At 76.3% G+C, this 57,671-nt stretch carries 42 protein-coding genes and 1 riboswitch (1 of these 43 only partly in view); of the genes, 11 read left to right on the top strand and 31 right to left on the bottom strand.

Going from position 1 to position 57,671, the window contains the following annotated elements; all coding sequences use genetic code 11:
* Both ABZ924_RS08295 and ABZ924_RS08290 read right to left on the bottom strand, forming a co-directional pair.
* Positions 1-154: the start of a hypothetical protein gene (locus ABZ924_RS08295; protein ID WP_361905834.1), read on the bottom strand. 275 nt of this gene lie to the left of the window's left edge; the window shows 154 of its 429 coding nt (coding positions 1-154); it begins with the start codon at positions 152-154; its stop codon lies off the left edge, out of view.
* A 35-nt stretch (positions 155-189) separates the two neighbouring features.
* A complete protein-coding gene (locus ABZ924_RS08290) occupies positions 190-690 on the bottom strand; it encodes an NUDIX hydrolase (RefSeq protein WP_361905832.1) in 501 nt (166 codons plus the stop codon).
* A 197-nt stretch (positions 691-887) separates the two neighbouring features.
* Between ABZ924_RS08290 and ABZ924_RS08285 the strand changes: the two genes are divergently transcribed.
* Positions 888-2,036, top strand: coding sequence for a glycerate kinase (locus ABZ924_RS08285; protein ID WP_361905830.1), 1,149 nt, complete (start codon positions 888-890; stop codon positions 2,034-2,036).
* Positions 2,037-2,149: 113 nt separating this feature from the next.
* Here the strand turns inward: ABZ924_RS08285 and ABZ924_RS08280 are convergent, their stop codons facing one another.
* Positions 2,150-2,737 (bottom strand): cysteine hydrolase family protein, encoded by a 588-nt coding sequence (locus ABZ924_RS08280; RefSeq protein ID WP_361905954.1) that lies wholly within the window; start codon positions 2,735-2,737, stop codon positions 2,150-2,152.
* A 187-nt stretch (positions 2,738-2,924) separates the two neighbouring features.
* On the opposite strand from ABZ924_RS08280, the gene ABZ924_RS08275 reads away from it, so the two are divergent.
* Together ABZ924_RS08275 and ABZ924_RS08270 are read left to right on the top strand one after the other, a co-directional pair.
* Positions 2,925-3,911 (top strand): helix-turn-helix domain-containing protein, encoded by a 987-nt coding sequence (locus ABZ924_RS08275; RefSeq protein WP_361905828.1) that lies wholly within the window; start codon positions 2,925-2,927, stop codon positions 3,909-3,911.
* A gap of 9 nt (positions 3,912-3,920) precedes the next feature.
* The gene (locus ABZ924_RS08270; protein WP_361905826.1) at positions 3,921-6,722 is read left to right on the top strand and encodes a SpoIIE family protein phosphatase; all 2,802 of its coding nucleotides are present in this window, start codon (positions 3,921-3,923) and stop codon (positions 6,720-6,722) included.
* A gap of 39 nt (positions 6,723-6,761) precedes the next feature.
* On the opposite strand, the gene ABZ924_RS08265 is transcribed toward ABZ924_RS08270, so the two are convergent.
* The 23 genes from ABZ924_RS08265 to ABZ924_RS08155 all read right to left on the bottom strand — a co-directional run bounded on the left by ABZ924_RS08265 (position 6,762) and on the right by ABZ924_RS08155 (position 41,865).
* A complete protein-coding gene (locus ABZ924_RS08265) occupies positions 6,762-8,825 on the bottom strand; it encodes a SpoIIE family protein phosphatase (RefSeq protein ID WP_361905824.1) in 2,064 nt (687 codons plus the stop codon).
* Positions 8,826-8,864: 39 nt separating this feature from the next.
* A complete protein-coding gene (locus tag ABZ924_RS08260) occupies positions 8,865-12,287 on the bottom strand; it encodes a DUF3376 domain-containing protein (RefSeq protein ID WP_361905822.1) in 3,423 nt (1,140 codons plus the stop codon).
* A gap of 20 nt (positions 12,288-12,307) precedes the next feature.
* Positions 12,308-13,114 (bottom strand): BTAD domain-containing putative transcriptional regulator, encoded by an 807-nt coding sequence (locus ABZ924_RS08255; protein ID WP_361905820.1) that lies wholly within the window; start codon positions 13,112-13,114, stop codon positions 12,308-12,310.
* A 70-nt stretch (positions 13,115-13,184) separates the two neighbouring features.
* The gene (locus tag ABZ924_RS08250) at positions 13,185-14,711 is read right to left on the bottom strand and encodes a hypothetical protein (RefSeq protein ID WP_361905818.1); all 1,527 of its coding nucleotides are present in this window, start codon (positions 14,709-14,711) and stop codon (positions 13,185-13,187) included.
* Positions 14,708-16,222 carry a hypothetical protein gene (locus ABZ924_RS08245; protein WP_361905816.1) on the bottom strand — a complete coding sequence of 505 codons (1,515 nt, stop codon included), beginning with the start codon at positions 16,220-16,222 and terminating at the stop codon, positions 14,708-14,710. Before ABZ924_RS08245 ends, ABZ924_RS08250 begins: the two co-directional genes overlap by 4 nt.
* On the bottom strand, positions 16,219-18,339 hold the full coding sequence (locus ABZ924_RS08240; protein ID WP_361905814.1) for an ATP-binding protein: 2,121 nt from the start codon (positions 18,337-18,339) through the stop codon (positions 16,219-16,221). The genes ABZ924_RS08245 and ABZ924_RS08240 overlap by 4 nt, the downstream gene beginning before the upstream one ends.
* Positions 18,332-19,975, bottom strand: coding sequence for a hypothetical protein (locus ABZ924_RS08235; protein ID WP_361905812.1), 1,644 nt, complete (start codon positions 19,973-19,975; stop codon positions 18,332-18,334). Before ABZ924_RS08235 ends, ABZ924_RS08240 begins: the two co-directional genes overlap by 8 nt.
* Positions 19,972-22,407 (bottom strand): phage tail protein, encoded by a 2,436-nt coding sequence (locus ABZ924_RS08230; protein WP_361905810.1) that lies wholly within the window; start codon positions 22,405-22,407, stop codon positions 19,972-19,974. The genes ABZ924_RS08235 and ABZ924_RS08230 overlap by 4 nt, the downstream gene beginning before the upstream one ends.
* Positions 22,407-24,587, bottom strand: coding sequence for a putative baseplate assembly protein (locus ABZ924_RS08225; RefSeq protein ID WP_361905808.1), 2,181 nt, complete (start codon positions 24,585-24,587; stop codon positions 22,407-22,409). Before ABZ924_RS08225 ends, ABZ924_RS08230 begins: the two co-directional genes overlap by 1 nt.
* 18 nt (positions 24,588-24,605) lie before the next feature.
* Positions 24,606-25,109 (bottom strand): GPW/gp25 family protein, encoded by a 504-nt coding sequence (locus ABZ924_RS08220; RefSeq protein WP_361905806.1) that lies wholly within the window; start codon positions 25,107-25,109, stop codon positions 24,606-24,608.
* Positions 25,110-25,154: 45 nt separating this feature from the next.
* A complete protein-coding gene (locus ABZ924_RS08215; RefSeq protein ID WP_361905804.1) occupies positions 25,155-26,243 on the bottom strand; it encodes a hypothetical protein in 1,089 nt (362 codons plus the stop codon).
* A 215-nt stretch (positions 26,244-26,458) separates the two neighbouring features.
* The gene (locus tag ABZ924_RS08210; protein WP_361905802.1) at positions 26,459-30,301 is read right to left on the bottom strand and encodes a hypothetical protein; all 3,843 of its coding nucleotides are present in this window, start codon (positions 30,299-30,301) and stop codon (positions 26,459-26,461) included.
* On the bottom strand, positions 30,298-31,908 hold the full coding sequence (locus ABZ924_RS08205) for a hypothetical protein (protein ID WP_361905800.1): 1,611 nt from the start codon (positions 31,906-31,908) through the stop codon (positions 30,298-30,300). The genes ABZ924_RS08210 and ABZ924_RS08205 overlap by 4 nt, the downstream gene beginning before the upstream one ends.
* Positions 31,905-32,570: a phage baseplate assembly protein V gene (locus ABZ924_RS08200; protein WP_361905798.1), complete on the bottom strand. Its 666-nt coding sequence runs from the start codon at positions 32,568-32,570 to the stop codon at positions 31,905-31,907. The genes ABZ924_RS08205 and ABZ924_RS08200 overlap by 4 nt, the downstream gene beginning before the upstream one ends.
* Positions 32,570-33,655: a contractile injection system protein, VgrG/Pvc8 family gene (locus ABZ924_RS08195; protein ID WP_361905796.1), complete on the bottom strand. Its 1,086-nt coding sequence runs from the start codon at positions 33,653-33,655 to the stop codon at positions 32,570-32,572. The genes ABZ924_RS08200 and ABZ924_RS08195 overlap by 1 nt, the downstream gene beginning before the upstream one ends.
* Entirely contained in the window at positions 33,648-33,836 is a 189-nt protein-coding gene (locus tag ABZ924_RS08190) for a hypothetical protein (RefSeq protein ID WP_361905794.1), read from the bottom strand. The genes ABZ924_RS08195 and ABZ924_RS08190 overlap by 8 nt, the downstream gene beginning before the upstream one ends.
* Complete coding sequence (locus tag ABZ924_RS08185; RefSeq protein ID WP_361905792.1) at positions 33,833-35,323, bottom strand: hypothetical protein; 1,491 nt, start codon at positions 35,321-35,323, stop codon at positions 33,833-33,835. Before ABZ924_RS08185 ends, ABZ924_RS08190 begins: the two co-directional genes overlap by 4 nt.
* Positions 35,320-35,928, bottom strand: coding sequence for a phage tail protein (locus ABZ924_RS08180; RefSeq protein WP_361905790.1), 609 nt, complete (start codon positions 35,926-35,928; stop codon positions 35,320-35,322). Before ABZ924_RS08180 ends, ABZ924_RS08185 begins: the two co-directional genes overlap by 4 nt.
* Positions 35,929-35,931: 3 nt before the next feature.
* Positions 35,932-37,953 carry a phage tail sheath C-terminal domain-containing protein gene (locus ABZ924_RS08175; RefSeq protein ID WP_361905788.1) on the bottom strand — a complete coding sequence of 674 codons (2,022 nt, stop codon included), beginning with the start codon at positions 37,951-37,953 and terminating at the stop codon, positions 35,932-35,934.
* Between the two features lie 32 nt (positions 37,954-37,985).
* Positions 37,986-38,441, bottom strand: coding sequence for a phage tail protein (locus ABZ924_RS08170; RefSeq protein ID WP_361905786.1), 456 nt, complete (start codon positions 38,439-38,441; stop codon positions 37,986-37,988).
* Positions 38,442-38,469: 28 nt separating this feature from the next.
* Entirely contained in the window at positions 38,470-40,353 is a 1,884-nt protein-coding gene (locus tag ABZ924_RS08165) for a phage tail sheath subtilisin-like domain-containing protein (protein WP_361905784.1), read from the bottom strand.
* Positions 40,354-40,387: 34 nt separating this feature from the next.
* A complete protein-coding gene (locus ABZ924_RS08160) occupies positions 40,388-41,251 on the bottom strand; it encodes a hypothetical protein (protein WP_361905782.1) in 864 nt (287 codons plus the stop codon).
* Positions 41,252-41,271: 20 nt separating this feature from the next.
* Positions 41,272-41,865, bottom strand: a complete 594-nt coding sequence (locus tag ABZ924_RS08155; protein ID WP_361905780.1) for a DUF4255 domain-containing protein — start codon at positions 41,863-41,865, stop codon at positions 41,272-41,274.
* Between the two features lie 135 nt (positions 41,866-42,000).
* Here ABZ924_RS08155 and ABZ924_RS08150 point away from each other — a divergent pair, with 135 nt between their 5' ends.
* Positions 42,001-42,903, top strand: coding sequence for a hypothetical protein (locus ABZ924_RS08150; RefSeq protein WP_361905778.1), 903 nt, complete (start codon positions 42,001-42,003; stop codon positions 42,901-42,903).
* A gap of 260 nt (positions 42,904-43,163) precedes the next feature.
* On the opposite strand, the gene recQ is transcribed toward ABZ924_RS08150, so the two are convergent.
* Positions 43,164-45,128, bottom strand: a complete 1,965-nt coding sequence (gene recQ, locus ABZ924_RS08145) for a DNA helicase RecQ (protein ID WP_361905776.1) — start codon at positions 45,126-45,128, stop codon at positions 43,164-43,166.
* Positions 45,129-45,418: 290 nt separating this feature from the next.
* Here recQ and ABZ924_RS08140 point away from each other — a divergent pair, with 290 nt between their 5' ends.
* The 5 genes from ABZ924_RS08140 (at position 45,419) to ABZ924_RS08120 (ending at position 51,146) form a co-directional block, all read left to right on the top strand.
* Positions 45,419-45,952, top strand: a complete 534-nt coding sequence (locus tag ABZ924_RS08140) for a GNAT family N-acetyltransferase (RefSeq protein WP_361905774.1) — start codon at positions 45,419-45,421, stop codon at positions 45,950-45,952.
* A gap of 220 nt (positions 45,953-46,172) precedes the next feature.
* Positions 46,173-47,732, top strand: coding sequence for a Y4yA family PLP-dependent enzyme (locus ABZ924_RS08135; protein WP_361905772.1), 1,560 nt, complete (start codon positions 46,173-46,175; stop codon positions 47,730-47,732).
* 3 nt (positions 47,733-47,735) lie between these two features.
* The gene (locus tag ABZ924_RS08130; RefSeq protein ID WP_361905770.1) at positions 47,736-49,055 is read left to right on the top strand and encodes a pyridoxal-phosphate dependent enzyme; all 1,320 of its coding nucleotides are present in this window, start codon (positions 47,736-47,738) and stop codon (positions 49,053-49,055) included.
* Positions 49,048-50,304, top strand: coding sequence for an aminotransferase class V-fold PLP-dependent enzyme (locus ABZ924_RS08125; protein ID WP_361905768.1), 1,257 nt, complete (start codon positions 49,048-49,050; stop codon positions 50,302-50,304). Before ABZ924_RS08130 ends, ABZ924_RS08125 begins: the two co-directional genes overlap by 8 nt.
* An 8-nt stretch (positions 50,305-50,312) precedes the next feature.
* Positions 50,313-51,146 carry a class I SAM-dependent methyltransferase gene (locus tag ABZ924_RS08120; protein WP_361905766.1) on the top strand — a complete coding sequence of 278 codons (834 nt, stop codon included), beginning with the start codon at positions 50,313-50,315 and terminating at the stop codon, positions 51,144-51,146.
* 76 nt (positions 51,147-51,222) lie between these two features.
* Here the strand turns inward: ABZ924_RS08120 and ABZ924_RS08115 are convergent, their stop codons facing one another.
* Positions 51,223-52,314 carry a molybdopterin-dependent oxidoreductase gene (locus ABZ924_RS08115; protein WP_361905764.1) on the bottom strand — a complete coding sequence of 364 codons (1,092 nt, stop codon included), beginning with the start codon at positions 52,312-52,314 and terminating at the stop codon, positions 51,223-51,225.
* Between the two features lie 169 nt (positions 52,315-52,483).
* A riboswitch (TPP riboswitch) is annotated at positions 52,484-52,657 on the top strand.
* Positions 52,658-52,847: 190 nt separating this feature from the next.
* Between ABZ924_RS08115 and ABZ924_RS08110 the strand changes: the two genes are divergently transcribed.
* Together ABZ924_RS08110 and ABZ924_RS08105 are read left to right on the top strand one after the other, a co-directional pair.
* Positions 52,848-53,885: a CorA family divalent cation transporter gene (locus tag ABZ924_RS08110; RefSeq protein ID WP_361905762.1), complete on the top strand. Its 1,038-nt coding sequence runs from the start codon at positions 52,848-52,850 to the stop codon at positions 53,883-53,885.
* Between the two features lie 78 nt (positions 53,886-53,963).
* The gene (locus ABZ924_RS08105) at positions 53,964-54,401 is read left to right on the top strand and encodes a hypothetical protein (protein ID WP_361905760.1); all 438 of its coding nucleotides are present in this window, start codon (positions 53,964-53,966) and stop codon (positions 54,399-54,401) included.
* Between the two features lie 133 nt (positions 54,402-54,534).
* Here ABZ924_RS08105 and ABZ924_RS08100 read toward each other — a convergent pair whose 3' ends face one another.
* The 3 genes from ABZ924_RS08100 to ABZ924_RS08090 form a co-directional block, all read right to left on the bottom strand.
* Positions 54,535-55,050 (bottom strand): O-acetyl-ADP-ribose deacetylase, encoded by a 516-nt coding sequence (locus tag ABZ924_RS08100; protein ID WP_361905758.1) that lies wholly within the window; start codon positions 55,048-55,050, stop codon positions 54,535-54,537.
* Entirely contained in the window at positions 55,050-56,468 is a 1,419-nt protein-coding gene (locus tag ABZ924_RS08095) for an NAD(P)/FAD-dependent oxidoreductase (protein ID WP_361905756.1), read from the bottom strand. The genes ABZ924_RS08100 and ABZ924_RS08095 overlap by 1 nt, the downstream gene beginning before the upstream one ends.
* Positions 56,469-56,545: 77 nt before the next feature.
* Positions 56,546-57,370 carry an inositol monophosphatase gene (locus tag ABZ924_RS08090; RefSeq protein ID WP_361905754.1) on the bottom strand — a complete coding sequence of 275 codons (825 nt, stop codon included), beginning with the start codon at positions 57,368-57,370 and terminating at the stop codon, positions 56,546-56,548.
* Positions 57,371-57,671 lie beyond the last annotated feature (301 nt).

Raw genomic sequence — 57,671 nt, 5'->3', positions numbered from 1 at the left:
CCCAGCCGCCCTCACGTATGGCGGTGTCGAACAGCCAGACCGGCGTTCCGTCGGCGGTGACTTCGCCGCCGTCCTGCCGGTCGGTGGTGAAGTGGACCATGGGCAGGGCGTCGGGCCCGTCGGCCGTGCTGGGCCAGGCGTACATCGTGATCATCAGCTGATTGTGTCCTGCTCGAGGTAAGCCCGGTGTCACGACGCGGCCGGGCGGCGGCCGTTCTCCAGTTCCACGGTGCCCTCGCCGGACTCCAGCACCCGGCAGGCCTCCCGGGTGCGCAGGCCGAGCGATCCGAGGAGGTACTCGCCGAGTTCGGCGGGCTCGACCAGCTTCCAGGAGAGGAGCTCCTCCTCCTGGAGCCGGATCGCGGCGAGTTGCGCCTCGTCGAGCACGCCCCCGTCGAAGAGGTAGGCGACCAGCGGCGGACGGCCCGGGCCGAGGGTCCAGTCGACGGCGAGCAGCCGGCCGAGCGGCAGGTCGAGGCCGATCTCCTCGGCGCTCTCCCGGCGGGCGGCGGCCCGCGGCGACTCGCCCGCGTCGGACTCGATGGTCCCGCCCGGCAGGGCCCACCCCTCGCGGTAGTTGGGCTCGACGAGCAGCACCCGGCCCCGCGCGTCCCGGTAGAGCGCAGCCGCCCCGGCAAGCACCCGGGGCAGACTCGCGATGTAGGTGGCGTAGTCATCCGTGGCAGTCACCCGCCCACCCTACCCACACCCCCCGCGGACGCGATCACGTCCACCGGGGCATCGCAGCAGAGCGCTGTGCAGGCATATGTCCTGCTTTAGTGGTATCGCGGGTGGCGTGTGGCCCAGGCCACCCATGGGCATAGGAGGATCCTCCGGATAGGCTCATGGTGGCGCGACTGCACTGTTCGATAGCAAGGGATAGCAAGGTGACGGACGGAGCAGTAACTGAGGCCGCGCGCGTGCTCATCGCCGCGGACAAATTCAAGGGCTCGCTCACGGCCGTTCAGGTCGCCGAGCGGGTGACGGCTGGCCTTCGCAAGGCCGTACCGGGCGTGGAGGTCGAGACCCTCCCCGTCGCGGACGGCGGCGACGGTACGGTCGCGGCCGCCGTGGCGGCCGGGTTCGAACGCCGGGAGGTACGGGTCACCGGACCGCTCGGCGAGCAGGTCACGGCCGCTTTCGCCCTGCGCGACGGCACCGCCGTGGTGGAGATGGCGGAGGCGTCCGGGCTGCAGCTGCTGCCGAAGGGCGTCTTCGCCGCCCTGACGGCGACGACGTACGGCTCGGGCGAGGTGCTGAAGGCCGCCCTGGACGCGGGGGCGCGCACCATCGTCTTCGGCGTGGGCGGCAGCGCCACCACCGACGGCGGCGCGGGCATGCTGGCCGCGCTGGGCGCGGTGTTCCTGGACGCGAACGGCGAACCGGTCGGTCCGGGCGGCGGCGCGCTGGCCGAGCTGGCCTCCGCGGACCTGTCCGGGGTCGACTCGCGCTTCGCGGAGGTCGAATTCGTCCTGGCGAGCGACGTGGACAACCCGCTGACCGGCCCGAAGGGCTGCGCGGCGGTGTACGGCCCGCAGAAGGGTGCTTCGCCCGAGGACGTGGCGACGCTGGACGCGGCGCTCGCGCACTACGCGCTGGTGCTGGAGAAGGCCATCGGCCCGAAAGCCACCGAGCTGGCGGCCTCGCCCGGCGCGGGCGGCGCGGGCGGCATCGGCTACGGCGCGCTGCTGCTCGGCGCGAGCTTCCGGCCCGGCATCGAGCTGATGCTGGAGGTGCTCGGCTTCGCCCCGGCGCTGGAGCGGGCGACGCTGGTGATCACCGGTGAGGGCTCGCTGGACGAGCAGACCCTGCACGGCAAGGCTCCGGCGGGCGTCGCGGCGGCGGCGCGGGCCGCGGGCAAGGAGGTCGTGGCGGTCTGCGGCCGGCTCCTGCTGGAGCAGTCGGCCCTCCACGCCGCCGGCATCCGCCGCGCCTACCCGCTGACGGAGATCGAGCCGGACCCGGCGGTGTGCATCGCCAACGCAGGTCCGCTGCTGGAGCAGGTCGCGGCCAACATCGCCGCCGACGTGCTCTGAGCGCAGTCCTACGTACGGCGGCGTACGGCGGCGTACCGCGGCGTCGTACGTGAGCGAGGCCCGGTGCTGCGCTCCCTGCCGGGGAGCGGGCGCCGGGCCTCGCCCGTTCGCCCTCACGCCGGGACCGGGGCCGCCACCGCGCTCAGGAGCTGGCCGGTGGTGACCACGCGGGCGAAGCGGCCGCCCTGGAGGTTCACGGCGGTGGCCTCGGCGAGCTGGTCGGCGCTCAGGCGCAGCCCGGCCGGCCCGGACAGGTCGAAGGTGTGGGTCGCATCGAGCGGTACGAGGACGTCGTAGCCCAGGTTCCCGCCCATCCGGGCGGTGGTCTCGACGCACATGTTGGTCTGGATCCCGGCCACCACCAGCTGGCGGATCCCCTGCGCGGCGAGCCAGTCGGCCAGGTCCGGCGTGCCGTAGAAGGCGGAGTTCACCGTCTTCCTGACCAGCAGGGCCGCCCGGTCCGCCCGCTCGGCGACGAGGTCCTTGAAGGCGTGGCCCGGGTGGTCCGGGGCCAGGACCGAGCCGGGGCGCGAGGCGTGCTGGACGAGCACGACCGGGCGGCCGGTCGCCTGCCAGGCGTCCATCAGGGCGGTGATGTTCCGCTCGGCGCCCGGGTTGTTGCGCGGGCCCCAGAAGGCGGTGTCGTCGAAGCCCTTCTGTACGTCGATGACCAGCAGGGCGGCGTCGGCGGCGATCTCGATCCCCTCGTGGGGCACCGGGTTCGCGGCGCGAGTCGTGGCGGTGTTCGTGCCGGTGTTCGGCGTGGAATTCGTGGAGTTCGTCATGGCTCCATGCTGGTCGCCGCGCCGCCCCCGAGACAGCGCCTCCCGTGCCGGGTATCGATGGGATCCTGCCACCCTGGCAGCATCGCCGTGGCAGCATGGCCGCATGCACCGCGTCGCCGCCGTCGTCCAGCCCGGCATCCGCAGCTTCGACCTCGCCGTGATCACCGAGGTCTGGGGCCCGGACCGCAGCGGCGTCGGCGTCCCCCGCTTCGAGCTGCGCCGCTGCGCCGTGGACACCGCGCCCATCGCGCTGCCGGGCGGGCTCACCCTCGCCCCCGACCGGCGGCTCGACTGGCTCGCCGGGGCGGACCTCGTCGTCGTGCCGGCGCTGGCCGAGCCGACCGACCCCACCCCCGAGCCGGTCCTCGCCGCGCTGCGGGAGGCGCACGCCCGCGGTGTGCCGGTCGCCGCGCTGTGCGCCGGGGCGTTCATCCTCGCGGAGGCGGGGCTGCTGGCGGGCCGCCGGGCCGTGACCCACTGGTGGCTGGCCCCGCAGCTCGCCGAGCGCCACCCGGAGGTCCTGGTCGAGGACGCCCCGCTGTACGTGGAGGACGGCGGCCTGTGGACCTCCGCCGGGGTGGCCTCGGGGATCGACCTCTGCCTGCACTTGGTCCGGCAGGCCCACGGCTCGGAGGCCGCGGCGGCCATCGCCCGGTCGATGGTGACCGGTCCCTTCCGCACCGGCGACCACGCCCAGTACCTCGACCGGCCCACTCCGGCGGCGGATCGCACCGCCGAGGCGCTGGCCGCCGTACGGGAGCGGGCACTGCGGCAGCTGCACGAGCCGCTGCCGGTGGCCCGGCTGGCCCGCTGGGCCGGGATGTCGCCGCGCTCCTTCGCCCGCCACTTCGCTGCGGCGACCGGCACCACCCCGCACCGCTGGCTGCTCGGCCACCGCATCGACGAGGCGCGGCGGCTGCTGGAGCGCACCGACCATCCGGTGCCGGAGGTGGCCCGGCGGGCGGGCTTCGCCAGCGAGGTCACCTTCCGCCAGCACTTCACCGCGCAGGTGGGGATGAGCCCGCGCGCCTACCGCGCTGTGACCACGGCCGCACCGGCAGCCACGCGCGAATCCCCGCAGCAGTGTTAGAAATGGCTCATGACCGGACGTTTTGGTCGACCCAGGGGATCGCCGCCCCGGCAGCCGACCGGGCCGGGCCCGGGACCGCAGGCGCGCTTCTCCCTGGGTGCGCACAGCGTCGCCGGTCAGGTCTTCGCGCTCACGGCGGTGATCGTGCTGCTGCTGATCACCGCCGCCGCGCTGGCCCTCTTCTTCCAGGCCCGCCACGACAGCGAACGCGACGCGCGCGACCGCTCGCTGGCCGCGGCGGAGGCGTTCGCACACGCTCCCGGGCTGCCGGCGGCCCTGAAGTCGGCCGACCCGACGGCCGAGCTGCAGCCCCTGGCCGATTCCGCGCGCGCGGCCTCCGGGGTGGACTTCATCGCGGTCATGACCCGCGACGGGGTCCGGTACACCGATTCGCGGCCGGACCTGATCGGCCGGCGGGCCACCGGCGACCTCTCGCGCGCCGTCGCCGGGCAGTCCTTCACCGAGGTGTTCCGGGGCCAGCCCAGCGACGCCGTGCGCGCCGTGGTGCCGGTACGGGACGCGGACGGGACCGTCGTCGGCCTGGTCGGCACCGGGATAGAGATCACCAACGTCTCCGGGGTCGTCGAGGGCCAGCTCCCCCTGCTGCTCGGCGCCGCCGCGGGCGCACTGCTGCTCGGTACGGGCGGGGCGGCCCTGGTCAGCGGGCGGCTGCGGCGCCAGACGCGGGGGCTGGGCCCGGCCGAGATGGCCCGGATGAACGAGCACCACGAGGCGGTCCTGCACGCGGTGCGCGAGGGCGTGCTGATCATCAGCGCCGACCACCGGCTGCTGCTCGCCAACGACGAGGCGCGCCGGCTGCTGGACCTGCCGCCCGACGCCGAGCAGCGCCACGTCACCGACCTCGGGCTGGATGCGAACACCACCTCGCTGCTGATGTCGGGGCGGGTCGCGACGGACGAGGTGCACCTGGCGGGCGACCGGCTCCTGGCGGTGAACGTGCGCCCCACCAAGCCCTACCGGGGGCGCCCGTCGGGCAGTGTCATGACCTTGCGCGACTCCACCGAGCTGGCCGCGCTCTCGGGCCGCGCCGAGGTGGCCCGCGAGCGGCTCCAGCTGCTGTACGACGCGGGGGTGCGGATCGGGACGACCCTGGACGTGGTGCGCACCGCGGAGGAGCTGTCGGAGGTGGCGGTCCCCCGGTTCGCGGACTTCGTCACGGTGGAGCTGCTGGAGGAGGTGCTGCACGGGGAGGAGCCGGAGCTCGCCGCCGGCCTGTACACCGAGATGCGGCGGGCGGCGATGACCGGGATCCGCACCGACCAGCCCCTGCAGCCGGTCGGGGACGTCATCCGCTTCGAGGTGCCGACGGCGCCGATGGCGACGGCGCTGGACGAGGGGCGGGCGGTGCTCGCGGCCGACCTGAACGCCGCGCAGGGGTGGCGGGCGCAGGACGAGGAGGGCACCCGCCAGGCGCTCGGGTACGGGCTGCACTCGCTGATCTCGGTGCCGCTGCAGGCCCGCGGCGTGGTGCTCGGGATGGCCAACTTCTGGCGGGCGGCCGAGACGCCGGAGGCGTTCGACGAGGAGGACCTGTCGTTCGCGGAGGAGCTGGGCGCGCGGGCGGCGGTGTCCATCGACAACGCCCGGCGCTACACGCGGGAGCACGCGACGGCGGTCACGCTCCAGCGCAGCCTGCTGCCGCGGGTGCTGCCCGACCAGAGCGCGGTGGACGTGGCGTTCCGGTACCTGCCGGCGAAGGCGGGGGTGGGCGGCGACTGGTTCGACGTGATCCCGCTGGCGGGGGCGCGGGTCGCGCTGATCGTGGGGGACGTGGTGGGGCACGGGGTGCACGCGGCGGCGACGATGGGCCGGCTGCGGACCGCCGTGCACAACTTCTCGACGCTGGACATGGCGCCCGACGAGCTGCTGGGACACCTGGACGAGCTGATCGGCCGGATCGACCAGAACGAGTCCGGGGCCGTCCCGGACGGGGAGGACGGGGCGGCGGGCGAGCCGGCCGGCCTCACCGGCGCCACCTGCCTGTACGCGGTCTACGACCCGGTGTCTGGGCACTGCACGATCGCCAGCGCCGGGCACCCCGGGCCCGCGCTCGTCGGGCCGGACGGGCGGGTGGAGTTCCCGGAGGTGCCGGTCGGGCTGCCGCTCGGGGTGGGCGGCATGCCGTTCGAGTCGGTGGAGCTGCGGCTGCCGGAGGCGAGCCGGCTGGTGCTGTTCACCGACGGGCTGCTGGAGGACCGGGACCGGGACTTCGACACCGGGCTGGGCATGCTGGCCGAGACCCTGGCGCGGCCGGGCCGCAGCCCCGAGCAGGCCTGTTCGGACGTGCTGGCCGCGCTGCTGTTCCCCTCGCCGAGCGACGACATCGCGCTGCTGATCGCCGACACGCGGCGGCTGGAGGCGGACCGGATCGCCGAGTGGGAGGTGCCCTCCGATCCGGCGGCCGTCTCCCGGGTCCGGGGCGCGAGCTCGGCGCAGCTGGCCGCGTGGGGGCTGGAGGACATCGCGTTCACGGCGGAGCTGATCCTGAGCGAGCTCGTCACGAACGCCATCCGGTACGGGGGCGCGCCGATCCGGGTACGGATGCTGCGGGACCGGAACCTGATCTGCGAGGTGTCCGACGCCAGCAGCACCTCCCCGCACCTGCGGTACGCGGCCACCACCGACGAGGGCGGCCGCGGCCTGTTCCTGGTGGCCCAGTACGCGGACCGCTGGGGCACGCGCTACACCGAGCGGGGCAAGGTCATCTGGGCGGAGCTCCCACTGACCGCCGGCCCGGAGCCGACCCTGCCGGAACCCGACCTGGACGCCTTGGAGGACCTGGCCTGGTGACCGGGCCGGTCAGGGCCGGTCAGGGCCGGTCAGGGCCGGTCAGGGCCGGAGGCGTGCCGTACGGGCGAGCAGCAGGGCCACGTCGTCCTGCGGGGCCTCGGGCAGCAGCCGGGACAGGATGCCGTCGCACAGGGCGTCCAGCGGCTGGGCGGGGTCGCGCAGGACCCGGCCGAGCTGGGCCATGCCCTGGTCGAGGTCGCGGTCGCGGGCCTCGATCAGGCCGTCGGTGTAGAGCACGAGCAGGCTGCCGGGGGCGAGTTGCAGCCGCTCGGTGCGGAACTCGCGGCCGCCGGTGCCCAGCGGGGTCCCGGGCGGCCCGTCGAGGAAGGTGACGGCGCCGCCGGCCGTGGCCACGGCCGGCGGGGGGTGGCCGGCGCGGGCGATGACGCAGCCGCCCGACGCGGGGTCGTGGACGGCGTACACGCAGGTGGCCATCTCGTCCTCCCCGAGGTCGGCCACGACCGCGTCCAGGGAGCGCAGCAGCCGGCCGGGGGGCACGCCGTGCCGGGCGAGGGTGCGTACGGCGGTGCGCAGCTGGCCCATGACGGCCGCGGCGTGGATGCCGTGGCCCATGACGTCCCCGATGACGAGGCCGGTGCGGCCGCCGGGGAGCTGGATGACGTCGTACCAGTCGCCGCCGACGTCGTGGGCGCTGGCGGGCAGGTAGCGGCCGGTCAGTTCCAGGCCGGCGACCCGGGGCAGGTCGCTGTTGCTGAGGCTGCGCTGCAGGGTGAGGGCGGCCCGCCGCTGGTTGGTGTACATGCGGGCGTTGTCGATGTTGAGGGCGGCGCGGGCGACGACCTCGTCGACCAGGATGCAGTCCTGTTCGTCGAAGGGTTCGCGTTCGGCCAGCCGGGTGACGGTGACCGCGCCGAGGACGGTCCCGCGGGCCACGAGCGGGATCAGCCGGGCGGAGCCGAGGGAGGACAGGTAGGCGCGCAGGGGTTCGGCGCGCGGGTCGGAGACCAGGGCGGGGACGTCGGTGCGGTAGAGGTTCATGGGCCGGCCGGCGGCGATGACCTGCTCGTACACGCTTCCGGCGGGGATCCGGAAGGTCTGGCCGGGCAGCAGTCTGGCCGTGGGGGCGTCCGGGTCGGGGAAGACGGCGGCGAGGCGGCGCAGCAGGCCGCGGTGGGTGGCGGCGGAGTCGTCCGGGGCGAGGACCGCTTCGAGCAGCTGGACGTCGGCGGAGTCGGCGAGCTGCGGTACGAGGACGTCGGTGATCTCCTCGGCGGTCTGCCGCAGGTCGAGGGTGGTGCCGATCCGGGTGCCGGCCTCGGCGAGCACGGCGAAGCGGCGGCGGGCCCGCTCGGCCTCGATCTGGGCCTGCTGGCCCTCGGTGATGTCGATGAGGGAGGCGATGAGGCCCAGCGCCCGGCCGGAGCCGTCGAGGAGGGGGGCGTAGGAGCAGGACCAGGTGTGCTCGCGGCCGGGGTCGGCGGGGGTGCGGCCGGTGCGGCGGACGTCGAGGACGGCGGTGCCGCGGTCCAGGACCTGCTGCATGGTCGCCTCCAGTGCGGCGGCGTTGACGCCGGGGACGACCTCGGTGAGGCGTTTGCCGAGGTGGTCGGCGGCGCTGACGCCGTTCATCCGGGCGAGGGCGTCGTTGACGCGCAGGAAGCGCAGGTCGGGGCCGAGGGTGGCGAGCCCGATGGGCGACTGGGTGAACAGGCTCTGCAGGGCGGCGAGGGAGTCCCGCATGCGCAGGACCTCGGAGGTCTCCACCGCGATGAGCATGGCCCCGGTGCGGCCCCGGGCGTCGGCGGCGGGGACGATCCACATCTCCATGGTGATGCGGTGGCCGTCGCGGTGGCGGACGGGGAGGGTGCCGACGACCGTCTCGCCGGCCTGGACGCGGCGGGTCAGCTGGCGGGCGAGGCCGTGGTTGGTCTCGGGGACGAGGACTGCGGTGCCGGGCCGGCCGAGGATGTCCTCGGGGCGGTGGCCCAGCAGGTCCTGGGCGGCCAGGGACCATTCGACGATGCGGCCGTCGGCGTCCTCCCGCCACAGGGCGATCGGCAGGAGCTCGCGGAGCACGCCCGCGTACCCGACAGCCGCGGCCGGCTGGTCCGGGACCTCGCTCGTCGACTGGAAAGCGTCCACCGCACCGACCTCACCCCGGAGGGTCCGATTCCTACCGATTCACCCTATCCGAGCGATCGGCGAGGGGCTCCGTGCCGGGCTCGGGGTCACCCCCGGCGCGGCCCGCGGGTACAGCCAGGGCAGGACGAAGGTCACCCAGAAGAGGACGACGTAGAGCATCAGTGCGCCCCACCAGCCGTTGTCGAGCGCGGGCCGGCCGAACTGGACGAGCGCGGCCAGGCCGCCGGCGGCCAGGGCCGCCGCCGGGAACAGCAGCCACCGGTCGGTGCCGGCGTCCAGCACGGCCGCGGCGGCGAGGGCGAAGGCCGCGCCGATGACCACCGACCGCCAGCAGGGGCCGAGGTCCGGGGCGGTGTGGCCGCGCAGCAGCCACAGGGCCAGCGGCGGTACCGCGAGGGACGCGAGCGCCGCGTACCGCAGCGGGGGCGGCCGCAGCCGCCCCGTACCCGCTGCGAGGGCGGCCATGGCGTACAGGCAGACCGGAACGTGCCCCGGCAGGGAGGACCACTGGCCGGTGCAGAAGGCGATGCCCGTCCACATCAGCGCGGAGGCGGCCAGGGCCGGCCAGGGAGCCAGGACGGCGAACAGGAACGGCAGGTACACCAGCGGTTTCAGCACCCCGAGGACGCCCTGTACGAGCCGGGCGCCGCCCCCGCCGGAGGGCTGGAGCGCCGGCCAGGCCAGCAGGCCGGCGCGCAGGGCCGCCCGGCGCGGGTCCCGCTGCCGCACCAGCCCGGACACCTCCTCCGCGCCGATGGCGCGCAGCGCCCGTACCGCGTCGTCGAAGGCCTCCGGTGCGAGCGGGGGCGGGGCGGGCGGAACCGGCGGCGGCCGGTTGCCGCCGCGCGGGCCCCGGGCGTGGAGCTCGGCGATGAGCGGCAGCTCCCCGTCGAGGATCTCGCGCTGGCGCAGCTCGGTGAGGACGGCCCGGACCCGGTCCCAGGGCGCGACGGAATCGCCCTGCGCCACGACGTGGGCGGCCCAGGCCTCGACGAAGGGGTCACCGAGTCCGGTGGCCTCGGCCACGGCCCCGGCGAGCGCCGTGGGGTCCTGGATGCCGCCGAACGCGCGCTGGAGGCGCTCGTCGGTGGCGACGACGGAGACGAGGGAGGCGGCCCCGTCGAGGCGGCCCCAGGTCCAGTCGCTCATCCGCCAGCGGGCGCTGAGGAACGCGGCGAAGTTGTTGAGCTGGTTGCCGCTGAGCTTGGCGCGGACCAGCTCTTTCGGGGAGTTGCGGCCCACCCCCGGCAGGACGGTGTCGGTGGCCCAGCTGGTGTTCGCCGCCGACACGGTGTGGAAGGCGATGTCCGCGGCCTCGGCGAGCGGATTCGGGCGCAGCGGGCCGAGCAGCACCTCGGCCCGGGCCAGGGCGTCGGCCATGGGCAGCGTGCCCTCGGACGCGGCCTCGTGGAGGGCCTCGTAGCCGGCGATCCCGGCGGGGAGCCGCGTGCCGACGTCCTCGCCGAGTTCGGCCAGCCGCAGCCACAGCTGTGCGTACGCGGCCTCGGGCGCCACCGGGGCGGGAGGGGGCGGCGGTGCCCCGCCGGTGGCCGCCTGGGCGAGGTTGACGGCCCAGGTCTCCCACTGCCGCGGGTCCGCGCCCGGCGGCGGCAGCGCCGGCATCAGCGCCGCCAGCTGCCGGGTGGCCGCGACGTAAGGGCCGGTGGCGTCCTCGGGCAGGATGCCCAGGGCCAGGGCGTCGCGGTAGGCGGCCAGCAGCAGGCGGTCCCGCGCGGCGATGAGGACGGCGACGGCGAACCGGAAGGCGTACAGCCGCCGGCGCAGTTCCTCGGCGACCGGCCCGGCGCCGTCGCTCCCGGCATACCGCTCCGCCCCGTCCGCGACATCCGCGCCGTCAGCGCCGTCAGCGCCGTCCGCCCCGGCCTCCCAGGCCCGTACCCAGTCCAGGAGCAGCCGGACCGTGCGGGCCAGCGGCAGCGGGGAGCAGCCCGGCTCGGGCAGCACGCCGTCCCCGTCGGGGAGCACCAGGCCGGCCGGGGCCGCGCGCAGCCGCCGGAACAGCGTGACGGAACCCTCGCCGGTCTCGTCCAGCGGCTCCAGCGGGCCCGGGCCGGCCGGCAGCGGCAGCGCGTCCGGGCCGGTCACGTCCGCCGGGTCCTCCAGCAGCCGGACCAGCCGGGTGGCCTCGGCGCCGCCGACCGTCCTCGCGTACATCGCCAGCCGGCTCGGGACCATGCCCTCGAGGGCGTCGAGGGTCAGCGGCAGCGCCCCCGTGGCGCTCTGCCGCTGCTGGGCCGCGGCGTCCGCGGCCTGGAGCGCGAGGGCGTCGTCGCGCAGGGACTCCGACCCGGTCTTGACGGCGAGGGACGTCACGGCCGTCCGCACGAGCCGGGTCACGCGCCGCTTCGCCTGCGGCGGTGCGGGGGGCGGCGGGAACGGCGGCACGGGCTGCAGGAACAGCAGCCACCGGTCGGCCCTGCGGGTCACCGGGGCCCCGGCGATGGCCCGTACGGCCCAGGCGACGGGGATGTTGTCCAGCAGGCCGCCGTCCATGAGCTCGACGCAGCCGTCCGGGTCCTCGTCCGGGTAGCCGGTCTCGCTGCTGACGCCCCGCATGTCGACCCGCGGCGGGTCGGTGAGGCTCTGGGCGCCGTTGGCGACGTACACCTGCCCGGGCTCGAAGGCCCCGGGGAAGGAGGAGGTGGTGCGCGCGGCATAGGCCAGACGGGTGAGGGCCGCGTCGCGGGCCGCACCCGTGACGTCGTCGGGGAAGTCGGTGAGCGCCCCGCGGTGGCGGAAGCGGAAGTAGGCGTCGGACCGCCCGACGAGCTGCGGCCGGCCGAGCCGGGGGCGCACCCAGTCGCGGCGGGGCCGCAGCCGGGTCGCGGTCAGGATCAGCCGCAGCGAGGCGGGCGGGTGCCAGGCGGGCGGCGCCTGGTTGACCAGGTCCCCGAGGCAGGAGCGCAGCTCCTTGTAGAAGACCTCGTCGCCGCGCATCAGCGAGGCCGGTACGTGGAAGGGGGTCGAGCGGCGCAGCAGTCCTTCGAGGTCGCCCAGGCGCAGCCACAGGTTGCGCACGCCGTCGCCGAAGGGCATCCCGTACACGAGGTGGCAGGCCATGAGCACGCCGTTGAGCCCTCCGGCGCTGGTGCCGACCAGGACGTCGACCTCGACCCGCTCGTAGCCGCAGGCCGCCAGCAGGCCCCGGTAGACGTCGCGCGCCGGGGCGGGCTCGGGCCCGTCGGCCGGTGCCTCCTCTGCCGGCGCCCCGCCCGCCGGTGCCTCCCGCGGCGGCGCCTCCCCTGCAGGCGCCTCCCGCGTCGGCGCGGCGCCCGTGGGCGCCGCGTCCGCGGTGGGTGCGGGCGCCCCCGGCGCCGCCGACCGCAGCGCCGCCGTCTCGCAACAGGCCCCGCCCATCCACACCGCGAGGCTGACGCCGCCCCGCATCGCGAGGGCCAGGCGCAGCTCCGTGCCGGTCCCGCCCTGTGGGTCGTCGGTCATGCCCCCAGCTTGGCCCGGGATCAGGCGTGTCGCACCCGGGCGGCGAGCACCTCGCGGGACCGGGTTGCGGTGCGGCAGAAGTCGCGTATGAGGGAGGAGAGTTCACGGCCGGGCTCCACGCCGAGCTCCCGTTTGACGAGGTCGCGGTAGGTGTCGTAGGTGCGCATGGCCTCGATGAGGTTCCCTTCCGCCAAGTGGGCCTGGATCAGGGCCCGCTGGGCGCTCTCGCGCAGCGGTTCGGCGCTGACCGCGACGAGCGCGGACTCCACCGCCTCGGCGTGCCGCCCGACGCGCGCCAGTTCGCGGCTGAGCGCCTCCAGCGCGTGCAGCAGGCGCTGGCGGACCCGCTCGCGCTCCAGCAGCACCCAGTCGTCGTACCAGCCGGGCAGCAGGTCCAAGGCGTCGGCGCGCCACTTCAGCACCGAGAGGTCCTGGGTGGTGGCGGTGCCGTTGATGAGCCGGCCGGCCCAGCCGTACAGCACGTACAGGTCGACCACCGTGTGCTCGCGGACGGCGAGCGAACACTTGTCGGAGTCGAGCAGGTCGATGCCGGCGGCCTTCAGCCGCCACAGTGCGGACCGCAGGTTCCCGGCCGCCCTCAGGTCGTCGCCGGAGGGCCACAGCGTGCCCGCGGCGTGCCGCCGTTCGACGCGGCCGCCGTTCAGCGCGACGAACGCGAGCAGCCGCTTGCCCCCCTCCGGGACGTCCAGCCATCTCCCCCGGTGGACGACGCGCGGGCCGCCGAGGAGATGGAGGGTCGGAGCCTCACCCTCACCCGCACCCGGCCCGGGGACCCGGACCGGCGACTCGAGGAACTGCTGGTTCATAGGCGGTCCTCCTCAGAGAAGTCCGACCGCTCACTCTATGCGCAAAGCGTCACCGATCAGTCACCGAGTGCTACAGTTCACCCTCTCCCGCGTCCGTCGTCGTCTCCGTGTCCGCGGGCTCGTCCGCGTCCGTGTGCACCTGCCGCTCCGGGTCCGCTGCCGCGGGCGTCCGGACGGCGCTGCCCGGGCTGTAGCAGGAGCGGCGCCTGCTGCGTACGAACGCGACCCAGTCGGCGGCCTGTTCGCCCGCGTCGTCGACGGGCAGCAGGATGTCCACGGCGGCGCGCCGGTCCAGCCTGATGCGGTCGCGGTCGCGGGCCTCCTCCACGGCGCCGGCGATGTCCGCGAGGCCGCACCGGCAGTAGGTCAGGTCCGCGTACGGGCCGAGCAGGGTGCGGACCCGGTCCAGCGGGTCGCGCGGCGCGTCCTGCGGGCTGCGCAGGTCCTCCTGCGGGGCCGGCGGCAGCGGCAGGTAGCCGGCCGGAGGCAGCTCCACGAGGCCCAGTTCCGCCAGGGAGTACGGGCCCTGCGGCGCGGCCGCGGTGATCAGGGCGCCCCCGCCGAGGTCCGCGACGATCCGGGCCACTTCGCGGCCCAGCTGGTCCTTGGTGTGGGACTTCAGGAACTGCGGCCCGCCGAGGAGGGCGAGCTGCTCCAGCAGCGGCCCCAGATCGCTGCGGGGGGCCTCCTGTGCGGCGAGCACCTGCGCCAGCTGGGTCTGGAACTGGAGGATCTGGGCGGTGAAGACGTCCCAGGGGCGCATGCCCAGCCGCGACTGCCAGTACCGGTACGGCGGGGGCGCGCCGCGGTCGCGGCGGGCGGTCCAGGTGTCGACCTCGAAGGTGTCGGCCGTGCCGGGGACGCGCAGCAGCACGGCGAGGCGGACGCCCTGGGCGCGGCTCGGGCCCACGGGCGGCGGGTCCCAGTTCACCGGGAGGGCGGGGGCGCCCGCGGCGGTGCCGGTTCCGGTGCCGCCGCCTGCGGTGCCGTACGGCCAGGCGGAGTGCTCGGTGCGCTCGGCCCGGAAGATCCGCGAGGCGAGGTAGTTGCGGCGCGCGGCCGGGAGTTGGCCGTCCAGGCCCCGCTCGCTGTCCTCCGTCAGCCGGATCCGCACGCCCTCCGCGGTGTACGGGTGCCGGGTCGCGGCGGTCCCGGAGCAGGGGTCGTCGCAGTAGCTGCCCTGCACCGGGGCCTCGCCGTAGTCCCGGGTGGCGGGCACGGCTTCGACCCACCAGAACCCGTCGGGGCCGGGGGTGAGGCCGGCGAGCGGCAGGGTGACCAGGCGTTCGGAGCGCAGCGGGCGGCCCGCGGCGGAGACGGCCAGGCCCGCGCCGACCCGCAGCGTGCCGGCCTGGACGCTGACCTCGTAGCCCTCGGCCACGCCGGGGCCGGCCGCGGCTCCCACGGCCAGGGCGAGTTCGCGGGCGTAGTCCTGGATGCGGGTGAGGTGTTCGGCGCGCAGGAAGAGGCCGTCGAAGGCGTTCAGCCGGTCGATCCCGCCGTCGGCGGTCGCCGAGGGCGGTGCGGCGGGCGCGGGTGCCGGGGCGGAGGACGCGGGGCCCGCGGGGGCCGGGGCGGTTCCTTCGGTGGTCGTCATGGCTCGGTCCTCCCGGGGGCTGCCGGCCGCGGCAGATGGACGGTGACGACGGCGTCGTGGCCCTCGTCCGGGGTGCCCGGCGGCCCGCCGACCGGGCCGGCGAAGGGGGCGCGCGGGGAACTTCCGTACAGGGGTTTGGGGCCGGTGCCGCGGATGCGGATGCGTACGGTCTCGTGGGCGGGCCGCTGGTCGAGGTCGACCCTGACCCGGCGGCCGTCCGCCGAGATGCCGATCTGGGCGACCTCGTCGGTGGCCCAGCCGCGGCCCCCGTCGGAGAGCGAGGTGATCTCGACGCCTTCCGGTTCGGCGCAGCCGGGGGCGAGCGGGGCGGTGACCTCGAAGGTCAGCACGGTGTGCTCGCGGCTCCAGACGAGGGAGTCGCGGATCAGGCGCGGGCCTCCCGCGTCGGTCTCGGCGGCGACGCCGACGAGGCCGGGGGCCAGGCCGCAGAGCAGCTCCTGGAGGGTGGTCGTGGGCAGGAGGGCGGTGCGGACGTCGGGGTCGACGCGGACGTCCTCGACCCGTACGCAGCCGTCGTACTCGGTGAGTTCGACGGTCAGGCGGGCGAGGAGGACGCCGCCCCGCTCCTCCGGTACGGGCGCGCGCGGCGGGCAGGCGTCGCCCTCCGCGCACTGCGGTGCCTGCGCGGTGGCGTCCCGGGCGGCGAGCCGGCGGAAGGCGGCCAGCAGGGCCGGGGCCCTCAGGTGGGCGGGCTCCCGGGCGACCGCGGCGGCCTCCGCCAGTGCCTCCCGGCCGGCCGGATCTGCCTCGCCGGCCTCCTCCAGGCCGAGCAGGACCCGTACGCGGTGGTACGGGCTCCAGGGCTCGGGGGGCCGGGCCTGCAGGGTGATCCGGGCGGTCTCGACGTGGCGGGACCAGTCGTCGTGACGGCGGGTCACGTCGCACGGGTCGGCCAGGGCGGGGACCGGCCGGTCGGGGCAGGAGGCGAACTCGGCGGTGATCCAGGCCTCGGCGGTGCGGCGCAGGGGCGGGGCGGGCTCCGCGTCCGCGGACGCCGCTGCGCCTGCGTCCGCGCCCGTGCGGGGGGCCGGCCGGGCGGCGGTGTCCGTGGCCTGCGGGGGGTGTTCCTCGGCCCAGTCCTTCGCCCAGCGGGCCAGGGACAGGCACCACCGGGCCTCCAGGTTCAGTTCGCGGCCGAGGCCGTCCACGGCGAGCCCGGGCAGGACGGCGAGCTCGTCGCCGGTGCGGGCGAGCCCGAGGCCCCAGACCACGCCGGGTCCGTGCTGCCAGGCTTGGTGGAGCATCAGCTTGCCGCGCGGATTGCCCATCAGGACGCGGAAGTCGTCCTCCCCGAGCAGCATGCCGAACGCCACCCGCAGTGCGAGGAACGGGTGCGCGGGCAGCTCCTCTGCGCCGCACGGGCCGCCGTCGCAGGGGCCGGCGGGGCTGCCGGAGCCGGTGGGCAGGTCCGGGGCGGGCGCGCCGCCGCAGCCGCAGCCGCACGGGGTGGTGCCGCCGGGGCCGCCGGGGCCGGTGCCGAGCGCCGTCATGGGGTCTCCTTCCGGGTACGCCTGTCGATCGCGAAGGGGGCGGCGGCCGGTGGTGCGGTCGCCGGGGCCGCGGAGCCGGGGGCCTGCGCCGCGGCCAGGGCCTGTGCGGCCCGGCCGTCCGCGCGGGGGCCGCCCGCCGCGGGGGGCTCCCCGGGGAAGGGCCGGCCCGCCTTGCCGTACTCGCGGCGCATCGCGTCGACCAGGTGGCGCTGGCGGACCGGGCCCGCCTCGTCCGCCGCCCGGAACGCCGCCCCGATCGCGGCGTTGCGGATCCAGCCGCCGGGCACCGGGTAGCACTGGGCGAGGGCCGACGGGTCCACGTCGGGGTGGCGCACCGCGCGGGGCAGGTGCAGGTCCCACATCCGGTGCCGGCCCGCCTCCTCGGGCAGCGGGAACTCCACGACGAAGTCCATGCGGCGGATGAACGCCGCGTCGATGTTCTGCCGCAGGTTGGTGGTCAGGACGGCCAGCCCGTCGAAGCGGTCCAGCCGCTGGAGCAGGTAGGCGGTCTCCATGTTCGCGAACCGGTCGTTCGCCTCGGAGATCTCCGTGCGGGTGCCGAAGAGGGCGTCGGCCTCGTCCAGCAGGAAGACCGCCTGGGTGCGCTCGGCCGCCTCGAAGCAGGCGGCGAGGTTCTTCTCCGTCTCGCCGATGTACTTCGAGACCAGCTCGGAGCCGTCGACGACGAGCAGGTCCCGGCCCGCCTCGGTCGCGAGGACCTCCGCGGCCAGCGACTTGCCGGTCCCGGGCGGCCCGGTCAGCAGCAGCCGTACGCCGCGGGCGGCCCGGGCGGCCTCGCGCAGCCGCCAGTCGTCCAGGACCAGCGCCTGGTGGCGCAGTCGGGCCACCGCGTCGCGGAGCTGGCCGTCCGCCTCCGGGGCCAGGACCAGGCGTGGCCAGCGGGCCTGCGGGCCGACCAGGTCCACGCCGGGGGGCAGCAGGGCGCCGGCCCGGGCCCGGATGGCCCCGGAGACATCGGGCACCGCACCGCCGTCCCCCGGCCCGCCGGCGGGGGCGAGGGCGGCGCGGCTGCGCACGTCGAGGGCGACCTGCGCGGTGAGGGCCGGGTCCAAGGGGTGACGGGCCGCCAGTTCGGGGGCTTGGTCGGGGGCTTCGGGCAGGGCGGCCCGCCAGGCCCGGCGCCGGTCCGCCACCCCGACGGGGCCGACGGGCACGGTCAGGACCGGCCGCTGCGGGCCGGGGCGTACGGCGCCGGGCAGGGCGCAGACCAGCAGCGGGCCGGGGATGCGGTCGGCTGCGGGGGTGGCCGGGGCGGCCGCGCCGGGCGCCGGGGCGGGCACCACCAGCAGCGGGACCGCGCCGCGGACGGCGGCGTGCACGCCGAGCAGGCCCAGGGCGCGGGGGTCGTCGGGGCGGGCCCGGGCGGCGAACAGGCCGAGCCCGGCGGCGTCGGCCAGGGCCGTGCAGCGGCTGAGGCCGACGGTCTCGTCGCGGGCGCCGACCAGCAGGACGCGGGGCTCGCGGGAGCGCAGGGCGGCCACGGCCCGGGCGCTCTCGGGCAGGGCGAGCCAGCCGTCGAGTCCGGGTACGGGCGGGCCGGGGTCGGCCTCCTCGAGCGCGGCCGGGCGGGCGGGGCAGCCGTGCAGGGCCTCCCACAGCTGGTCGGCGAGGGTCAGGGAACGCTCGTGGAAGGGGCCTTCGCCGGTGAGCGCGAGCACGCCGGACCGTACGGCGGGGCCCTCGTGGAGCAGCCGGCGCAGCGCCGCCCGGTCCGTGGCGGGCGCCCGTACGCCACCGCGGTCGGCCAGCAGGGCGGCGAGGCCGACGCTGGGGTGCGGGGCGCCGGTGGGGCTCATGGTGCGGAACGTGCGGGCGAGGCCCTCGTGCTCCTCGGGGAGCCCGGCGAACAGGACGAGTTCGGTCTCCAGGACACCGAGCCCGTAGCGGCGCACCAGCCGGTCGAGCGGGGTGACGGACGGCGGCGGGCCGCCGGGGCCGGGCCGGGCCCGGCGTACGGCGGTCGCGGCCCAGTCGCGCAGGAAGGCGGCGGGTTCGGCGCCCGCCTCCTCGCTGCACAGGGAGTCCAGCAGGTCGGCGACCCGCACGGCCACGGCGGCGGCTCGGGCCGACAGGGCGAGGCTGATGCGCTCAGACATACCGGAACCTCACGACCGCCCCGAGCCAGCCGAGCCACCCCGGGTCGAGGTCGAGCCCGGCCCGGCGCACGGCCACGTCGGCGTCACGACCGGCCAGCACCACCTCGATCCACCCGGGCTCGGCCAGGATCCGGCCCCGCCGCCGGGCCAGGGCGGCGACGACGCGGTACGGGTCGACCGCGTCGGCCCCGGCCCCGGCCCCGGCCGCGGCGGCCAGGCGCAGGGCCGTGGCCTGCGCCCAGGCTGCGGCCAGGGCGTCCAGGCAGGGCCGCTCCCGCGGGGTGGGCGGGGCGGCGGACAGCAACGGGGCGGCGCGGGCCGGGGTGAGGCCCGCCAGGGCGAGGAGGGCCGGGTCGTCGGGGCCGGCGGCGGGGAGGAGGGTCCGGGCCGTGGCGTGCAGGACCCAGGGCAGCGGCCGGGCGGCGAGGGCCGCATCGTCCAGGGCGCGGTCCGGGAGTCCGGCCTCGGCCGCGGTCGCGAGGAGGAACAGCAGTCCGGCCCAGTCGGTCGGGGCGCCGTCCGACGCGGTGACGGCCGGGAGGGCTTCGGGTGCGGGGCCGGGGCCGGGCCCGGCGTGTTCGGGGGCCGGGGGGTGGGGTGTGCGTACGGGGGGCCGCTCGGCGGGAGCACCGCCCGCGGTGTCGTCCGCGGCGGCGCGGGACGCCGGCGGGGCGGACCCCGGGTCGCCGGGCCGCTCCGGGGCCTCCCCCGGCGGGCCCTGCGCGGCGGCGGGCGGCAGCGGGGGGCCGGGGCGGTCCGGCGCGCGCAGGGCCTCGGTGAGCAGGCGGTGGAGCCCGGGCCGGTGCAGTGCGGCGTGCAGTGCGGCGGGGTCGGTTTCGGCGAGGACCAGGACGGCCCAGGCCGCGGCGGTCTCCTCGGCGGGGCGCAGCCGGCTGTCCCGCAGCAGGGCGGCGAGGCGTGAGCCGGCGAGCAGGGCGCGGGCCCGCGCCCTGACGGCCGGGGCGGGCGGCGCCGTGGCCACGGGTCGGGGCAGTGCTTCGGTGCCGGTCCCGGCGGCGAGTGCGGCGAGGCGCTGCCAGCCGTGGCGGCCCCAGGCCCGGTCCAGGGCGGCGGCCCCGCAGTACTCGGCGGCGCGGACCACGGCCGCGGCGGCCTGCTGCGGGTGGCGGGCCAGGACGGCCAGGGCGGCGTCGCCGGGTGAGGTCTGCGGTGCGGGGTCCTCGGGGTGCAGCAGGCCGGTCTGGCGCCAGGCCCACAGCCGTTCGAGGCGTCCGGTGGCGAGGCCGGTGACGGCGTCGGCGAGGAGGTCGGCGTCGTGGCGGTAGTGGACGGCCGTGGCGGGGCCGCCGGCGCCCGCGGAGCCCTCGCGTACGGTGCGCTCGATCGCGGCGGCGACGGCGCGCGACCAGTCGTCGGCCAGGGCCCGGTCGGGGCGGTCCAGGTCGAGGGGCAGGGTCAGGTCGAGCCGGGCCAGGCACCAGCGGCCGGGCGGCAGGGCGAGGCCGCGCAGGGCCGACTCCAGCCGACCGCCGACGGCGTGGAGCAGGGGGCCGCGCAGCGGGTCCGGTGCGGGCGGCGGGCGGCCCGGCTCGTGGCGCAGGGTGGCCGAGAGCCGGCCGACGACGAGGACGGGCGCCTCGGTGGGCGCGGCGGTGTGGGCCGGGGAGGTGGTCATCCGACGCGCACCGCCCCGGCGATGGTGCTCTCGCCGACGCGGGAGCCGGCCGCGGGCACGCCGACGATCCCGTCCGTGCCGACCGCGGTGCGGCCGACGACGGCCGGGGCCCAGGCCCCGCCCGGGCCGACCACGGAGGTCAGTCCGAGGTGCAGGGTGCGGCCGATGCGCATGCCGGCGCCCAGCGGGCAGATGTCGACGCGGGTGTGGGCGGGTTTGTGGGCCTCCACGATGGCGCGGACGACGTCGAGTTGGCCGGGGCTCGGTGCGGCGGGGATCAGCACGCTGAAGCGGTGCGCGGTGGCGGTGTAGCCGTCCTCGCCGGGCCGGGTGCCGCCGACGGTGAACCGGCCGAGCGCCCCGGAGGTGCGGGCGGCGCCGCCGACGGCCGGGGCGCCGGGTCCGCCGGGTGCGGTGCCGAGGACGGCTCCGCCGAGTCCGCGCAGCCGCCAGTGCTCGACCACGGCCACGGGCACGGGCAGGTAGAGCCGCAGGATGCGTTCGAGGCAGGCCGCGGTGCCGCGGATGCGGAAGAGGTCGTACGCCTGGGCGATCAGGGCGCGGCGGGCGGGCACGGGCCAGCGCCGGTCCAGGGCCAGGCCGAGGAGCCCGGCGAGCCAGCCGAGGGCCTCCTGCGGGGTGGTCCGGGGGTCGAGGAGCAGGGTGCGCAGGGCGGCGCGGGAGTCCAGTTCGTGCAGGAGGCCTTCGGCGGGGGCGAGGAAGCGCTGGAGGAAGGCGGCGTCTGCCTCGTCCCGGCTCCAGGCGCGGGGCAGGGCCGCGGACAGCCGGTGCCCGGGCCGTTCCACGCGCAGGGCCCGTATGCGCGGGGTGAGGCGGAGGGTGCCGGTGAGGCGGAGCACGATCCACAGGTAGCGGCCGGGCGGGGCCTGGACGGGGGCCTCGTACGTCTCGAAGCCGTCGTCGGGGTCTATCTGCGTCCAGGGCAGTTCGCGTCCGGTGGGCCGGCGGAACAGCGGGGCCGGGGCGGGGAGCCGGGCGGCCCGGCCGGCCGCGGAGGGCAGGGGCGGGGTGAGGTCGGGGCGGCGTACGGCGCGCGGGCCGCGGGCGGGCGGCTGCCAGGGCAGCGGGTCGGGGACGGTGTCCTCGTCATCGGTCAGGAAGGCGGCCTTGACCTCGGTGCCGGGCGGGATACAGGCGTCGAGGAAGAGCCGGCCCCAGCGGGTGCGGTACTCGCCGGCGTCGAGCCGGTAGCACAGGACGGTGCCGGAGGGGGTGTAGCGGGCGGCGGGGCCGGCGGTGCGGCCGGTGCCGTCGGCGGTGGTGAAGGCGATGCGGCCGTCGGGGTCGACAGTGAGGGCACCGCCGTCGTAGCCCGGGGCGCGCAGGGGTTCGATCTCGGACCACGAGGTGCCGTCGGGGCGGAAGCGGCGGAAGGGGCGGCCGGGGCCGCGGGCGACGACGAGGGCGCCGTCGGGGGTGACGTCGAGGTCGGTGGCTCCGTCGACGGCGAGCGGGCGGGTGCCGTCGGCCCGGGCGACGACGGCGCGGCCGCCGGCGGGCCCGGTCCACAGCACGTGGAGCAGGCCGGCGTGGTCGGCGATGCGGGTGGGGCGCAGGTCCTCGGCGCCGGACGGACGGTGCAGGGCGGGGCCGCGCAGGGGGCCGCGGCGGCCGTGGAGCAGGAGGATTCCGGCGGGCCGGGTGACGAGGACGGCGACCGCGCCGCAGTGGGCGGTGACGTCGAGGGGCCGGCGGTGGGGGTGGGCCGGGGTGCGGACGGGGACGCGCCGCAGCAGCCGCTCGCCCCACAGGTCGACGACGTGGACGCAGGCGGCGCCGGATTCGGCGATGTGGAGCCGCTGTCCGGCGTCGACGGCGAGGCCGCGCGGGATGCACAGGGTGCCGGGCCGCGGCGGTCCGGCGGCGGGGGCGCTCGCGCCGTCCGGCGGGAGGACGTCGACGCGGCCGGCGCGCGGATGGGAGCGGTAGGCGCGGCCCCAGCGGTCGAAGGCCAACCCGGCGGGGCCTTGGCCGGCGGACCCGGCGGCGGGACCGTGGCCGGCGGAACCGGCAGCCGCGCCGACGCCGACGCCGACGGACCCGCCAAGGGGACCGTGGCCGACGGACCCGGCAGCCGCGGCGGCGCCGGCAACGGCTCCGGCTGCGGCTCCGGCTCCGGCGGCGTCACCAGCGCCGACGCCGGCACCGGCACCGGCTCCCACTCCGGCTGTGGCTCCGGAGCCGAAGCCGGCTCCCACTGCGGCTGTCGCTGTGGCTCCTGCGCCGGGTCCTGATTCGGAGCCGAGTCCGGATCGGGATCCGACGCCGGCCCAGCCCTCGGCGTCGGACTCCGAATCCGGCTCCCAGGCGAGTTGGACGCCGCCGCCGTCGAGCAGGGCGGTGGATTCGTGGCGGCAGCGCAGCCACTGGTCCGGGTCGGCGAGCAGGGCGGTCGTGCGGTCGCCGTGCATCAGCACACCTCCGCGGGGAGCGGGACGACCACGGGGTCGCCGGGGGGCGGTGGCGGGGAGCCGTAACCGGAGCCGGCGGGCAGCGGGCTGCCGGTGACGACGGTGATCGCGGTCAGGCGGGGCACTTCCCACGCTTCGAGCGGGACGAGCGGCAGCGGGGTCCAGCCCTCGCCGGAGCGCCGGGCGAGCAGGAGTTCGCCCTCCAGGTACTCCAGCCCCTCGACCTGTACGGCGACGGCTTCGAGCTCGGCGCGCCGCACGGCCCGGCCGAGCGGCCAGCCCGCGCCCTCGGGCCCGTACGGCGGGAGCGGCGCGAGGTACTGGCGCAGGATCAGCTCGGTCCAGCGGCGCACGGCGTCGGGCTGGTAGCCCTCGCGGGTGCGGATCCCGACGGAGACGGCGATGTCGACGTAGGTGGGCGGGATGACGTACAGCTCGGCGGTGACCGGCCGCCGCGGCACGAGGTACGCGGCCACCTGCCGCAGCAGCGCGAGGTCGGGCAGCGGGGCGCCCGGGTCGCGCAGGTCCTCGGCGGGGAAGACGAGCACGCTGACGACGCCGGCGGCGGGCACGGCCGGGGTGTCGGGGTGGAGCAGCGGCAGGGCCTCGGCGCGCCGTACGCCGGGGACTTCGAGGGCGAGGGCGCGGTAGTCGTCGGCGGTGACGGCCCGGTCGCGGCGGTGCACCTCGGCGGGCAGGGCGTCGAGGGCGTCGGCGAGGGAGGCGGGGTCCGCGCCGCCGGCCGCGGGCAGGGGGTTCGCGGCCTTGACGCCGGGGACCCCGGTCAGGGCGGTGACGGCGCCCGCCGGGACGTTGCCGGCGGAGCCGCCGCCGTAGCGGTAGGACAGGACGCGGATGCGCTCGCCGATCTGCGGGAGGCGGCCGCGGCCGGCGAAGCGGACGAGTCCGGCGTCGGCGTCGAGGGTGTAGTGCCGGTCGAAGGGGCCGTCGGCGGCGAAGTCCTCGGCCTCGGTCCAGGGCCGCCAGCCGTCGGCCTCCTCCACTTCGAGGCGGACGCTGCCGGCGAGGACGGGGCGCTGGGTGAGGCGGTAGGTCTGCCCGGCGTCGCCGGTGCCGGTGCCGAGGAGTTCGGGGGCCGCGGTGCGGGCCTGGACGGCGCCGACCGCGTTGACCCCGACCCAGCGGATGCGGTGGATGGCGTCGTTCTCCCCGGCGGGGCGGCGTACGCGCAGCCAGGCCAGGACGCGGGCGGCGGTCGCGTCGTCGTCGAGCGGCGGCGGCCTGTCGAGGCCGCCGCCGGCGGGCGGACGGGCCGGGGGCGGGTCGGGCAGGGCGGCGGGCAGGGCGACGCTGACCACGCCGGCGGTGGTGAGCCCGCGGGTGGTGTCGCCGAGCACGGCGAGCGGGGTGAACGGGGTGCGGGCGGCGGGGCCGTTCCACAGCTCCCACAGGAAGCCGGGCGGTGCGGTGAGGAGTTCGCCGGCGCGCACCCGGGTCGGGTCGTGGGGGTCGCGGGCGCGCAGGTCGTAGGGGCGGGGCAGTTCCTCGTCGGGGACGATCCCGAGGAAGAGGGTCTGGCCGGGCAGTCGGCGCGGATCGGTGGTCTTCTTGGCGAGCAGGGCGATCCACAGGCTCTGGTCGAGGGTGGTGCTGACGTCGAGGGGCGGCTGCTCGGGGTCGAGCGGGTCGGCGGGGACCCGGGTGGTGACGTGGAAGGAGAGCGGGGCGCCGGCGGCGATGCGGTCGCGGTCGGCCTTGGGGAGGGCCTGGACGATGTTGTCGCGGCGGCGGGCCTCGGTGCTCCCGGGCGGGGCGGGGGCGACGGGGGTCTTGCCGGCGGCGAGGGTCTCCAGCGGCCAGGCGACGGTCTCGTGGCCGGTTTCGAAGAAGACGGCGCCGGCACGGGCCTCGGTGCCGGGCAGCACCTGTACGCCCTCGGGGCGGTCGGTGTCCAGGACGAGGAGGGTGCGGGAGGTGAGGGCGGGCCGGGGGCGTACGCCGAGCAGCCGCAGGAAGGCGGCCTTCGTGGCGTCGGGGATCTGGTTGAAGCGGAAGAGCAGGGACTCGCCGAGGTGGGCGAAGAGTTCGAGCAGGGCGATGCCGGGATCGCCGGCGTTGTGGTCGGTCCATTCGGGTGCGTAGACCGGGATCCGTTTGACGAGTTCGTCGCGGAGCTGGGCGAAGGTGCGGTCGTCGAGGATGGGCCCGATCAGCGGCATGCGGTCGTCACCCGGCCCCTATCGCAGGTAGAAGGGGTAGACGAGGTTGTCGGGCCGCAGGTCCAGCAGCCGTACGTAGGCGATGTCGATCCACACCAGGGCCGGCTCCTCCCCCGCGGTCACGGAGACCTCGGTGACCCGGATCCGGGGCTCCCAGGCGGTGAGCGCCTCGCCGATCTCGGCGGCGATCGCGGCCCGGGTGGCGGCGGTGTTCGGGGCCATGAGGTGGCGGCGCAGGCCGCAGCCGAAGGTGGGGCGCATGACGCGCTCGCCGGGCTCGGTGTCGAGGACGGTCTCCACCGACTGGCGGATAGCGTCCGCGCCCGACACCCAGCCCAGGCGGGCGCCGGGGCGGGGTGCGCCCGGGGGCCCGCCTGCGGCGCCGGGGCCGTACGGGGCGTCTACGCCGCCGGGGCCGCCCTGCGGGCGCAGCGGGAAGCGGATCCCGGTCCCGGACCAGGCGTCGGCCGCGGACGGGGCCGCCCGGCCGCCGGCCCCGTTCGTCCCTGTGCTCACGCTCATGGCTCCGATCCTCCGGGTTGGCCGTCACCGCGGCGTCGCGCCGGTTCACGCGCCGTCGGCCCGGGCTTCGTACGCCGTCCGGGCGGCCGCGAAACGCCGGGGGCCGAGGCGTTCGCGCAAGCCCTCCAGCAGCGGTCGCACCAGCCGGCGGCTGAGCTCCCGGCCGAGGAGGTCGCCGACGGTGGCCCAGGCCGTCGCGAGGCGGGCGTACGCGGTGGCGTCGTCGCCGAGCAGCTCGGCCGCGCCCACGGCCTCCTGGACGGCAGCCAGGTAGGCGAGCGGGTCGGCCGCGTCCAGGGCGGCCCGGCGGGCCTCGTCGAAGCGCCGCAGCGCCCGGGCCGGGTCGTCGGCGAGCAGGGCGATCCGGCCGCCGGCGACGGCCCGCCGGGCTGCGGCCACACCGTCGCGCGGGGCCGTCGCTGTGGCCGCGTCCCATACGCGTTCCGCGGTGTCCGGCGCGACATGGGCGACGGCCAGCGCGGCGCCCAGCGCGGCCGCCTCCGCCTCGTCGTGGTCGCCGTGCGCGAAGAGCAGCTCCTCGGCGTCCATCAGGTCGCCGGCCGCGTCGTACCACCGCTGCGCGGCGAGCGCGGCGGCGGCCCGGCGCTGCAGGATCCGGGCCCGGACCAGTGCGTCCGGGCCGGCGGCGGCCGGGGCGTCCGGCCCGGCTGCGTCGGCGGCGTCCGGGCCGGCGGCGTCCAGGGGGGCCTGCCCGGCGGCGTCGAGGGCGTCGAGGGCCGCGCCGAAGCCCTCGTACGCGGCCTGCGCGTCGCCGGCCGCCAGGGCCTGTTCGGCCTGCTCCGTACCGAAGGCCCGGCGGACGGCTTCCGGCAGGTCCGCGGCCGCCGCCCGCTCCAGGTTGTGCCGGGCCGCCCCGAGGTCGCCGCGCAGCCGCTGGGCGGTCGCGGCCAGCAGCAGGCAGAACCCCTGGCGCTCGGCCTCCCGCGTCCGGTCCCACAGCCCGGCGGCCTCCTCCAGGGCGGCCGCCGCCGCGCCGAGGTCCCCTTCGTCCATGGCGGCAGTGGCCAACTGCTCCAGCGCCTCGGCCAGTTCGGCCGGGTCACCACCGCGCAGTTCCGCAACCTGCTGCCGGGCGGCGGCGGTTGCCGGGGGCGGCTCGGGCATCGTCGTCATCGGCTCTCTCGTATCCACCGCTTCTCCCGTGTCTCCTGCGGATCCTGTGTGTCCTGGGACTTCGTGGCTCTGGGGGCTCGGCGGCTCCTCGGGCTCCGCGGCTCCTCGGGCTCCCGGGCCCCCGGGCCCCCGGGCTCCCGGGCCCCCGGGCTCCCGGGCTCCCGGGCTCCCGGGCCCCTGGGCTCCTGGGCTCCTGGGCTCCTGGGCTCCGGTGGCTACCGCGTCTCCCGCACCCGGTACCCCTGCGCCGTGAGCCGGGCGCGGGCCGACGCGACGGCCCGCTCGCGGGCGGCCCGGTGCTCCGCCGCCCAGGCCTGCATCCGGACGAGCAGGTCGTCGTGCGCGGCCCGGGTCCGTACCTCGTCGCCCGCGGCGGCGCGCCGTTCCTGCCGGGCCTGCTGCCCGGTCGCCTCGGTCTCGCCGAGGCGCTCCTGGTTGCGCGCCCGCAGCTCGTCGACCTGGCGGCGGCCCCGGTCGAGCTCTCCGGCAGTCTGCCGGTTGGACTGTTCGACGGTGCCGATGCGGGTCTCGTCCGCCCGGAGGTCCGACCGGCCGGCCTCCATCGAGTGCCGGGCGGCGTCCGTTTCGGTGACCCGCCCCAGAGCGGCGATCAGGCGCGCCGAGTCGGCACGCGCCCCGCGGGCGCTGTCGCCGAGGCTGCCGGGCAGGTACCCGAACAGGTGCGCCAGCCCCTGGAAGGCCCGCAGGCTGCCCACGAGGGTGGCGACCGCGCCGGCCTGCTGCGCCGACCGGCCCAGCCGGTCGACGGCCCCTCCGGCCGTCGCCTGCTGCTCGCGGTTGGCCGACCGCGTCGTGCCGGTGGCCGCCGCCTGCGCCCGTCCGCCCTCGACGAGGTGCTGCGACAGCCCGCCCGCCCGCTCGAGTCGGTCGTCCTGGCCCCGCTGGACGGCCGCCTGACCCGCCATCCGACCTTCGGTCCGGGCGAGTTCGGCCTGGGCCTGCCGGGTCAGTGCGATGCGTTCCCGCAGGGCGGCCAGCTCGGCCCGGGTGCCGGGCGGCGCCCGGTAGGCCGGGTTGACCGGGATCTCCACGGACTCGCCGGGCCGCAGGCCGGCCGCTCGGGCCGTGTACGCGGGCCCGGAGCGCGCCGGCTCGGCGCTGCCGGCCGCTGCGCGGTCGCCGTCCTGCCGCCCCTGCTCGCGGCCCTCGCGTACGCCGAGCACCCCGGGCGCCGGGCGCAGCCCGCGTGCGGTCCCCTCGACGGCCAGGGCGGCCTCGGCCCGGTCGGTGCGCAGCCGTTCCTCGCTGTGCGCGAACGCCGCCGCCCGCTCCGCCGGCGTGGCACCGCCGGCCCCGACCCGGGCGCGGCGCTGGTAGTCGGCGAAGTCCCGGTAGCGGACGGTGGTGCTGCGGCCGCCGGGGAGGGTGGTGCTCACGTGCAGCGGCAGCGGGTGCGTGGGGTCGTACGCGAACTGCGTGGCCCCGTAGCCGCTGTGGCTGCCGTCCGCCGCGTACACGGGGAAGTGCAGCTCCGAGACCTGGCGGCGGCCCGCCGATCCCTCGCCGTGCTGGTACTGGAGCACGTAGAAGTCCCCGCCGGCCTGCGAGGGGCGGCTGTTGAGGACCCGCATCGCCGGATCGGCCGTGGTGGGGTGGCTGTGGTAGACGAGGTGCAGCGGACCGGGCACGCCGCTGGGCGGGGCGACGGAGCCGGCGCCGCCCTGCATGACGTGGTAGTTGCCGGCGGAGTCCAGCCAGACCCCCGACTCGCGGGCGGGGTCGGCCTGCACCTGCGCCCGGTACTGCGCCATCGCCGCGGCGCGGTCCTGGGTGGGCGGGAAGGGGGCGGTGGGAGCGGGGGACGCCGAGGCCGCGGGTGGGGGCGCGGGTGCCGGCCCGGCGGGGGACGCGGGAGCCGGAGCCTGCCCGGGGATGACGCGGCCGGTGGCGGGGTCGACCGGCGCCCCGCGCTCCGGCGGGGCGTGGCCGCCGGAACGCAGCAGTTCAACGTTGTCCTGGGCGAGCGGCACGTTCTCCGCCTGCCAGACCACCAGGTCGGAGGCGTCGAGCTGGCCGCGGGGGCCGAGCGTGCTGTCCTCGGCGGCGGCCCGGGAATGGTCGGTCGCGGCGTTGATCAGCCGCTCCTGCGCGTTGTGGCGGGTGTTGGTGCTCTGCCGGCCGTCCTGGTGGGTGACGGTGACGGCCAAGGCCGGGTCGCGGCGGCTGTGCAGGGGCTGCATCTGCTGGGTGTTCCAGTCCTGCTCCCGAATCCCCGACTCGGCCGCGTGGCGTGCGGCTGCGGTGTGCCCGGCCTCCACGACATCACCGGTCATGCCGGTGGCCTCCCGGTGGTCCGCGGCCTGCCGGTTGGCATGTGCCCGGGCCTCGCGGCGCGTCCAGGGGACGGCCCGCCGGGGCAGCTCGGGGCGCTCGTCGGTGAGACGTGCCCGTACGACGGGATCCTCGTCCAGGCTCCGCACCAGCGGGCCGAGGTCGCTGAAGTCGGCGGGATCGTGCAGGGGCGCCGGCCCGTGCGCGGCGGGCCGCGCAGCGCCGGTGCCCGGGTCGTCGCGGGTGGCGCCGCCCGTCCCTGCGGCGGGATCGGCGTGCGTCGCCGTGCCGGTGTCCGCGGCCGGGTCCACGTGGACCGCCGCACCGGAGCCCGCGTCGGCCTGGGCGGTCGCCCCCGAGCTCGTACCCGGGTCGCCATGGACCGTCGTGCCCGAACCCGTACCCGGATCGGCATGGACTGCGCCGCCCGACCCGGTTGCCGGGTCGGCGTGGACGGTCGTGGCCGGGTCCGCGTGGACCGACGTGCCCGAGGTCGGTGCCGTGTGGGGTGCGGGGGCCGGGCCGGGGGCCTCCGGCATCTCCACGTGGAGGCGGGGGCCGCCGGGCGAGGTGACGGAGGGGGTGAGGGCGCCGCCGGTGGCGCGCTGTTGGAGCCGGGTGATGCCGCGGTCCAGGCGGTTGCCGCCCGCCGTGCCGGCCCGGGCGCCCGCCTTCGCGGCCAAGGCGCCCGCCACCGCTCCGGTGACCTGGCCCGCCGCCGCGGACAGTTCACGGCCCTGCTCCTCGATCCCCGCCGGGTCGGCCTGGGACTCGAAGGCGTGCAGGGCGCGCAGCGCGGTCACGACCGGCCGGACGGTCGCGTTGGTGATCAGGCCGACGGCCGTCGTGGCGAGGCCCATGGCCGTCGCCACCGCCGACAGGGTCAGGGCGAGCGGGGCCAGGGTACCGCCGGAGAGCACGGCCCCCACCCACATGCCCACCGCGATGCCGCCGAGGACGCCGCCCACGACGTCCATCAGGGCCGTGGCCACGTCCAGCAGTTCGGCCAGGCCTTCCAGGTCGTTGGCGAGCCGTTCGTAGCCGGTCCCCGTGCCGATCCGGCCGACGGTGCGCCCGGTCGCACTCCAGTCGCGTCCGGCGAGACCCACGATGGCCATGAGGCCGCCGATAGCCGGTCCCAGGCCCGGGACGGGCGCCGCCGACAGCCCCCGGGACACCGCCATCGTGGCGAGCCGCCGGGCGGCGATCTGCCCCACGGCCGCGCCGATCGCGCTCATGGCGAAGCCCGTCACGGCGCCGCCGGCCGCGCCGGCCGCGGCGCCCTGGCCCGCCATGTCGAGCAGGTACCGCGCCCTGGCGTCGGTCCCGGCCGTGCCGAGGCCCCCGAAGGAGTCGGCCCACCGCTCGTGTTCGGCGAGCTCCAGGATGATGAGGTCGCCCGGGTCCGCGCCGGGGCCGGAGTGCTCGGCGGCGCCCGGCTCGGCGGGCTCCGCCCCGGCCTTCTCCGCGGGCGCCTCCTCGGCCCGTACGCCGCCGCGCTGCGGGCCCGGTGCCCGGCGGCCGCCGGCGTGTGCTGCGGCCTCGCCGCCGGCCCTCCCCCGGTGGTGCGTCCGTACCCCGGGAGCTGCGGCGGCCTCGCGCGCGGAGCGGACCTCTGCGGCGGCGGGGGCCATGAGCGCGCGGGCCAGTTCGTCCGCCAGCTGCGTGGAGGCCGCCCGCGCAACGGGGGCGGGGGCGGATGCCTTCGCCGCGGGCACCCGGGGCGCGGGCCCGGGCACCGGGACGGGGGCGGCCCGCCCGTTCACCCCCCGCTCCCGCACAGCGGGTCGTCCACCGGCGGCAGCGGCTGCGGGGGCACCGGTACGGGCGCGGGGTCGGGCGGGGTCAGGGCCTCGAAGAGGTCCTCGCCGTCCTCGTCGCGGAAGCCGCCCTCGCCGGCCTGGAGCCGGGCGGTGGCCCCCTGTGCGCCGAGCAGCCCGTCGAAGGCGTCCCGTTCGGCGGCGCCCATGTCGGCGAGCGTCAGTCCGGCGTCGAAGTGGGCCTTCAGGGTGGCGAGCGCGGTGGCGGACGGCGGCAGGCAGAAGCGCAGGGCGAGCAGCCACCACAGCTGGAACAGGAACACCACGATCGGCAGGAACATGGAGAACAGGAAGAACGCCACGATCATGAAGATCTCGAGGGCGAAGGTGCAGATCCGGGGCGTCGTGCCGTTCACCGAGCCGCCGCTCGGCGTGCCGCCGCCCGGGTCGAAGGACAGCTGCGAGCCGGGCGGGCTGGTGATCGCGACCCCGCCGGGACCGGGCGGTTCTCCGGCCCGGGCGGCGAGGGCCCGCAGGTCGGGCAGGGTGATGGAGATCCTGCGGTTCTTGGTGCCCTCGGGGTCGTAGAACGGGGCGAGCCGGAAGGGCTCGCCGGGCTCGCTCCAGGAGACCTGCGGCGGGCAGTGCTCGTGGCCGGGGGCCGGGGCGCGGCGTACGAAGCAGTGCAGTTCGTAGACGGACCCGTCGTCGAGCTTGGGGGCGCCCCGGTCGTCGTGGTCGCCGGAGGAGGTCGGCACCACGCCGAACCACAGGGAGCGCTCGGGTGGCGGCGGCTCCTGGGCGCAGTCCCCGGAGCGGGCCGGCAGCCGCCACATCGGCAGTTCCTGCTCCCGGTCCGCGGGGCGGCCCGCGGGCGGCGGGTCGCCGACCTTGCGCCACTGGCCGCCGGCAGGCCCGACCATCCAGGCCTGGGTCTCGGTGGCCACGGCGACCCGGTCGATGAGCTCGCGGTTCTCGGCCTCGAAGGTCCTGCGGTGGGCGAGGTCGGCCCACAGCAGGTCCCGGGCCTGCGACAGCGACGGCCCGGCGCCGGCCGGCCCGGCCGCGGACGCAGTGGCGGCGTCGGCACCGGCACCGGCACCGGCGAGCAGGCCGGTCGTCAGCCGCAGGGCGAGCCGGCGCAGCACCTTGGGCGGGCAGTCGATCTCCACTTGGCGCCGGCGCATCACGAACCCGACCTCCAGCCCCTCGGCGGACTGGGGCCGCGGCCATCCGGGCCGGTCGCAGAAGAGCTCGACGACGACGGCGTAGAAGCGTTCGTGGCTGGGCTGGTAGAGCTTGCGCAGCTTGGTGCGGTAGAGCCGGTGGGTGGCGAAGCGGGCCCGGCCGGGCCCTCGCTGCTCGGGCGGTACGGGCAGCGGGCACGACCACACGTCCTCGACCGGGTCGAAGGCCAGCGAGTCGCGGGGGTCGGCGACCAGGGCGTGGACGAACTCGGCCGAGGCGTACTTCTGCAGCGCCGGGGTCAGCGCCGCGGGCGCGAAGCGGTCGAACTTCCCGCGCTCGCACACGTACCAGGGGGCGAGGATCCGGAACCCGTGGTCGGCGGCGCCCGTACCGCCCTCCGCAGCGGCCCGCGGACCGGCGCTCACCAGAGGTTCCCGGCGCCGGGGGTGTAGGCCGGGGAGACCACCGTCTGCTCGGCGACGAGGGTCGCGCACTTCACCAGGCCGGTGAAGGTGGACAGCGGGGCGTTCACCGTCACCGTGGGTGCCTTGACCTCGACGGCGGCGTTCGCCTCGACCTGTACGGCGGTGGGGGTCAGCCGGACGACGCAGCCGCCGCTGTGCCGGATCGTCACCTGCCGGGCGGCGTCGTCGAGGACGACCTCGTGTCCGGAGGCCATGGTGATCCGCACCCTGGCCGCGCCGGCCGTGTCGTCGAACTCCAGCCGGCTGCCGGCCCGGGACCTCAGCTGCCGGATGTCGTTGGCCGCGTCCGGCTCGTGCGGCAGCTCGGTGCGCCCGTTCCAGGCGGCGCCGATGACGTACGGGCGGCGCGGGTTGCCCGCCTCGAAGGCCACGACGACCTGGCTGCCGACCTCGGGCAGCGCCAGCAGGCCCTGCCGGTCGTCGGCGTACGGGGAGCAGAGCGTGGCCCAGGCGCGCACGTCGCGGTCTCCGTCGCGGCCGAGCCAGGGGAAGCGGACCTCGATCCGGCCGAGCCTCTTCGTGTCGACGATGTCGGTGACGAACGCCGGGTAGACGCCGAAGTATCCGGGTGCGGAGCCGTCCGCGGGCGCGGGCAGGGACATCACGTCACCTCGTTGAGGCCGGGGCGTTCGGCGTCGAAGCGGGTGCGGAAGCCGTGGTCGGGGTCGAAGGTGTGCCGGATCCGGGTGACGTGGTAGCCCTCGCCCTCGAAGGGGGCGCCGACCGAGCGGAGGGTGAGCCGGCCCCCGACGACCAGGTCGGGGCTGCCGTTGGTGGTGCCGGCGACGGTGACGAACCGGCGTCCGCGGCGCAGCATTTCGGCGCGGGCCCAGCTCCCGGCCTCCTCCGTCGTCAGGGCGGCCTCCCGTACGCGCAGGCTGGTCGCGGGGCCGAGGGCGCGGGCCAGCAGCCGGGCACCGGTGCGGCCGCCGGCGGTCTCGGCCTCGACGACCTCGGGGCCGGCCCGCTCGTCGACGATCTCGCGCCGCTCGGCGTCGTACCCGGTGACGACGACCTCGCTGCGCTGGTGCGCGAGGTCGGCGGCGAGCCGCACCGACATCAGCTGGTTGCCGAAGACCAGGGTCTGCACGGCGGCGGTGCGGCTGCCGCGGGGCCGGAAGTGCAGGGTGCGGCCGGTGGCCCACAGCTCGGCCTGGACGAGGCGGGCCCGTTCGCGCAGGAAGGCGAGGTCGCTCTGGTTGAGCTGCTGGACGACGTCGTAGCGGGGGCCGGGGACGTCCGCGTCGGCGTCGAGGCCGTGCTCGCGGGCGATGTCGCGGGCCACCTCCGCGTCGGTGGCGTCGCGGTAGGTGCGCATGCGGCGGGTCATCCGCAGCCGCATCAGCGCGTCCTCGGCGTGGACGAGGACCAGGGGCGGTTCGCCGTCGCCGAGGACGAGCTCGATGCCGGAGACGACGCCTTCGAAGACGTAGCGCTGGCCCGTGGGCGGGCCGAGGGCCGCCTTGAGGGCGCTGCCGAGGCCGACCGTGGACCCGTCGAGGTGCAGCAGCCGGTCCTGCGGGCCCCTGGCGCCGGGGCCGACGGCGAGGAAGTGGGCGCGCAGGGTGCGCAGTCCCTCGACGCCCTCGGCCACCTCCAGGCGTACACAGTCACGGGCGAGGTCCTTGACGAGGGCTCCGCCGACCTCGAAGACGGGCGAGACGGCCGCGACCGCGGCATCAGTCATCGAAGCCCTCCGCGGCGGTGCGCGCGGCGAGCCAGGCCGCCCGCTCGCAGGCCTCCCGGTGCTGCTCGGCCGCCGCCCACCTCCCTGCGCCCCCGCTGCCGGGGGCGGGTGCGGGGGCGGGCGGGCCGCCGCTGCCCGCGGGGACCACTTCGGTGTGCAGCTCTCCGATGTACACGCTCATGGCGGGCCTCCTCGCGGTGTCCACCCCAGGGTGGTGGGGCCTGCGTCACGGCCGCGTTGCCCGCAGTCGGCGGCGGCCCGGCCGGGCGGGTCGGGCGGCAGCCGCTCCCAGGGCGGGGCGAGCGGGTCGGGGGCGGGGACCTCCTCGCGGCGGGCCCGGTCGGTGAGGCTGCGGGCGCCGCCGGCGCGGACCTCGGCGAGGGTGGCGGGGTCGGCGCGCGAGCGCAGGGGGATGCCGCGGCCGTACGTGGTGGCGCGCGGGTCGGGGGCGGCGGGAGGGGCGTATCCGGGCGCGGCGTATCCCGGCGGGGCGTATCCGGGCGCGGCCGGCCCGGGTGGGGGCGGGGCGTGCGGGGCCGGGGGGACCTCGAAGGACTGCCGGGCACGGGCGGTGGCGAGGTCCACCGCGGCCGCGGCCACCGCGTCGGCAGCGGCGCCGATGCCTCCGCCGGCGCTGAGCACGAACCCCGCCCGGGCCGGATCCGGTTCGGCCCGGGGCCCCGTACCGGCCGGGCCGGCCGTACCGGGGGCGCCCGCACCGGAGACGGTGGGGCCGCCTCGGCCGCCGCCCGGGCCGCTGCCGCCCGGGGCTCCCGCGGCTCCCGCGGCACCCGGGACAGCCGGGGTCCCTCCCGGGGCCGTCGTGCCCAGGGCGGCGGCCAGGGCGGCGGCCGAGGCCACCGCCGCGCCCGCCGCGAAGCCCGCCGTCAGGCCGGCCGCGGCCGCACCGGCGAAACCCGCCTCGACCTCCGCGCCCAGCCGGACGGACGCCCCGGCCGCCAGGGCCAGGGGGCTGTCGAGTCCGCTCATCGCGCCGCGCCAGGCGGCGGGGTCGCGCCCGAGCCGGGCCAGCAGCTGCTGGGCTGACTCCCCGTCCCGGGCCTGGACCACCTGCCGGGGCCGGTTCGTCCCGGCCGTGCCGGGCGCGGCTCCGGCGCCCTGGTCGCCGGCCTCGGTGGCGGCCCGGCTGTCCCTGGCGCCGGGGCCCTCGGCGTGCGCCTGGTAGGCGAAGTTCTGCTCGACGATCACCACGGAGACCTTGGCCCGCAGCGGGGTGCCGTCGGGCGCGAAGTGGTCGAGCTCCTCGGTGACCTGGGTGACGATGCCGTTGTAGCGCAGCGTCCCCCACACGAAGCGGACGGGCGGCGGCGGGTCGGAGGCCTTCTGCGGGGGCGGCTCGACGAACTGCCGTACGAGGGCGGTCCAGCGGCGGACGTCGACGTGGCCGCCGTTGCCGCGCTGTTCGGCGGTGTCGAATTCCAGGTCGAAGGTGAGGGTGGAGCCCTCCTGCGCGGGGTGCTGGACCTTCTGCGACTTCGTGGTCGCCCCGCCCCGGTCGACGTTGTTGGCACGGGAGATGCGCAGGCTCGTCGGATTGAACTGCACGGCGAGGGACGGTCCGGCCTCCCGGACGAGCGGCGTGCCGTCCTTGCCCCGCTCGCCGAAGACCTCCAGCCGGGTCAGGGTGGCGTGGGCGGTGGCCGTCACGGGGTGCGCTCCAGGCGCAGGCCCTCGTGGGCGATGTGCAGTTCCTCCACGGCGATCTCCCCTGTCCTGGCGTTGAGCGTCGGCCCGGTGATCTTCAGGGGCAGTCCGCGGGTGAAGGTCCAGCGGGCCACCACCCGGGCGCCGGCGGCGTCGAGCACCTCCACGTCGCCGTCGTAGCGGGGCACGGGCGCCCCGTCGGCGACCATGCCGTGCAGCCAGTCCCACAGGGCGGTGTCGGCGCTCCCGCCGCCGGCGGCGACGAACATGCCGCGCTTGAGGACGATCGGCTGGAGCTTGACCCGCCCGACCCGGCGTACGACCGCGTCGTTGGCGCCTCCCTCGGCGTACTCGCGCAGGTCGACCTCCAGGCCGAGCCCCGAGCACTCCTGGAACCCGCCGTCGCCCAGCCGGTCGGGCCCGCCGCCGGACGCCGCCACCGCTGGGGCGGGACCGGGCGCGGCGGCCGGGCCGGGGGCCGCGGCGGCCTCGGACAGCGGGCTGGGCAGGTCGGGCGGCGGGAGCGCGGTGCGGCCCGGCGCGGAGCTGCGGGTGAGCCGGATCCGGAACCGGAAGGTCTGGACGAGTTCGGGGCTGCGGCCGGGCACGGCTCACCTCACCTCAGTTCGACGGCGGTGACGCTGCCCGTCGGTTCCGTCGCCGTACTGCGTGATCCGCAGCACCAGGTACTCCAGCGGCTGCGCGGGCGCCACCCCGACCTCGGCGACGAGCCTCCCCAGCCCCTGTGAGCGGACCGGGTTGAGCTGCTCGTCGCAGCGTACGAAGAAAGCCTCGTCCTCGGTGTCCCCGGCGAAGGCCCCCGCCCGGTACAGGCCGCGCAGCAACTGCACGAGCGAGCTGCGCAGTTCGTCGCGCAGCTGCGGCGTGTGGGGTTCGAAGACCAGCGGCTGAGCCTGCCGGTGCAGGGTGAGCCGGAGCATCGTCATCAGCCGGCGCACGCTGAGCTGGCGCAGGTCGGGGTCGTGGGAGAGGGTGCGGGCGGCGGCGAGGCGGTAGCCGTCGCGCTCGGCGCGGAAGACGTTGATGCCGAGCAGGTGCAGCTCGTCGCAGTCGGCGTCGCCGAGCCGCTGCGCGGCGGTCACGGCGTCGGCGGCCAAGGCGTTGGCGGGGCCCCAGGGCAGGCCGAGGCGCCGTTCGCGTTCGGCGGTGATGCCGGCCGCGAAGCCGGACGGCGGGACGAGGACGGCGCGCCGGGCCGGGTCGGGGGCGTCGGGGGCATCGGGGTCGACCACGCCGAGCCACGGGTGGTAGGCGGCGGCGTGGCTGGAGTCGAGGGCGGCGCGCCAGCGGGCGACGGCGCGCACGGGCAGCCCGGGCGGTACGTCGAGGAGGGCGACGAACCGGCGCCGGTGCTCGGCCAGGGCCACGAGCCGCTGCTGGCGGCGCAGGATCTCGGGCAGTCGGTCGGCGGAGTCCAGGAGCAGGTCCCGGGGCCGGGCCGGGTGCAGGACGGTGGGCGCGGCGGGCGGCGGGCAGGGCGCGAAGCGGCCGGTGAGGGGCCGCGGCAGCGTCTCGGTGGTGGGCGCGCTGTCCCCGTACTGCCACAGCAGGTCGGGTACGGACAGCAGCGCGACCTCGGGGACGAGCGCCATCCGGTCCATGCCGACGGCGCCGTCGGGGGCGTCCGCACCATCCGTGTCGTCACAGCCGCCGGCGGGCAGCAGCTCGACCGGGAGGGGGCCGAGGAAGCTGTCGGCGCCGATGCCGGCGTAGCGGTCGGTGCCGGGGCGGACGGGACGCGAGAGGGCGGAGGTGAGGAAGAGGTCGGGCGGCAGGAGGACCTCGGGCCAGACCCCGTCGGGCGTGACGAGGAGCGACTCGGCGGCCAGGACCGCATCGGCTGCGCGGGGGTGCCCGCGGCACAGCCCGAGCCCGGCGAACCGCTCGCCGCGGGGGCTCGCGGTGTCGGCGTCGGAGACGGTGACCGTGGCGGTGACCACCTCGGCCTCCACGATCGGCGCCGGCCCCCCGGACCCGCTGCCCGCGCCGGTGTCGTCGTACGGCGGGCGGTCGAGCAGCGCGGTACGCACCCGCGCCCCGAACCCGGAGGACCCGCCCTCCCCCGCCCGCTCCGCCAGTTCGGCGATCCGGAAGAAACCCCCGGCGGGCGGCAGCCCCGCGCCCCTGATCCGCAGCACCGAGCCGGCCGGCGGGATCCGCCCCTCCGGCAGCGCCAGCTCCCGCCCGCGCACCGCGCCCTCGAACCGCCCGGCGGCGGTGAAGTCCCAGCGCACCGCGATCCGGCCGCCCCAGCCGCCCTCGTCCCGGGCCCGCAGCCCGACCTCGTACGGCACCGCGCCCCCGGCACCGGCGCGGGCCAGCGCGACCCGGTGCAGGGCGCAGGCCTGCTCGGCGGCGGGGTGCGGGGCGCGGGGCAGCGGCGCCACCCGCAGGACGTGCGCCCGTACCCCGCCCTGGGCGAAGAAGGCCCGTACCGCGTACGGCAGCAGCCCGGGCCCCTCGAACCCGCCGAAGTACCGCACGTAGTCCGACCAGCGGTCGACGGCCACCGGCTCGTCGACGGGCCCGCGCGGTGCCACACCGACGAACCCCGCGACGTCCAGCCGCACCGGCGCGAAGCCGGGCGCGGCCCGCCGGGCATCGCGATACACGCCCGGCGCCCCGAGCCGCAGTCCGGGCCCGCTCACAGGGACTGGAAGTCGATGCGCTCGGCGACGAGGTGGAGTTCCTCCATGGCGACCTCGCCGCCGCCCTTGCCGCTGAGGGTGGGGCCGACCCACTTCCTGGGCTGGGCGGCGTGCAGGACCCAGGCGCAGACGGCGGTGCGCCCCTCGTCGTGCAGGGTGACGGTGACGGTGCGGGTGTCCTGGGCGCCTTCCCGGACGGCCTTGATCCAGTTGAACAGGCGGAGGTCGCCGATGATCCCGCGTTTGAGGGTGACGTCGTTGGTGGTGTTGGTGTTGGCGATCTTGCGGACGTGGTTCTCGCGGTCGTTGCCGTTGCGGTACTCGGAGAACCTCACCTCGTTGGCGGCTCCGGTGAAGTCGGAGAAGCCGCCCGCGATCTGGTCCTCGCCGCCGGTGTCGCCGAGTTTGACCAGGAAGTTGAAGGCGCCGTAGGGGTTGTTGCGCGTGGCCATGGGGCGGTGTCTCCCGTTCTGGGCGGGGTCAGCTGCGCTGCGCGTCGGCCGTGAACTGGCCGATGCGGAACACGACGAACTCGGCGGGATAGGTGGGCGCGACGCCGATCAGGCAGATCAGCCGCCCGTTGTCCAGGTCGTTCTGGGTCATGGTGGTGCGGTCGCAGCGCACGAAGAAGGCCTCCTCCGGCTTGGTGCCCAGCAGGGCGCCGGTGCGCCAGGTGGCGAAGAGGAAGTCCTCGACGGTCTGCCGGATCGAGGCCCACAGCCGCTCGTTGTTCGGTTCGAAGACCGCCCACTGGGTGGACTTCTCGATGGAGTGCTCCAGGTAGATGAAGAGCCTGCGGACGTTGACGTACTTCCACTCCGGGTCGGAGCTCATCGTGCGGGCGCCCCACACGCGCCGGGCGCGGCCCTCGAAGAAGCGCAGGGCGTTGATGCCCTCCGGGTTGAGGACGGACTGCCGGTCGTAGGTGACGTTGGCCGTGAAGTCGTTGACGCCGAGGAGGACTTCGTTGGCGGGGGCCTTGTGCACGCCGCGCTCGGTGTCGCTGCGGGCGTAGACGCCGGCGACGTAGCCCGACGGCGGCACCTCGAGGACGGGCGGAGGGGCGCCGGGGTCGGGACGCCGGCCGGGGTCGGTGATCTTGACCCAGGGGTAGTAGAGAGCGGCGTACTTGGTGTCGAACTGGGCGCGGAACCTGCGCACTTCGGAGATCGAGCTGCCGGGGGGCGGGTCGACGATCGCGATCCGGTAGCGGAGTTTCTCGCAGTGGCCGATCAGGTGGTCCACCGCGGCCTTCTGCTGCTCGCGCGGGAGGGTGACGGTGTCCGGGGCGGCGACGATGGCGATGTCGTCGATCTCGGCGAGCGCGCCGAGCCCGAGGGCGGGATCGGTGAGGCTGTCCGGGTTGGCCTCCTTGCCGGCCAGGTCCTCCGGGGCCAACTGCCGCCCGTCGCCGCCTTCCTCGAGGTGGACGCCGGCCGGACCGGGCGCGAGCAACGCGGTCAGGAGGGCGCCCGGGGTGGCGGGGGTCCCGGCCGCGGGCGGTACGGTCTCCAGCCGGACGAGGGAGAACTCGTCGGTCGGGTCGGCGGCCTGGAGGACGTTGCCGACGGAGCGCGGGTGCAGGTCGTCGAGTTCGAGCTCGTTGTAGACGTCGACGCGGTCGTCGAGGCGTACGGTGACGGCGAGCGTGAGGTGGAAGGCCGCCTCGCCGGCCGGTACGGGAGCGAAGCCGCCCTGGTCGGTGCGGTAGCCGAGGACGCCGTCGGCGCGGCGGACCACGACGCGGACCTTGCCCGGCACCGGCGCGGTGCCGTCGCCGAGGACGGGCGGCTGCCCCTCGGAGTCCAGCGGGGCGGTCTCGACGGCCGCTCCCTCCTGGACCCCGGTGAGGCGCGGCTGGTTGTCGGCGCCCGTGACGACGATGTTCTTGCCGCGCCGGAAGGCCACCGCGACGCTGATCCGGGCCCCGGCGGAGCCGGGCCAGCGGGCCCACCAGCGCAGCAGCGGGCGGGCCCCGGCGGGCAGGGAGACGGAGGCGAAGTTGCGGGGGACGTCGATGGGGTCGCCGGTGCCGGTGCCTGTGCCGGTACGGGTGAAGGGGAAGACCCGGGAGACGTAGAGCCGGCGCCCGCCGTTGGCGAAGAAGGCGCGGGCCGCGAGGGCGAGTTGGCAGTCCGCGCCGCCGATCCGGAGCCCGCCGAAGGCCCGTTCGTACTCGGTGAAGCCGGTCACCAGGGTGGGGCCGGGCAGGACGGCGGGGCCGCCGTTGGGCAGGGTGTAGGGCACGGGTCCGTACTCGGTGCGCCCCGCCATGCCGAAGGTGCTGGTCGGCACGCCTTCGATGGACCGGGAGCGGAAGCTGGTCTCCTCGACGTAGACCCCGGGGGTCAGGTACTCGGGCATGTACGGGTCTCCTCGGACACACGGGTCGGGCGGGTCAGGCGGTGGTGTGGATCAGGTCGGGGGCGGGGACCACCTGGCCGACGGTGAGGGTGCGGACGGTGTCGGCGGCGCCGGTGCGGTATCCGGCGGGCCGGGCGGTCCCGCGCAGCACCGCGTTGTCGAGGTCCTGCGGGCGGGGCGGGGAGGTGCTGCGGTCGACGGGCTCGGTGGGGAGGCCCGGGAGCGCACCCGTGGCCGGCGGGGGCGGCTCCGGGTCCGCAGCGTGCGTCCGCAGGGCGATGTCGAGGCGGGAGGGCACCGGCGAGGGCAGGACGCCGACCGCGTCGATCAGCAGCAGCACCTGGCCGTGCTCGTCGCCGTGGGCCCAGCCGAGCGGAACGCCGCCGGGCCCGAAGGCGTCCACGCGCGGCCACCGCACGGGGCCGCTGCCGGCGGGCCCGGTGGCGTACGCGACGCGGAAGCGGAGGCCGGTCGTGCCCTGCGGCACCGGGTACGCGGGGCCGGGCAGCAGCCAGGGCAGCAGCAGCCGGGCGTCGGCGCGGACATGGGCGGCGGTGGGCGGCCGGGCATCGGCCCCGGCGAGCTCGGCCCGGGTCCACAGCGGCACCCGGAAGCGGCGCGGGACAAAGCGGCGGGCGGGGTCGTCGATGCGGACGGTGACGGTGGCGGGCGGGCCGCCGGTGTACGGGTACCGCAGGACGAACCCGTCGGCACCATGACCCTCGAAAGGGCGGACGAGGCCGCCGGGGGTGCGCTGCCGGCGGCCCGGGACGGGGCCGCTCTCCCAGCCGACGCGCAGCCCCGGCCCGGCCGGGGCCCGGGTGCGGGCGTCGAGCGGGCGCACGGCCAGGGCGAGGCGGTGCAGTACGTCCACGTCCACGTCCACGTCTACGTCCACCTGCCCGTCCCCGTCCCGGTTCACGGCACCCGCCCCACAGGTCCGGCGGCGACCGTGGTGACCGCGGCCGGGGCCGGCCCGGCCGGGCCGTCGATGCGGACGACGCGGGCGACGTACGGCAGGCAGAGCCGGTAGTCGGTGGTCATCGCCTGGAAGGCCTCGCTCATGGAGTCCATGGCCAGCTCGTCGGGGACGACCTGCACCGAATCGCCGGGCAGCCAGTCCCCGCTGGGGTGCAGCAGCGGCCCGGTGAGCAGGGCCTCGCTCTCCAGCACGCGGGCGACCAGGCCCAGCCATTCGAGCTCGGCCTCCACGAACTGGTCCCAGGCGGCAATCATCAGGTGCATGCGCAGCGGCAGCCGCGGCAGCCCGTCCCGGGCGGCCATTGCCGCGAGGGCGGGCCGGGTCTCGCGGTCGACGCTGAGGCGGTAGCAGTACACGGACACGGCCGGGTTGCGGATGACGGAGCCGGGGGCGTCGACCTTGTCGAAGTCCACCGGCCCGGCGAGCACGGCCTCGGGGCGGCGGCCCGTGGGGATCTCCTCGGCGAAACGCCGGTTGAGCAGCGCGACGACGCTGCGCCCGACGGCGGCGAGTGCCCGGTATCCAGCCATGCGGCGATGCTGCGGCCCACCGCGTCACGGGGCCGTTGCGGCGGGCCCGCGGGTGCGGCGGGGGTGGCGACGGCCCGGTGACACCGCCCGGCCCACACTCGGTGCGCCTGCCCGTATCGACCAGGAGAGCCGAAGATGAGCAGCACCCTCCACACCCAGTCGGCCGGCGGCGGCTGCGACGCCGGCGCCATCGACGAACTGGCGTGCATCGCCACGGGGATCCAGCGCCGGGCCGAGGTCACCCAGGAACACCTGCCGCAGCTACGGGAGTTCCAGGAGCGGTTCAACGGCGCCCGGACCGGCTACACCAAGGCCCGGCTGGCCGCGAAGACGGACCTGGACGAGGCCGGGACCACCCTCGGCAAGGTCCGCGAGCAGATCCGCTGCCGGGTCACGCACGAGCAGCGGCACTGCCTGGGGCAGGCGGTGGACCGGGTCTTCGAGGAGATCCGGCGGTGCGCGGGTAGTTGGGGCTGCTGCGTGGAGGACTGCGGCTGCGACTTCTCCGACACGGTCGGCCCGGACGACACGGTCGCCACGCTCTCCGCCCGCATCGCCCACTACACGACGGACACGCTGCGCGCGGCGGCGTGCTTCACGGCCCTGGTGAGCGAGTTGACGGCCCTGCCGGAGCGCGCGGCGAAGATCAAGGCGGACGCGGCGCAGCTGCTGGCGGACGTGTGCGATCCGGTGCTCGGGCAGGACGTCGTACGGCTCTACGCGCGCCTGCTGGCGCTGTTGCGGCGGATCCGGGAGGCGTGGCGGGGCTTCTCGACGGTGTCGGAGTTCGTGGACTGCCTGTGCAAGGCGCTGCTGTGCGTGCTGAAGGGCTGGCAGGCCATTGCGGTGCTGGAGGGGGCGCGGGCCGAGCTCGCCTGCAAGGAGGAGACCCGCCGCAAGGCGTGCGAGCGCAAGCAGAAGGAAACGGTGGAGGAGGTGATGGCGGAATACACCCGCCTGTGCCCGCCGTGCCCGGAGCAGGCCGGTCTGGCCGACGCCGAGTCCCCGGAGGAGGAGGCCGCCCCTGCAGAGGCCTAGCCCGGCCCAGCCCACTGCCGCTGGCACCGGGGTCGGGGAAAACCCGGCTCCGCCGGGCCCCTGGGGCTCAGCCCCAGACCCCGCGCCTCAATCGCCGGCGAGGCTGAATGTGCCGACCCCGGCTCCGAAAGCAGGCCCAGACCGGCTCTCTGAAGCCGCGGGCCGGCCACATCCGGCTCCGCCGGCATGTGAGGCGCGGGGGCTGGGGCGGAGCCCCAGGGGCCCGGCCGGGTCCGGGCCCTCGGGGTGGGCGGGGCCTGTTACTCCCAGTCGTCCCACGGGGGGTCGAGGTCCTCCGGGACGGGGGGCGGCTCCTCCTCGTGCGGGGGCGGGTCCGCCGGGGCGGCCGGGGCGGTCGCGGCGGCCGCGGCCCGGGTGTCGGCCAGGGCCTCCAGGATCCCCTCGCCGTACTTGGCCAGCTTCGCCTCGCCCACGCCGTTGACCGTGGACAGCTCCTCCACCGACCCCGGCAGCCGCGTCGCGATCTCCCGCAGCGTGGCGTCGTGGAACACGACGTACGCCGGCACCCCCTGCTCCCGGGCCGTCGCGGCCCGCCAGGCCCGCAGCGCCTCGAACACCGGCACGGCACCCGACGGCAGGTCCACCGGCACCCGGCCGGCCTTGCCGGAGCCGGACCGCGCCCCGGACTCCTTGCGCGGCTGGGCGGGCGCCTTCTCCTTGCGCAGCGGCACGCTCCGGCGGCCGCCGAGCACCTCCCCGCTGGCCTCGGTCAGCACCAGCGTCCCGTACTCGCCCTCGACCGCGAGCAGCCCGAGCGCCAGCAGCTGCCGTACGACCCCGCGCCACTCGGCGGTGCCCAGGTCGGCGCCGACCCCGAACACGGACAGCTGGTCGTGGTCGAACTGGATGACCTTGGCCGTCTTCTTGCCCTGCAGGATGTCGATGATCTGGCCGGCGCCGAACTTCTGGCGCCGCTCCCGCGCCAGCCGCCACACCGCGGACAGCAGTTTCTGCGCGGCGACCGTGCCGTCCCAGGACTCGGCCGGGGTCAGGCAGGTGTCGCAGTTTCCGCACGGCCCGGACTCCTGGCCGAAGTACGCCAGCAGCCGCACCCGCCGGCACTCGACGGTCTCGCACAGCGCGAGCATCGCGTCGAGGTGGGCGCTCTGGGATCGGCGGTGGGCCTCGTCGCCCTCGGAGCCCTCGATCAGCTTGCGCTGCTGCACCACGTCCTGGAGCCCGTACGCCAGCCAGGCGGTGGCCGGCTCGCCGTCACGGCCGGCGCGGCCGGTCTCCTGGTAGTAGCCCTCGACCGACTTCGGCAGGTCCAGGTGGGCCACGAACCGCACGTCCGGCTTGTCGATGCCCATGCCGAACGCGATCGTGGCGACGACCACGATCCCGTCCTCCCGCAGGAAGCGGGACTGGTTCGCGGCGCGCGCGGCGGCGTCCATGCCCGCGTGGTAGGCCACCGCGTCGATTCCCTGCTCCACCAGGAAGGCGGCGGTCTTCTCCACGGAGGCCCGCGAGAGGCAGTAGACGACGCCGGCGTCCCCCTCGTGCTCGGAGCGGATCAGCTCCAGCAGCTGCTTCTGCGGGTTGTTCTTGGCGGCGATCCGGTACTGGATGTTCGGCCGGTCGAAGCTGGCGACGAAGTGCCGGGCCTCGCCGAGCCCCAGTCGGGAGGAGATCTCGGCGTGCGTCGCCGGGGTGGCCGTCGCGGTCAGGGCGATCCGCGGGACCTTGGGCCAGCGCTCGTGCAGCATCGACAGGGCGAGGTAGTCGGGCCGGAAGTCGTGGCCCCACTGGGCGACGCAGTGCGCCTCGTCGATCGCGAACAGCGAGACCTCGCCTTGGTCGAGGAGGCGCTGCGTGCCCTCGGTGCGCAGCCGCTCGGGGGCCAGGTAGAGCAGGTCCAGCTCGCCGGCGAGGAAGAGCTGCTCGACGGTGCGCCGCTCGTCGAAGCCCTGCGTGGAATTCAGGAACCCGGCTCGCACGCCGAGCGCGGTGAGCGCGTCCACCTGGTCCTGCATGAGCGCGATCAGCGGCGAGACCACGACGCCGGTGCCGCCTCTGACCAGCGCGGGGATCTGGTAGCAGAGCGACTTGCCGCCGCCGGTCGGCATCAGCACCAGCGCATCGCCGCCGCCCGCGACGTGCTCGATGATCTGCTGCTGCTCACCGCGGAAGGAGTCGTACCCGAAGACGCGGTGCAGCACCTCCAGGGCATCGTGGGTGCGCGGGGACGCGTCCGAAAGGGTCATGCGGGAAGCCTACCGACCTCCTGCGACACCCCCGGCCGGCCTGTGGACACCCCGGGCTGCCCGCGCGGCCCGGCTTCGCCTTGCTTCCCGGCCCCCCTCGCTTCCCGGCGCCCTCGCCTCCCGGCCCCCTCGCTTCCCGGCGCCCTCGCCTCCCGGGCCGCTTTCCGGCCAAGGGCGCACGGGGGCGCCCGCAGCCTCCCCCGGCACGGCCGGCTCCTGAGACCCTGGGGGACATGCCGTCGTCCCCGCCGTCGTCCCCGCCTCCCGGGTGCCCGGATCTTCCGCAACCGGTGCAGCTCGTACAGCTGACGCGCCCGGACGGTGTGCCGCCCGGGCTCGGAGCACAGGTGGTCGACTGCTGGGCGGCCGTGGTCAACGCGGGCGGCGCGGTGATCGCACCCGGGCTGCCCATGCCGCCCGTGGGCCCGGCGGACGTGGCGCCGGTGGTGGAGCGGCTCGTACGCGGGCTGGACCCGGACCGGTCCCGGCTGCTCGTGGCCCGCTGCGCAGGGAGCCTCGCCGGTTGGCTGGTCCTGCACCACGATCCGCATCCGCTGATCGCCCACTGCGGCGTGGTCAACCACGTCCAGACCCACCCGCGCTTTCGCGGCCGCCGCATCGGCACGGCCCTCATGACGGGGGTGGCCGCGATCGCCCGGGACGAGATGGGCCTGGAGCGGCTCCAGCTCAGCGCCCGGTCCGGCTGCGGCCTGGAGGACTTCTACCGGCGGCTGGGCTGGGAGGAGGTCGGCCGGTGGCCGGGGGCGCTGCGGGTGGCTCCCGGCGACGACCGGGACGACGTCCTGATGAGCCTCACCCTCTGAACCCCCTTTCACCACCGTCGTGATCCGGCCATCCGCCCCCCGTGCTCCCGCGCACCCTTCAGCTGCCGCCCGAACGGAGCGATGATGGCCCGAGCCGGACGAATGATCGATCGCGCAGGGCGGGCACGGCAGGGCCGCAGCACCGCGGGACCACGGCACCGCGGGGCCGCGGGCCCCGGGTCCGCCGACGGCGCCGTCGGGGAGGGACGGAACGGCCGGGATGAGCGACGCCCCTTTGTACGACGTGTACGACGCCCCTCTGTACCTGGAGCCGCGGCTCACCACGGGCCCGGCGTCCCTGCTGCGCTCCGGGCCGTTCCTGCACGGCCTCGTGGACGCGCTCGGCTCGCCGCTGGGCGTCGTCCTGCCTGCGGAGACCGAGCACAACACGGCCGGCTTCGAGGCCGTCCTGCGCCGCCACCACCTCTCCGGGCGGATCTTCTTCGCGCACAAGGCCACCGGCTCCAGCGCCCTGGTCCGGCACCTGGCCGCCCACACCGGCGCCGGACTGGACGCCGCCTCGCTGCAGGAGCTGCAGCACGCCCTCGGGGCCGGGTTCACCCCCGACCGGATCATGGCGACGGGCCCGAAGGACCCCGCGTTCCTGTGGCTGGCCGCGCGCACCGGAGTGACCGTGAACGCCGACGGGCCGGGAGAGCTCGAACGGGCCGCGCGGCTGGTGCGCTCGTACGGGCTGCCCCGCCTGCGCGTCCTGCTGCGGCTGTCCGGATTCGAGACCGCGGGGCCGCGCACGCTCTCCCGGAGCAGCCGCTTCGGCACCGCGGTCAAGGCCCTCGGCCCGCTGCTCGACCTGCTCGACGCACTGCGCGACGCCGTGGAGCCGGTCGGGGTCGGCTACCACCTGGACACCACGAGCACCGACGAGAAGGCCACCGCCCTGGAGGGCTGCCTGCGCGCCGTGGAGGAGCTGAGGTTACGCGGCTTCACGCCCCGGGCCGTCGACGTCGGGGGCGGCTTCGGCGTGAGCTACCTGGCCCACGCCGCCCAGTGGGAGCGCTACACCACCGCCCTCACCGAGGCCGCGCTCGGCCGCCGCCCCCCGCTGACCTGGGGCGGCCACGGCTACGGGCTGCGCGTGGAGCACGGCACCCTCAGGGGCGCGCTCGCCCTGTACCCCGCGTACCGGCCGGCCGCCGGGCCCGCGTACCTCGACGAGCTGCTGTCCCGCCCGGCGCCCACGCTGGGCCGGACCCTGGGCACCCTGCTGCTGGAGAGCCTGTGCGACCTGTACGCAGAGCCCGGCCGGGCCCTGGTGGACCAGTGCGGGCTGACGCTCGGCCGGGTGCTGGAGGTGCGGACCGACGCCGAGGGCCCGCCGCGCGTGCGGCTCGCGCTGAACGCCGGCGACGTCGGCCTGGAGGACCACGGCGTGCTCGTCGACCCGGTCCTCGTCGGCCGCGACGGCACGCCCGCCGGCGCGTCCCAGGACACGTCCGCCGGGGCGTCCCCCGACGCGCCCACAGGCACCTCCGGCGGCGCGGGCGGCCGGGGCCCCGTCGGCGTGCACCTCATGGGCAGCCTCTGCCTGGAGGCCGACCTGATCACCCGCCGGACCGTTTTCCTGCCCCGCCTGCCGCGGGCCGGCGACCTGCTGGCCTTCCCCAACACGGCCGGGTACTGCATGGACTTCACCGCCACCAGGGCCCAGCGGCAGCCGCCGGCCCGCAAGGTCGCCGTCAGGGCGGCGGGAGAGGAGGGCGGAGCCTGGCGCTGGTGCCTGGACGAGGAGTACTGGCCGGTCACCGAAACGGGGGGATGACAGTTGCGGTACGACAGCATCACCGAGGCCATCGGCAACACCCCGCTGGTGCGCATCGATCCGGATGTGCACGGCCTGCGCAACATCGACCTGTACGCCAAGCTGGAGATGCTCAACCCCTTCGGCTCGCTCAAGGACCGCGCTGCCTGGAACATGGTCCGCGGCCGGCTGGCCGGGGCCGCGGCCCGCGGCGAGACCGTGGTCGAGCTGTCCAGCGGCAACACGGCCAAGGCCCTGGCGCTGCTCGCGGGCCTGTACGGGCTGCCGTTCAAGAGCGTCACCAACCGGATGCGGGTCCCCGAGATCAAGGACCTGCTGCTCCTGCTCGGCGCGCAGATCGAGGAGCTGCCCGGGCAGAGCGAGTGCCTCGACCCGACCGACACCTCCGATCCGCTGACCGTCTTCCACCGGGAGCTGACCCGGCCGGGCAGCGCCCACCTGCACACCGACCAGTACTTCAACCCGCTCAACGCCGACGCGCACGCGCAGGGCACCGGCCCCGAGATCATCGCCGACCTGGACGGCCGCGCCCCGGACTTCTTCATCGCCTGCGTGGGCACCGCCGGCTCCTCCACCGGGGTCGCCCGCGCCCTGCGCGCCCACGACCCCGCGGTGCGGGTCGTCGGCCTGGTCGGCGCCAAGTCGGACTTCATCCCCGGGATCCGCACCGCCGACGAGGTGCAGGAGGTGGGCCTGTTCGACCCGGCGGTGTACGACGCCCTGGAGACGGTGGACTCCGACGAGGCGCTCGACGGGATGCTGGTGCTGCTGCGCCGCTGCGCCCTGCTGTCGGGGCCGACCGGCGGGGCCGCGTACCACGGCGCGGTGCGCCACCTGCGGGCCCTCGACACCGGGCTGACGGAGCGCCGGACCGCGGTGTTCCTGGTGTGCGACCGGACCGAGAGCTACATGGGGTACGTGCGCCGGCGCCGGCCCGAGCTGCTGGGCCGCCCGCCCGTGCGCAACGCGGTCGAGCACGTCACCGCCGCCGAGCTGGCGGCCGTACGGTCCATGGAGCCGGCCGATGCGCGCCCCTGGGTCGAGAGCGGGAAGCCGCTGGTGGTGGACCTGCGCGGCCCGTTCGCGTACGGGGCCCTGCACATCGACGGCTCCGTCAACATCGTGGACGAGCTGTTCGCGGAACTGGTGCGGGGCGGGATGCCGTTCAGCGCGAGCCGGCCGGTGCTGCTGGCCTGCCCGGTCGGGGAGAAGTCCCTGCGGTACGCGGCGCTGCTCACCCGGATGGGCCATCCGGACGTACGGAGCCTCGCGGGCGGCATCATCGCCTGGCGGGACGCCGGCGCCCCGCTGGTGCGTGACTGACGTGGCCGCCGCGACGCCCGATCCGCGCAGGGAGCTGGCCGCGCTCGCCGGCTGGCAGCGGCCGCTGCGTGCGCAGTTCCCCATCCTCGCGGGGGCGAACGGCCATGGGGACGGCCGCGGGGACGGCTCCGGGCCGCCGGCGGCCTACCTGGACAGTGCGGCCACCGCGCAGAAGCCGCAGCCGGTCCTGGACGCGGTGGCCTCGTACCTGACCACCTCCAACGCCAACGCCGGGCGCGGCTCCTACCCCTGGGCCAACCACACGACGGCGCGCGTGGAGGCCGCCCGGGAGCGGGTCAAGGCCTTCCTGGGCGACCCGGCCCCGCGGCGCTCGTCGGTGCACTTCACCGGCGGCACCTCCGAGGGGCTGCGGACCGTCGCCCGGGACTGGCTGCCGGGGCTGCTCGCGGACGGCGACGAGATCGTGGTCCCGTTCGGCGACCACCGCGCCAATCTCGACCCCTGGCTGGAGGCCCGGGACGTGCTGGCCCGGCAGGGCGTGCGGATCGCCGTACGGGCACTGCCCTGCCAGGAGGGGTCCGGGGACTACGATCCGGCGGCACTGGCGGCGCTGGCCGGCCCGCGCCTGCGGTTCGTGGCCGCCACGCACGTCCACCACGTGTACGGGGCCGACATGAACGTCCACCGGATCCGGGAGGCGGTCGGCCCGGATCCGGTGATCTGCCTGGACGCGGCGCAGAGCGTCGGCCACCAGCCGGTGTCCCTGGCCGGGCTGGACGTGGACTTCCTGGTCTTCTCCGGGCACAAGGCGCTCGCCCTGCCGGGAACGGGCGCGGTCTGGGCCCGGGGCGAGCGCGGCCCGTCCTTCGTGCCCGGCGGCTGGCAGGGCACCCCGAACACGGCCGGCATCGTGAGCCTGGCGGCGGCCCTGGACTGGCTGGACGCCGCCGGCACCGAGCGGATCGGGCGCTGGACGGCGGCGCTGGCGTCGGTGCTGACGGACGGGCTGAGCCGGATGCCGGCGTACGAGGTGCTGGGCTGCCGAACCAGCCTGGCGGCGGACACCGCCGTGCAGCGCCGGGGCAGCATCGTCACGTTCCGGCACCGCGGGATCGGCTCGCAGGATCTGGGGTTCATCCTGTTCAGCCACGGGTTCATGGTGCGCTGCGACGACCACTGCCAGGCGGGGCCGGGGCCGGAGGGCGGCTCGGTCCGCGTCAGCCTGCACGTCTACAACACACTCGAAGAGATGGAGAAGTTGCTCACCGCCCTCGCCACACTGCAATGATTTTCACTATGAGCGGCAGCGAGAGCACGGCGAGCCGGGTGAGCAGCGTGAGCACCGCGACGGCTGCGCACTGGGTGGAGCGCTGGGAGTGCCAGCAGCAGCGGTACGCCGTGGACCGGGCGGAGCGGTTCACCGTCATCGCGGACGTCGTCGAGCACACCACGGGGGCACCGGCGCGGGCCCGTACGGGCGTCCGCACCGGCGCGCGGGGCGGCCCCGGGCGGCTCGTCCTCGACCTCGGCAGCGGCCCGGGCGCGCTGGCGGCGCTGCTGGCCGACCGGCTGCCCGACGCCGAGGTGCTCGCGGTGGACGCGGACCCGCTGCTGCTGGAGCTGGGCCGGGCCCACTACGGCAGTGCCCGGCTGCGCCACGTACAGGCCCTGATCGGGGCGCCCGGCTGGCTGGACGGGCTGGGTCTGGACCGGCCGCTGGACGCGGCGGTCTCCACCACCGCCCTGCACTACCTGAGCGAGGACGCCCTGCGCCGGGTCTACCGGGACCTGGCCGAACGGCTGTGCCCGGGCGGCGTGCTCGTCAACGGCGACCACATCGCCCCCGACTCCGCCGGGATCCGCGCCCTCGCGGCCGACATCGGCCGCCGCCACTGCGAGCGGAACCTGGCGTTCACGCACGAGGACTGGGCGTCGTGGTGGTCGGGGGCGGCCGAGGACCCGGAACTGGCCGCGCTCCTGCCCCGCGCGGACTCCCCCGGCCACCCGCCGTGCTCCTCCGCCGATCTCCCGGTCGCCGCCCACACGGCCCTGCTCCACGAGGCGGGCTTCACCCACGTCGGCACGGTCTGGCAGCACGGCACGAGCCGGGTCCTGGCGGCCCTGCGCTGAGCCGGGCGGGCCGGGGGTCGGGCCACTCGGGCCGGGGGTCGGGCCAGACGGGCCGGGCGGGGTCAGGCCGGGCCGGTCATTCCACGACGACCTCCACCGAGGCCACCGGATTGCACCCGTACCCGTGGGCGTTCCACGGCGCACGGGGCGGCTGGGTGTGCCCGGCCTCGTCGGTGGCGCGGGCCAGCAGCCGGTACCGCCCGGGCCGCAGGGGCGCCGTCCACGGATGGGTCCACTCCTGCCAGCCGTACGGCCCGAGCGCCGGCTCGAGCCGGGCCTCCTCCCACGAGGGGGCACCGCCGGCGCCCTCGCCCTCGACCCGTACCTCGACGCGGTGGACCGCCACGCCGCCGCCCGACCAGGCCCACCCCCGTACGAGGGTCTCCGCGCCGCACCGCAGCACCGAGCCGGGCGCCGGCGCGGTGACGAGGGACTTGACCCGGACCGTGGTCACGGGCCCGTCGGGGGTGCCGCGGGAGGCGGTGTAGAGGTACTCCTCCGTCTGGAAGGGGCCGGTGAAGGGCTCCGTGACGGCCCGGGCCCCGACGAGCCACTTCACGTCGGCGACCGCGTACCGGCCGGGGACCACGAGGCGGACGGGCGCCCCGTGCTCGGGCGCCAGCGGCTCCCCGTTCATGTGCGTGGCGAGGAGGGTGTCCGGGTGCAGGGCCGCGGCGAGCGGGAGGCTGCGCTCGAAGGCGGTGCGGCGGCCGTGCACCGTACCCGAGTCGGCCCCGCAGAAGACGACCTCCACGGCGGCCGCGTCGATCCGGGCCCGGTCGGCGACGGAGCGGAACGGCACCCCGGCGAAGTGCGCGCACCCGACCGCGCCCTGGCCCCAGGGCAGGCCCGTGGGGCGGGGCCGCATCAGGCTGCGGCCGTTGCCCGCGCATTCCAGGACGACGTCGAGCTCCCGGTACGGCATCGCGCACAGCTCCGCGTAGCCCAGGTCGAGGGGCGCGGCCACGGCTCCGCCGATCCGCATGCGCCAGCGGCCGGGATCCGCGTCCGGGATGCCGAAGTGGTCGCGTACGAAGAAGGCCTCCACGGGAGTGACGGGCTCGGCCAGCGCCGCCCAGGGCGTCTGGGCGTTGTACGGGTCGGCGGTGACCGGCTCGGGCGCCCAGGCGGTGGCGCCGGACCCGCGCGTGAGGGGCGCTGCGGCCACGACGGACACCTCCCGTCGAATCCTGTCGGACCGGCCGACAGGGCGTGCAGTGGAGGGGAGTGCTGCTGCCAGTCTAGGTCCCGGGAACCCCGGAGAAGACAAAAGCAAACAAACAGAACTTTTCCTCTATTCCTCCCGGGGATGTGGGACTACTCTGTTGGTAGGCCTACGAGGCGAGCGAGGGAGTTCGACCGGAGTAGCCGATTTCGGCGGAAGGTGTTCACGTCCGCTGGGACCGACGTCGACGGTCGGGCTGAGAGGCCTGAAGGTCGGGAAGACCCGAAGGCGACCTCCATCACCTGATCCGGACCATGCCGGCGCAGGGAGCCCGCTTCGTAGGTCGTTTTCGTGCCCCCGGCCCCCCGCCCTCCGGGCCGGCCGCGAGCGCCGCGGCGCAGCCCGCGGGTGCACCTCACGGCCCCCTCCCCGCGGCGCCCGCGCCCATCACCCACCATGGCTGTATGCCATCCGTACGGCACATCTGCATCCGTACGGCATCTGGAGCCCGTGGGCCGGACGCGAGGAGGAACACCATGATCGTGGACTGCGCGCACTACCGCGACGGGCGCCGCCAGCAGGAGGGCCCGATGTCGCTGGACCGGGCGGCCGCATGCTGCGAGCAGGGCGGATTCGTCTGGCTGGGCCTCTTCGAACCCCGCTCGGAGGAGATGGACAGGGTCCGCGAGAGCTTCGGCCTGCACGAACTCGCCGTCGAGGACGCCCGGACCTTCCACCTGCGGCCGAAGGCCGAGCAGTACGAGGACGGGACCGAGCTGATCATCCTGCGCACCGCGCGCTACGACGACGAGCGCGAGGAGATCGACACCGGCGAGATCAGCGTCTTCCTCTCCGAACACTTCGTGATCACCGTGCGCCAGGGCATCGCCAGCGAGCTGCACGGGGCCCGCAGCCGGCTCGAACGGCGTCCCGAACTGCTGCGCACCGGCAGCGCCTCGACCCTGTGGGCCATCCTCGACCAGGTCGTCGACAGCTATGCGCCGGTCGTCGCAGAACTCGACCGCGACATCGAGCAGATCGAGGCCACGGTGTTCTCCGGCGCGGTCGCCCCGACCGAGCGCATCTACTTCCTGCGGCGCGAGGCCACCGACTTCTACCGCGCCGTGCACCCGCTGCTCGCGGTGCTCTCCCGCCTGCTCAAGCCGGGCAGGTCGCCGGCCGAGCTGCTGCCGTACTTCCACAACGTGCACGACCACCTGCTGCTGGTGAACGAGGAGGTGGCCGCCCAGCGCGACCTGCTGGCCACCGTCCTCGAAGCGAACATCGCGGTGATCTCCGTCGAACAGAACAAGATCAACCTGCGGCAGAGCGCCACGATGGAGCAGCTCACGATCCTCGCGACCGTCTTCCTGCCGCTGTCCTTCGTGGTCGGCTTCTTCGGCCAGAACTTCTCCTGGCTGGTCGGGCGGATCAGCGGCTTCCCCGCCTTCCTCACCCTCACCGTCCTCGGACTGCTCGTGCCCTGCCTGGCCCTCTACGTCTGGCTCCGCCGCCGGCGCCGCCCCACACCCCTCCCGAGCCTCCCACCCCACCTCCGCGACGAACACCGGTAGCCTTCGGGGGCAACCTGTACGGCTTCCGACTGAGCCGGCACACCAGTTCCTTTCAGAACGTGAGTCTGGACAGTACTGATGGAAACCGCCCCCTCTCCCGCCGTGCTCCCCGACGCCGTGAGGGTGCGGCGCCTCTCGCCCGGCACGGTGTGCGCAGCACTGCTCGTCCCGGTCCTGGCTGTACTCGGCGTCGTCACTTCCCGGTACGTCCAGGTCATCCACCAGGACTGGGTCGACGAGCAGCAGCGGGCATGCCGACTCATGGCCCGCCCGCCGGGCGAGTACGTCACTGCTTGGGCGGGTCCGGCCCTCGGTGTGGCGGCAGTACTCCTCTGCGTACTGCTCGCCCGACGGATCCGTCGGCGCCACGGCCTCCGGATCCGGGAGACCCGGCCGGGGCTCGCCGCCTACGTCGTCGTGTGGTTCAACGTGCCGGCGATCCTTCTGGAACTGTTCACGCTGTGGGCCGCGTTCACCCCCGACGGGTCCGGGTCGGTCCTGGGTGACTGCGGGTAAGCGACACGGCGAACCGCTCGGCGGACACCGGCACCGGCACCGCGGCCGCGGGCTCCGGCGAGCGTCGGGCACGTGCACGCAGGCGGCCCGCTCGCGGCTGCCCGCATCGCAACGGGGAATCCCCCGCCGTCGGCTACGGGGAGGGGAGCCGGGCGGCGAACGTGCTGTAGGCCGCGTCGTCGAAGAGGACGAATCTGACCTCCTCGACGGCGGTTTTCGCCGTGCGGACCGTTTCGATCGCGATGCGGGCGCCGTCGTCCATCGGCCAGCCGTAGATGCCGGTCGAGATGGCGGGGAAGGCGACCGTGCGGGCGCCCAGTTCGTCGGCCACGCGGAGGGATTCGCGATAGCAGGAGGCCAGCAGGGCGCTGCGGTCCTCCTCGCGGGACCAGACCGGGCCGACGGTGTGGATCACCCAGCGGGCCGGGAGGCGGCCCGCGGTCGTGGCGACGGCCTGTCCGGTCGGGAGGCCCTTGCCGTAGTGGGAGGCGCGCAGGGCGCGGCAGGCCTCCAGGATCTCGGGGCCGCCGCGCCGGTGGATGGCGCCGTCCACTCCCCCGCCGCCCAGCAGGGAGGAGTTCGCGGCGTTGACCACCGCGTCCGCGTGTTCGGCGGTGATGTCGCCCTGGACGAGGGTGATGCGGACCATCAGGACTCCTTTCGCAGGTGCCGCCAGACCGCCTTGGCCGCATTGTGGCCCGACATGCCGTGGACGCCGGGGCCGGGCGGGGTGGCGGAGGAGCAGAGGAAGACGGCCGGGTGGGGCGTGGTGTACGGGGACAGGGAGAGCTTCGGGCGCAGCAGGAGCTGCAGGCCGGTGGCGGCACCGCAGGCGATGTCCCCGCCGATGTAGTTGGGGTTGCGGGCGGCGAGCTGCGGCGGGCCGGCGGTGGCGCGGGCCAGGACGAGGTCGCGGAAGCCGGGGGCGAAGCGCTCCAGTTGGCGTTCGACGGCGTCGGTGAGGTCGCCCTCCCAGCCGGCGGGCACGTGCCCGTACGCCCAGAAGACGTGCTTGCCCTCGGGCGCGCGGCCCGGGTCGACCAGACTGGGCTGGGCGGTGATCAGGAAGGGGTTGCGGGGGGCGCGCCCGCCGGTGGCGAGCTGCAGGGCGGCGTCGATGTCGCGGGCGCGCGGACCGATCTGCACGGTGCCGGCGCGGCGCGGTTCCTCGGCGGTCCACGGCACCGGGCCCGACAGGGCGTAGTCGATCTTGAAGGCGGCGGCGCCGTAGCGGTAGCCGTCGTACGTGCGCCCCAGGCGGGCGATGCGGGCCAGCGCGGTCGGCGAGGTGTCGAAGACGTACGCGCGGGCCGGCGGGAGGTCGTCGAGCCGCTTGACCTCGAAGCCGGTGTGGACGGTGCCGCCGAGGTCGGCGAGGTAGGCGGCGAGGGCGTCGGAGAGCGACTGCGAGCCGCCGCGCGCCATCGGCCAGCCGACGGCGTGCGCGGCCAGGGCGAAGACGAGGGCGACGGCTCCGGTGCCGATGCCGTCCAGCGGGGCGATGACGTGGGCGGCGAGCCCGGAGAGCAGGGCCTTGGCCCGCTCGTCGTGGAAGCGCCGCAGCAGCCAGCCGGCCGGCGGCAGTCCGACGAGCCCGAAGCGGGCGAGGGTGACCGGGTCGCGGGGCAGGGCGGTCGAGGGCAGGGCCATGAAGTCCCGAACCAGGCTGTCCCACTTCGGGGTGAACGGCTCGACCAGTCGCCGGTAGGCGCCCGCGTCGCGCGGACCGAGCGAGGCCGCCGTCTCGGCGACGGAGCGGGACAGCACGGCGGCCGTCCCGTCGTCGAAGGGGTGGGCCATCGGCAGCGGGGCGTGCAGCCACTCCAGCCCGTACCGCTTCAGCGGCATCGCGGAGAACGCCGGCGAGCCGATGCCGAGCGGGTGCACCGCGGAGCAGGGGTCGTGGTGGAAGCCGGGGAGGGTGAGCTCCTCGGTGCGGGCTCCGCCGCCGACCGCCCCCGCGGCCTCGAAGACGGCCACCGAGCAGCCGCGCCGGGCCAGTTCGACGGCGGCCGTCAGCCCGTTGGGCCCCGCCCCCACCACGACCGCATCGAGAATCGACGGCACCTTGAGACCCCTTCGTCCGGCGGCGGCTTCGCCCCCAGGATATTCCGGCCGGCCATCCGGCCCTTTCCTACGGCTGGTTACGCCTCGCGCAGCAGGTCGCGGATGCGCAGCGCGGTGGCTTCGTCGCGGCCCACCGCGAACGGCAGCTCGTTGTCCCGGTCGATGCGGAACGGGACCCCGGCGACGGTGGTCTGCGCGCCGCCGGCCTCGTCGACCAGCAGCAGGCCGGCCGCGTGGTCCCAGGCGGAGGGCCAGGTGAAGGCGAGGCCGTCGACCGCGCCGCGGGCCACCTTCAGGTACTCCAGGCCGGCCGAGCCGCACGGGCGGGGCGAGACGCCCGGCACGTCCAGGCGGGAGAGGACCTTCTTGTCCTTGTCGGTGGTGTACAGCGGGTGGGCCACGGCGACCCGCAGCTCGGCGCCCGGCTGCGGGGAGCCGCAGGCCAGGCGCTCCCCGCCCAGGTACGCGCCCTGCCCGCGCACGGCGGTGGCCAGCTCGTCCAGGGCGGGGGCGAAGGTCCAGGAGGCGAGGACCTCCCCGCGGTGGGCGAGGGCGACCAGGGTGCAGAAGGCGGGGTCGCCGGCGACGAACTGGCGGGTGCCGTCGACGGGGTCCACGATCCACACCGGGGCGTCGGCGCGCAGCGCCCCGTACACGGTGGGGTCGGCGTGCACGGCCTCCTCGCCGACGACGGCGGAGCCGGGCAGGAGCCGGGTCAGGGAGGCCGTGAGGTGCTCCTCTGCCTTGCGGTCGGCGACGGTGACCAGATCGTGCGGGCCGCTCTTCTCGACCACCTCGTGCTCGGCGAGCTGCCGGAATCTCGGCATGATCTCCGCAGCCGCGGCCTTGCGGACGGCTTCTTCGACGGCGGACAGGTCGCGGGCGAGGAACTGTTCGATCATGCCCCCATCACACCACGTCGCGCCGACAATCCCCACCGGGAAAGGGGGCCGGCCGGCGGACACCGGGTGGCCGGGAGGTGACGCGGCCCGCCGAGCCGGTCGTCGGTCCTGCAGTGTCGTGATGACGCGGGTGCCGCGACGCCGAAGGCGACACCGGCGGCTTGCGCTCGGTGTCGCCTTCATGCGGAGTCATCGCCCGGCTGCTACCACTGGCCGGGGAGGGGCATGTCGCCCGGGTTGCCGAAGCGGGTGCTGTAGATCACCGCGGCCGAGTCCTTCGCGGCACCGAAGAAGTCCGACT

The sequence above is a fragment of the Streptomyces sp. NPDC046876 genome, assembly GCF_040645035.1.
In the GTDB taxonomy this organism is placed as follows: Bacteria; Actinomycetota; Actinomycetes; order Streptomycetales; family Streptomycetaceae; genus Streptomyces.
Note: the sequence above shows the minus strand (reverse complement) of the source record. Positions and strands in the feature narration are given on the sequence as shown.

Coding starts and splice junctions, on each gene's coding strand:
- ABZ924_RS08215 (WP_361905804.1), bottom strand. CDS start 26,243: ATGACGACGATGCCCGAGCCGCCCCCGGCAACCGCCGCCGCCCGGCAG.
- ABZ924_RS08260 (WP_361905822.1), bottom strand. CDS start 12,287: ATGACCGACGACCCACAGGGCGGGACCGGCACGGAGCTGCGCCTGGCC.
- ABZ924_RS08135 (WP_361905772.1), top strand. CDS start 46,173: ATGAGCGACGCCCCTTTGTACGACGTGTACGACGCCCCTCTGTACCTG.
- ABZ924_RS08150 (WP_361905778.1), top strand. CDS start 42,001: ATGAGCAGCACCCTCCACACCCAGTCGGCCGGCGGCGGCTGCGACGCC.
- ABZ924_RS08120 (WP_361905766.1), top strand. CDS start 50,313: ATGAGCGGCAGCGAGAGCACGGCGAGCCGGGTGAGCAGCGTGAGCACC.
- ABZ924_RS08100 (WP_361905758.1), bottom strand. CDS start 55,050: ATGGTCCGCATCACCCTCGTCCAGGGCGACATCACCGCCGAACACGCG.
- ABZ924_RS08155 (WP_361905780.1), bottom strand. CDS start 41,865: ATGGCTGGATACCGGGCACTCGCCGCCGTCGGGCGCAGCGTCGTCGCG.
- ABZ924_RS08250 (WP_361905818.1), bottom strand. CDS start 14,711: ATGACGACCACCGAAGGAACCGCCCCGGCCCCCGCGGGCCCCGCGTCC.
- ABZ924_RS08165 (WP_361905784.1), bottom strand. CDS start 40,353: ATGCCCGAGTACCTGACCCCCGGGGTCTACGTCGAGGAGACCAGCTTC.
- ABZ924_RS08170 (WP_361905786.1), bottom strand. CDS start 38,441: ATGGCCACGCGCAACAACCCCTACGGCGCCTTCAACTTCCTGGTCAAA.
- ABZ924_RS08270 (WP_361905826.1), top strand. CDS start 3,921: ATGACCGGACGTTTTGGTCGACCCAGGGGATCGCCGCCCCGGCAGCCG.
- ABZ924_RS08090 (WP_361905754.1), bottom strand. CDS start 57,370: ATGATCGAACAGTTCCTCGCCCGCGACCTGTCCGCCGTCGAAGAAGCC.
- recQ (WP_361905776.1), bottom strand. CDS start 45,128: ATGACCCTTTCGGACGCGTCCCCGCGCACCCACGATGCCCTGGAGGTG.
- ABZ924_RS08275 (WP_361905828.1), top strand. CDS start 2,925: ATGCACCGCGTCGCCGCCGTCGTCCAGCCCGGCATCCGCAGCTTCGAC.
- ABZ924_RS08230 (WP_361905810.1), bottom strand. CDS start 22,407: ATGCACGGCGACCGCACGACCGCCCTGCTCGCCGACCCGGACCAGTGG.
- ABZ924_RS08195 (WP_361905796.1), bottom strand. CDS start 33,655: ATGACTGATGCCGCGGTCGCGGCCGTCTCGCCCGTCTTCGAGGTCGGC.
- ABZ924_RS08235 (WP_361905812.1), bottom strand. CDS start 19,975: ATGACCACCTCCCCGGCCCACACCGCCGCGCCCACCGAGGCGCCCGTC.
- ABZ924_RS08245 (WP_361905816.1), bottom strand. CDS start 16,222: ATGACGGCGCTCGGCACCGGCCCCGGCGGCCCCGGCGGCACCACCCCG.
- ABZ924_RS08255 (WP_361905820.1), bottom strand. CDS start 13,114: ATGAACCAGCAGTTCCTCGAGTCGCCGGTCCGGGTCCCCGGGCCGGGT.
- ABZ924_RS08110 (WP_361905762.1), top strand. CDS start 52,848: ATGATCGTGGACTGCGCGCACTACCGCGACGGGCGCCGCCAGCAGGAG.
- ABZ924_RS08220 (WP_361905806.1), bottom strand. CDS start 25,109: ATGAGCGTGAGCACAGGGACGAACGGGGCCGGCGGCCGGGCGGCCCCG.
- ABZ924_RS08225 (WP_361905808.1), bottom strand. CDS start 24,587: ATGCCGCTGATCGGGCCCATCCTCGACGACCGCACCTTCGCCCAGCTC.
- ABZ924_RS08190 (WP_361905794.1), bottom strand. CDS start 33,836: ATGAGCGTGTACATCGGAGAGCTGCACACCGAAGTGGTCCCCGCGGGC.
- ABZ924_RS08200 (WP_361905798.1), bottom strand. CDS start 32,570: ATGTCCCTGCCCGCGCCCGCGGACGGCTCCGCACCCGGATACTTCGGC.
- ABZ924_RS08105 (WP_361905760.1), top strand. CDS start 53,964: ATGGAAACCGCCCCCTCTCCCGCCGTGCTCCCCGACGCCGTGAGGGTG.
- ABZ924_RS08240 (WP_361905814.1), bottom strand. CDS start 18,339: ATGTCTGAGCGCATCAGCCTCGCCCTGTCGGCCCGAGCCGCCGCCGTG.